This window comes from Cellulosimicrobium sp. NPDC055967 (genome assembly GCF_042269845.1).
Classification (GTDB): domain Bacteria; phylum Actinomycetota; class Actinomycetes; order Actinomycetales; family Cellulomonadaceae; genus Cellulosimicrobium.
Genome location: NZ_JBHJYJ010000005.1, coordinates 1 through 57,671, shown reverse-complemented (window position 1 = coordinate 57,671; position 57,671 = coordinate 1). Strand labels below are relative to the sequence as shown.

50 protein-coding genes and 3 tRNA genes (1 of these 53 running past the window's edge) are annotated in these 57,671 nt (G+C 74.4%); 35 read left to right on the top strand and 18 right to left on the bottom strand.

Annotation, left to right across the window (positions count from 1 at the left end; genetic code table 11):
• A protein-coding gene (nrdG, locus tag ACFC2L_RS08645) for an anaerobic ribonucleoside-triphosphate reductase activating protein (protein WP_375823865.1) crosses the window boundary here: on the bottom strand, positions 1–65 show its beginning. The gene continues 529 nt to the left of window position 1, outside the view; only the first 65 of its 594 coding nucleotides appear in the window; the start codon lies at positions 63–65; its stop codon lies beyond the left edge, outside the window.
• 8 nt (positions 66–73) lie between these two features.
• Positions 74–2,332 (bottom strand): anaerobic ribonucleoside-triphosphate reductase, encoded by a 2,259-nt coding sequence (gene nrdD / locus ACFC2L_RS08640; RefSeq protein ID WP_375823864.1) that lies wholly within the window; start codon positions 2,330–2,332, stop codon positions 74–76.
• Between the two features lie 261 nt (positions 2,333–2,593).
• Between nrdD and ACFC2L_RS08635 the strand changes: the two genes are divergently transcribed.
• The 5 genes from ACFC2L_RS08635 to ACFC2L_RS08615 all read left to right on the top strand — a co-directional run bounded on the left by ACFC2L_RS08635 (position 2,594) and on the right by ACFC2L_RS08615 (position 5,636).
• Positions 2,594–3,367, top strand: a complete 774-nt coding sequence (locus ACFC2L_RS08635; protein WP_375823863.1) for a YwiC-like family protein — start codon at positions 2,594–2,596, stop codon at positions 3,365–3,367.
• A 101-nt stretch (positions 3,368–3,468) separates the two neighbouring features.
• Positions 3,469–3,837, top strand: coding sequence for a pyrophosphatase (locus ACFC2L_RS08630; protein WP_375823862.1), 369 nt, complete (start codon positions 3,469–3,471; stop codon positions 3,835–3,837).
• A gap of 58 nt (positions 3,838–3,895) precedes the next feature.
• Positions 3,896–4,426 (top strand): DinB family protein, encoded by a 531-nt coding sequence (locus ACFC2L_RS08625; RefSeq protein ID WP_375823861.1) that lies wholly within the window; start codon positions 3,896–3,898, stop codon positions 4,424–4,426.
• Positions 4,427–4,545: 119 nt separating this feature from the next.
• Positions 4,546–4,962, top strand: coding sequence for a hypothetical protein (locus tag ACFC2L_RS08620; RefSeq protein WP_375823860.1), 417 nt, complete (start codon positions 4,546–4,548; stop codon positions 4,960–4,962).
• A complete protein-coding gene (locus tag ACFC2L_RS08615) occupies positions 4,959–5,636 on the top strand; it encodes an HAD hydrolase-like protein (protein ID WP_375823859.1) in 678 nt (225 codons plus the stop codon). The genes ACFC2L_RS08620 and ACFC2L_RS08615 overlap by 4 nt, the downstream gene beginning before the upstream one ends.
• Positions 5,637–5,699: 63 nt before the next feature.
• Here ACFC2L_RS08615 and ACFC2L_RS08610 read toward each other — a convergent pair whose 3' ends face one another.
• Positions 5,700–6,485 (bottom strand): SAM-dependent methyltransferase, encoded by a 786-nt coding sequence (locus tag ACFC2L_RS08610; RefSeq protein WP_375823858.1) that lies wholly within the window; start codon positions 6,483–6,485, stop codon positions 5,700–5,702.
• 194 nt (positions 6,486–6,679) lie between these two features.
• On the opposite strand from ACFC2L_RS08610, the gene ACFC2L_RS08605 reads away from it, so the two are divergent.
• The 4 genes from ACFC2L_RS08605 (at position 6,680) to ACFC2L_RS08590 (ending at position 11,282) form a co-directional block, all read left to right on the top strand.
• Entirely contained in the window at positions 6,680–7,504 is an 825-nt protein-coding gene (locus tag ACFC2L_RS08605; protein ID WP_375823857.1) for a MerR family transcriptional regulator, read from the top strand.
• A 104-nt stretch (positions 7,505–7,608) separates the two neighbouring features.
• The gene (locus tag ACFC2L_RS08600; RefSeq protein ID WP_375823856.1) at positions 7,609–9,714 is read left to right on the top strand and encodes an elongation factor G; all 2,106 of its coding nucleotides are present in this window, start codon (positions 7,609–7,611) and stop codon (positions 9,712–9,714) included.
• Positions 9,715–9,855: 141 nt separating this feature from the next.
• Positions 9,856–10,485 (top strand): helix-turn-helix domain-containing protein, encoded by a 630-nt coding sequence (locus ACFC2L_RS08595; RefSeq protein WP_375823855.1) that lies wholly within the window; start codon positions 9,856–9,858, stop codon positions 10,483–10,485.
• Positions 10,482–11,282, top strand: a complete 801-nt coding sequence (locus ACFC2L_RS08590) for a hypothetical protein (RefSeq protein ID WP_375823854.1) — start codon at positions 10,482–10,484, stop codon at positions 11,280–11,282. Before ACFC2L_RS08595 ends, ACFC2L_RS08590 begins: the two co-directional genes overlap by 4 nt.
• An 83-nt stretch (positions 11,283–11,365) precedes the next feature.
• On the opposite strand, the gene ACFC2L_RS08585 is transcribed toward ACFC2L_RS08590, so the two are convergent.
• The 6 genes from ACFC2L_RS08585 to ACFC2L_RS08560 form a co-directional block, all read right to left on the bottom strand.
• Complete coding sequence (locus ACFC2L_RS08585) at positions 11,366–12,238, bottom strand: heme ABC transporter ATP-binding protein (protein ID WP_375823853.1); 873 nt, start codon at positions 12,236–12,238, stop codon at positions 11,366–11,368.
• Positions 12,235–13,245: a FecCD family ABC transporter permease gene (locus ACFC2L_RS08580; protein ID WP_375824128.1), complete on the bottom strand. Its 1,011-nt coding sequence runs from the start codon at positions 13,243–13,245 to the stop codon at positions 12,235–12,237. The genes ACFC2L_RS08585 and ACFC2L_RS08580 overlap by 4 nt, the downstream gene beginning before the upstream one ends.
• A gap of 152 nt (positions 13,246–13,397) precedes the next feature.
• Entirely contained in the window at positions 13,398–14,669 is a 1,272-nt protein-coding gene (locus tag ACFC2L_RS08575; RefSeq protein WP_375823852.1) for a hemin ABC transporter substrate-binding protein, read from the bottom strand.
• A gap of 235 nt (positions 14,670–14,904) precedes the next feature.
• On the bottom strand, positions 14,905–15,573 hold the full coding sequence (locus ACFC2L_RS08570) for a heme oxygenase (biliverdin-producing) (protein ID WP_375823851.1): 669 nt from the start codon (positions 15,571–15,573) through the stop codon (positions 14,905–14,907).
• Positions 15,574–15,670: 97 nt separating this feature from the next.
• Positions 15,671–16,981 (bottom strand): MFS transporter, encoded by a 1,311-nt coding sequence (locus ACFC2L_RS08565; protein WP_375823850.1) that lies wholly within the window; start codon positions 16,979–16,981, stop codon positions 15,671–15,673.
• A 92-nt stretch (positions 16,982–17,073) separates the two neighbouring features.
• Entirely contained in the window at positions 17,074–17,688 is a 615-nt protein-coding gene (locus ACFC2L_RS08560; protein ID WP_375823849.1) for a TetR/AcrR family transcriptional regulator, read from the bottom strand.
• A 120-nt stretch (positions 17,689–17,808) separates the two neighbouring features.
• Between ACFC2L_RS08560 and ACFC2L_RS08555 the strand changes: the two genes are divergently transcribed.
• The 6 genes from ACFC2L_RS08555 to bsh all read left to right on the top strand — a co-directional run bounded on the left by ACFC2L_RS08555 (position 17,809) and on the right by bsh (position 24,232).
• Positions 17,809–18,384, top strand: coding sequence for a DinB family protein (locus tag ACFC2L_RS08555; protein ID WP_375823848.1), 576 nt, complete (start codon positions 17,809–17,811; stop codon positions 18,382–18,384).
• Between the two features lie 95 nt (positions 18,385–18,479).
• Positions 18,480–19,487, top strand: a complete 1,008-nt coding sequence (locus ACFC2L_RS08550) for a hypothetical protein (protein ID WP_375823847.1) — start codon at positions 18,480–18,482, stop codon at positions 19,485–19,487.
• A 644-nt stretch (positions 19,488–20,131) separates the two neighbouring features.
• Positions 20,132–21,223, top strand: coding sequence for a pirin family protein (locus tag ACFC2L_RS08545; RefSeq protein WP_375823846.1), 1,092 nt, complete (start codon positions 20,132–20,134; stop codon positions 21,221–21,223).
• A gap of 10 nt (positions 21,224–21,233) precedes the next feature.
• Positions 21,234–22,058 (top strand): DUF5926 family protein, encoded by an 825-nt coding sequence (locus ACFC2L_RS08540; RefSeq protein ID WP_375823845.1) that lies wholly within the window; start codon positions 21,234–21,236, stop codon positions 22,056–22,058.
• A gap of 378 nt (positions 22,059–22,436) precedes the next feature.
• Positions 22,437–23,168, top strand: coding sequence for a glycosyltransferase family 2 protein (locus tag ACFC2L_RS08535; protein ID WP_253052521.1), 732 nt, complete (start codon positions 22,437–22,439; stop codon positions 23,166–23,168).
• A 116-nt stretch (positions 23,169–23,284) separates the two neighbouring features.
• Entirely contained in the window at positions 23,285–24,232 is a 948-nt protein-coding gene (bsh, locus tag ACFC2L_RS08530; protein WP_375823844.1) for a choloylglycine hydrolase, read from the top strand.
• Positions 24,233–24,238: 6 nt separating this feature from the next.
• On the opposite strand, the gene ACFC2L_RS08525 is transcribed toward bsh, so the two are convergent.
• Together ACFC2L_RS08525 and ACFC2L_RS08520 are read right to left on the bottom strand one after the other, a co-directional pair.
• Positions 24,239–28,930: a hypothetical protein gene (locus tag ACFC2L_RS08525; protein WP_375823843.1), complete on the bottom strand. Its 4,692-nt coding sequence runs from the start codon at positions 28,928–28,930 to the stop codon at positions 24,239–24,241.
• 145 nt (positions 28,931–29,075) lie between these two features.
• Positions 29,076–30,215, bottom strand: a complete 1,140-nt coding sequence (locus ACFC2L_RS08520) for a diacylglycerol/lipid kinase family protein (protein WP_375823842.1) — start codon at positions 30,213–30,215, stop codon at positions 29,076–29,078.
• Between the two features lie 72 nt (positions 30,216–30,287).
• On the opposite strand from ACFC2L_RS08520, the gene serS reads away from it, so the two are divergent.
• A complete protein-coding gene (gene serS / locus ACFC2L_RS08515) occupies positions 30,288–31,571 on the top strand; it encodes a serine--tRNA ligase (protein ID WP_024839177.1) in 1,284 nt (427 codons plus the stop codon).
• Between the two features lie 35 nt (positions 31,572–31,606).
• The gene (locus ACFC2L_RS08510) at positions 31,607–32,392 is read left to right on the top strand and encodes an HAD family hydrolase (protein WP_375824127.1); all 786 of its coding nucleotides are present in this window, start codon (positions 31,607–31,609) and stop codon (positions 32,390–32,392) included.
• 103 nt (positions 32,393–32,495) lie between these two features.
• On the opposite strand, the gene map is transcribed toward ACFC2L_RS08510, so the two are convergent.
• Positions 32,496–33,287, bottom strand: coding sequence for a type I methionyl aminopeptidase (map, locus tag ACFC2L_RS08505; protein WP_375823841.1), 792 nt, complete (start codon positions 33,285–33,287; stop codon positions 32,496–32,498).
• A gap of 232 nt (positions 33,288–33,519) precedes the next feature.
• Between map and ACFC2L_RS08500 the strand changes: the two genes are divergently transcribed.
• From ACFC2L_RS08500 to ACFC2L_RS08480, 5 genes are all read left to right on the top strand, one after another.
• Entirely contained in the window at positions 33,520–34,530 is a 1,011-nt protein-coding gene (locus tag ACFC2L_RS08500; protein ID WP_375823840.1) for a LacI family DNA-binding transcriptional regulator, read from the top strand.
• Positions 34,531–34,790: 260 nt separating this feature from the next.
• A complete protein-coding gene (locus tag ACFC2L_RS08495; RefSeq protein WP_375823838.1) occupies positions 34,791–36,194 on the top strand; it encodes an ABC transporter substrate-binding protein in 1,404 nt (467 codons plus the stop codon).
• Positions 36,195–36,340: 146 nt separating this feature from the next.
• Positions 36,341–37,330 (top strand): carbohydrate ABC transporter permease, encoded by a 990-nt coding sequence (locus ACFC2L_RS08490; RefSeq protein ID WP_375823836.1) that lies wholly within the window; start codon positions 36,341–36,343, stop codon positions 37,328–37,330.
• Positions 37,327–38,295, top strand: coding sequence for a carbohydrate ABC transporter permease (locus tag ACFC2L_RS08485; RefSeq protein ID WP_336724292.1), 969 nt, complete (start codon positions 37,327–37,329; stop codon positions 38,293–38,295). The genes ACFC2L_RS08490 and ACFC2L_RS08485 overlap by 4 nt, the downstream gene beginning before the upstream one ends.
• Positions 38,296–38,391: 96 nt before the next feature.
• On the top strand, positions 38,392–39,312 hold the full coding sequence (locus ACFC2L_RS08480; RefSeq protein ID WP_375823835.1) for a DMT family transporter: 921 nt from the start codon (positions 38,392–38,394) through the stop codon (positions 39,310–39,312).
• Positions 39,313–39,348: 36 nt separating this feature from the next.
• On the opposite strand, the gene ACFC2L_RS08475 is transcribed toward ACFC2L_RS08480, so the two are convergent.
• Positions 39,349–39,993, bottom strand: a complete 645-nt coding sequence (locus ACFC2L_RS08475) for a bacterial proteasome activator family protein (RefSeq protein WP_375823833.1) — start codon at positions 39,991–39,993, stop codon at positions 39,349–39,351.
• A 66-nt stretch (positions 39,994–40,059) separates the two neighbouring features.
• Positions 40,060–41,037 (bottom strand): NAD(P)H-quinone oxidoreductase, encoded by a 978-nt coding sequence (locus ACFC2L_RS08470; protein ID WP_375823832.1) that lies wholly within the window; start codon positions 41,035–41,037, stop codon positions 40,060–40,062.
• A 231-nt stretch (positions 41,038–41,268) separates the two neighbouring features.
• Here ACFC2L_RS08470 and ACFC2L_RS08465 point away from each other — a divergent pair, with 231 nt between their 5' ends.
• The 7 genes from ACFC2L_RS08465 (at position 41,269) to ACFC2L_RS08435 (ending at position 48,943) form a co-directional block, all read left to right on the top strand.
• Positions 41,269–45,177, top strand: a complete 3,909-nt coding sequence (locus ACFC2L_RS08465; RefSeq protein WP_375823831.1) for a nitrate- and nitrite sensing domain-containing protein — start codon at positions 41,269–41,271, stop codon at positions 45,175–45,177.
• 36 nt (positions 45,178–45,213) lie between these two features.
• Positions 45,214–45,663: a roadblock/LC7 domain-containing protein gene (locus ACFC2L_RS08460; protein ID WP_024839165.1), complete on the top strand. Its 450-nt coding sequence runs from the start codon at positions 45,214–45,216 to the stop codon at positions 45,661–45,663.
• Positions 45,664–45,697: 34 nt separating this feature from the next.
• Positions 45,698–46,084, top strand: a complete 387-nt coding sequence (locus ACFC2L_RS08455) for a DUF742 domain-containing protein (RefSeq protein WP_031317001.1) — start codon at positions 45,698–45,700, stop codon at positions 46,082–46,084.
• Between the two features lie 448 nt (positions 46,085–46,532).
• Entirely contained in the window at positions 46,533–47,069 is a 537-nt protein-coding gene (locus ACFC2L_RS08450) for an ATP/GTP-binding protein (protein WP_082141054.1), read from the top strand.
• 98 nt (positions 47,070–47,167) lie between these two features.
• Positions 47,168–47,252 (top strand) — tRNA-Ser (locus ACFC2L_RS08445).
• A 221-nt stretch (positions 47,253–47,473) separates the two neighbouring features.
• Positions 47,474–48,751 carry a threonine/serine exporter ThrE family protein gene (locus ACFC2L_RS08440; protein ID WP_375823830.1) on the top strand — a complete coding sequence of 426 codons (1,278 nt, stop codon included), beginning with the start codon at positions 47,474–47,476 and terminating at the stop codon, positions 48,749–48,751.
• Between the two features lie 103 nt (positions 48,752–48,854).
• A tRNA-Ser gene (locus ACFC2L_RS08435) sits at positions 48,855–48,943 on the top strand.
• 126 nt (positions 48,944–49,069) lie between these two features.
• Here ACFC2L_RS08435 and ACFC2L_RS08430 read toward each other — a convergent pair.
• Together ACFC2L_RS08430 and ACFC2L_RS08425 are read right to left on the bottom strand one after the other, a co-directional pair.
• The gene (locus ACFC2L_RS08430; protein WP_375823829.1) at positions 49,070–50,443 is read right to left on the bottom strand and encodes an FtsX-like permease family protein; all 1,374 of its coding nucleotides are present in this window, start codon (positions 50,441–50,443) and stop codon (positions 49,070–49,072) included.
• The gene (locus ACFC2L_RS08425) at positions 50,440–51,213 is read right to left on the bottom strand and encodes an ABC transporter ATP-binding protein (protein ID WP_375823828.1); all 774 of its coding nucleotides are present in this window, start codon (positions 51,211–51,213) and stop codon (positions 50,440–50,442) included. Before ACFC2L_RS08425 ends, ACFC2L_RS08430 begins: the two co-directional genes overlap by 4 nt.
• Before the next feature lie 230 nt (positions 51,214–51,443).
• On the opposite strand from ACFC2L_RS08425, the gene ACFC2L_RS08420 reads away from it, so the two are divergent.
• The 6 genes from ACFC2L_RS08420 (at position 51,444) to ACFC2L_RS08395 (ending at position 56,094) form a co-directional block, all read left to right on the top strand.
• Positions 51,444–51,516, top strand: a tRNA-Arg gene (locus ACFC2L_RS08420).
• Positions 51,517–51,824: 308 nt separating this feature from the next.
• Entirely contained in the window at positions 51,825–52,394 is a 570-nt protein-coding gene (gene ectA / locus ACFC2L_RS08415) for a diaminobutyrate acetyltransferase (RefSeq protein WP_375823827.1), read from the top strand.
• A 118-nt stretch (positions 52,395–52,512) separates the two neighbouring features.
• Positions 52,513–53,811: a diaminobutyrate--2-oxoglutarate transaminase gene (ectB, locus tag ACFC2L_RS08410; RefSeq protein ID WP_375823826.1), complete on the top strand. Its 1,299-nt coding sequence runs from the start codon at positions 52,513–52,515 to the stop codon at positions 53,809–53,811.
• An 85-nt stretch (positions 53,812–53,896) separates the two neighbouring features.
• Positions 53,897–54,298, top strand: coding sequence for an ectoine synthase (locus tag ACFC2L_RS08405; protein ID WP_375823825.1), 402 nt, complete (start codon positions 53,897–53,899; stop codon positions 54,296–54,298).
• Between the two features lie 112 nt (positions 54,299–54,410).
• On the top strand, positions 54,411–55,019 hold the full coding sequence (locus ACFC2L_RS08400; protein ID WP_375823824.1) for a TetR/AcrR family transcriptional regulator: 609 nt from the start codon (positions 54,411–54,413) through the stop codon (positions 55,017–55,019).
• A gap of 37 nt (positions 55,020–55,056) precedes the next feature.
• Positions 55,057–56,094, top strand: a complete 1,038-nt coding sequence (locus tag ACFC2L_RS08395) for an alpha/beta fold hydrolase (RefSeq protein WP_375823823.1) — start codon at positions 55,057–55,059, stop codon at positions 56,092–56,094.
• Between the two features lie 54 nt (positions 56,095–56,148).
• Here the strand turns inward: ACFC2L_RS08395 and ACFC2L_RS08390 are convergent, their stop codons facing one another.
• Together ACFC2L_RS08390 and ACFC2L_RS08385 are read right to left on the bottom strand one after the other, a co-directional pair.
• Positions 56,149–56,574: a hypothetical protein gene (locus tag ACFC2L_RS08390; RefSeq protein ID WP_375823822.1), complete on the bottom strand. Its 426-nt coding sequence runs from the start codon at positions 56,572–56,574 to the stop codon at positions 56,149–56,151.
• 193 nt (positions 56,575–56,767) lie between these two features.
• Positions 56,768–57,481 carry an anaerobic ribonucleoside-triphosphate reductase activating protein gene (locus ACFC2L_RS08385; protein WP_375823821.1) on the bottom strand — a complete coding sequence of 238 codons (714 nt, stop codon included), beginning with the start codon at positions 57,479–57,481 and terminating at the stop codon, positions 56,768–56,770.
• Between the last annotated feature and the right edge of the window lie 190 nt (positions 57,482–57,671).

Here is a 57,671-nt window from a genome sequence, read left to right as displayed (position 1 = left end):
TAGTCTGCGACGTACCCCCGGCTGACGCGGTCCGAGCGCCAGCCGGGGTCCGGGGTGCGTGCCACCGTCCCTCCTACGCGGTGTCCGACGGCGCAGCCCCGCCCCCCGGGGTGGTCGGCGCGCCGTCGTCCGTGGTGGACGACGTCGGTCCCGCAAGGTGCTTGACCCGCGCGGAGATCTCCGCGTGGCGGCCGTGCACCATGGGGCGCTGCTGCGGGTTGCCGAGGTACCCGCACGTGCGCTTGACGACGTCGCACGTGCGCGGGTCGGCGTTGCCGCACGACGGGCACGCGAAGCCGCGCGCCGTCGGGTCGAAGTCGCCCGTGAACCCGCACGCGTAGCAGCGGTCGATGGGCGTGTTGGTGCCGAGGTAGCCCACGCGGTCGTAGGCGTAGTCCCAGACCGCCTCCAGGGCCTTGGGGTTCTGCTGGAGCACGGGATACTCGCAGTAGTGGATGAACCCGCCCGACGTGTACCGCGCGTACTCGGCCTCGAAGTCGAGCTTCTCGAACGGCGTCGGGCTCTTGCGGACGTCGTAGTGGAAGCTGTTCGTGTAGTAGTCCTTGTCGGTGATGTCGGGCACCGCGCCGAACCGCTCCCGGTCCAGGCGGCAGAACCGGTCGGTGAGGCTCTCGCTCGGCGTCGCGTAGACGCTGATCCGGTACCCGGTCCGCGCCGTCCACCCCGCGGCGTGCGCGTGCAGGGTGCGCAGCACGTCGAGCGTGAGCTCCTTGGCCTGCGGGTCGTGCTCCCACGCGCCGCCGTAGAACGCGGCGGCGACCTCGTACAGCCCGATGTACCCGAGCGAGACCGTGGCGCGGCCGTCGCGGAAGAGGCGGTCGACGTCGTCGTCCGGGGCGAGGCGCTGCCCGAACGCGCCGTGCACGTAGAGGATCGGCGCGTTGCCCGGCGTCGCCTCCTTGCAGCGCTCGATGCGGAAGACGAGCGCGTCGTGCACGGTCTCCAGGCGCTCGTCGAGCAGGCGCCAGAACGTGTCGAGGTCGCCGTCCGCCTCGAGCGCGATGCGCGGGAGGTTGAGCGTCACGACGCCCAGGTTCATGCGCCCCTCGGAGACGTCCTGACCGTCCTCGTCCTGCCAGCCCTGGAGGAACGACCGGCAGCCCATCGGCACCTTGAACGACCCGGTGAGCTCGACGATCTTGTCGTACGACAGCACGTCGGGGTACATCCGCTTCGTCGCGCACTCGACCGCGAGCTGCTTGAGGTCGTGGTTGGGGTCGTCGGGCTCGAGGTTCACGCCGCGCCGCAGCGTGAAGATGAGCTTGGGGAAGATCGCGGTGCGGCCCTCGCTGCCGAGCCCGCGGATGCGGATCTGGAGGATCGCGCGCTGGATCTCGCGTTCCAGCCAGCCCGTGCCGAGCCCGAACCCGACCGACGTGAACGGCGTCTGCCCGTTCGACGTGAACAGGGTGTTGATCTCGTACTCCAGCGACTGCATCGCGTCGTAGATGTCCTTGCGCGTCTTCTCGCGCGCGTACTCCTCGTGCGCGGCCTCGTCGGCGATCCAGCGGCGCGCGTCCGCGAGGTGCTTCTCCAGGTTGCGCTCGGCATAGGGAGCGAGGAGCTCGTCGATGCGGTTGACCGAGCACCCGCCGTACTGGCTGGAGGACACGTTCGCGATGATCTGGCTGATCTGCGCCGTCGCGGTCTGGATCGAGCGGGGCGGCTCCACCTGCGCGTTCCCGATCCGGAAGCCGCTCGACAGCATCGACCGGAAGTCGATGAGGCAGCAGTTCGTCATGGGCGCATAGGGGTGGTAGTCGAGGTCGTGGTAGTGGAGGTCGCCCTTCTGGTGGGCGTTCGCGACGTGCGGCGGCAGCATCCGCAGCCCGATCGCCTTGCCCACCGTCCCGGCCGTGAGGTCGCGCTGAGTGTTGAAGACCTCGCTGTCCTTGTTCGCGTTCTCGTTGACGACCGTGGAGTCCTTGTCCAGCAGCCGCACGATCGAGTGGTTGAGGTCCGTCGCCCGGCTGCGCGCGAAGTCCCGCTGCACGCGGTAGTCGATGTAGGCGCGGGCGACGTCGTACTCGTGCGACCCGAGCAGCACGTGCTCGACGACGCCCTGGATCTCGTAGATCTTGACCGCCCCGACGAACCGCGCGGCGATCTCCGCGTCGACGCGGTCCACGACCTCGTCGACGCGGCTCCGGTGCGCGGCCGTGAGGTCGCCGTGCACCTCCGCGAAGGCCTTGGTCACGGCGGCGCGGATGCGGCCGTCGTCGAACGGCCGACGCCGGCCGTCGCGCTTGAGGACCTCCAACGTGGTGGTGCTGACGGTCGGTGCTGCCTGGTCGAGCTCGATGGTGCTCATCGTTCCCGTTCCCCTCTGCCCACCGAGTTCTCGTCTCCGTCCCGCAGGGGTTGCGAGACGGACCGCACCCCAACATGTGGGGTCTGGATCACGGCTGCGCCACCATATCTAGTCCGGGGAGCGCGTGCGACGCCGATTCCCGGCGTGGCGCGGAGCGCGGGACAGGTCGGGACCTTGGTCCCGCAGACACAGGCCCTGCGGCCCGCCGCGGCCGGGACCTCTCGCGGTCGGGACCGCGCGCCGCGGGGCTAGCCTCGGGTCGTGTCCCGACGTCCTCCCGGCTGGGTGCCGAACCAGCACGGCGCGTGGCCGATGCTGCTCCTGCCGTTCGTCGTCGGGACGGTCCGGGGGGTCCACGACGCCGGCTTCCGGCCCGTGACCCTCGCGCTCGGGGCCCTCTGGCTCGTCGGCTTCCTCGCCTACTCGGCCGCGGGGCTATGGCTGAAGTCGCGCCGCAAGCCTCGCTACCGGCGTCCGCTGCTCACGTACGGCGCGACCGCCGCGGCGCTCGGGCTGCTCGTGCTCGTGCTCGACCCGGCGCTCGCGCTCTGGGCGCCCACGTTCGTCCCGTTCCTCGCGCTCGGGCTGTGGGCCTCCGCCCAGCGCACCGAGCGGTCCGTCGCCGCGGGCGGCGCGATGACCGTCGCGGCGTCGCTCATGACGGTCGTCGCGTACGCCGCGTGCCGGCCCCCGGGCGGGTCCGTGCTGGCGGTCCCCGCGGTGGTGTGGCTCGTCGCCGCGCTCCTGCTCGCCTACCTGTTCGGGACCGTGCTCTACGTCAAGACGATGATCCGCGAGCGCGGCGTGCGGTCGTACGTCGTCGCCTCGGTCGCGTACCACGCGGCGGTCACCGTCGCGGCGGGCGCCGTCGCCGTCGTGCACGACCCCTCGTGGTGGTGGGCGACGGCGTTCCTCGCCGCGGCGACGGTGCGCGCGGCCGTGCTGCCGGGCCGGCCCCTGAGCCCGCGGGCCGTCGGGATCGGGGAGATCGTCGCGACGGTGCTGCTGCTCGTCGTCGCGCTCGTCGTGCGGTAGGGCCGCGGTTCGGCACGTCACGCGCGGATCGGCACCTCGTGCTGCCGAACGCCGACGGCGGGTGCCGAACGGTCGACGGCGTGCGGTGGTTCACTGGCCCGATGGACGACGACGCGCCCCTGACGGTCTCCGGCCTCGGCGAGCGCGTCGAGGCCGTCTCGGCGCTCTACGCGCGGAAGTTCGGCGTCGAGCGCGACGCCGACTGGTTCATGCTCAAGCTGGCCGAGGAGGTCGGGGAGCTCACGCAGGCGTTCCTCGTCGCGACGGGGCGCACCCGCCCGCGCGGGGACGCACCACGGTCCGGAGCCGCCCCTGACGGGGCCACCGGGGACGACGGCGGGGCCTCGCCCCTCGCGGACGAGGTCGCCGACGTCCTCGCGCACCTGCTCCTGCTCGCGCGCTCCCAGGGCGTCGACGTCGACGCGGCCGTGCGGCGCAAGTGGCTCGCGTGGGAGGCGGAGCTGCCGTGACCCGGCACGGCCCGGGCGGCACGCGGCCGCGCCGCACCGGCGCCGCTAGGGTGGCGCCGTGACCGACCACCGCACCGACCCGCCCGTCAGCGCCGACGAGGTCGACACGCTGCGCGGCTTCCTCGACTTCCACCGCGACACGCTGCGCTGGAAGACGTCGGGCCTCGACGCGGCCGAGCTCTCCCACCGGCTCCGTCCCTCGTCGATGACGCTCGGCGGCCTGCTGAAGCACCTCGCGTTCGTCGAGTCGAACTGGTTCTCCGAGGTGCTGCTCGGGGAGCCGCTCATGGCGCCGTTCGACACCGCCGACTGGGCCGAGGACCGCGACTGGGACTGGACGACGGCGGCGGGCGACTCCCCGGCGGAGCTGCGCATGCTCTTCGACCGTGCCGTCGCGGCGTCCGACGCGATCCTCGACGACGCGCTCGCCGACGGCGGCCTCGACCGGCTGAGCGTGCGAGCGGACCGCCACACGGGCGAGCGCTGGAACCTGCGCTGGATCCTCGTCCACATGATCGAGGAGTACGCCCGGCACAACGGCCACGCCGACCTGCTCCGCGAGGCGATCGACGGAACCGTCGGCGAGTAGCGCCCGGCGACGACCGGTCGAGGGCAGGAGACAGTCGCGGTCGCCGCGTCCGTCTCGTGCGCTCGGCGCCGTGCGGGCGACGGTTGCCGCGAGCGGCGTCGCCCGGGACCATGGCCGACGTGACCGCTCCTGAGCAGCCCTCGTCCGTCCCTCCCGCGCGCCGTCCGAGCGTCGCGACCGTGGTCCTCGCGGCGCTCGTCCTGGTCGGCGTCGCGCTCCTGGCCGCCGCGGCCTGGGTCGCGAGCCGCCCGACGTCGTCCGGATGGTTCGCGTACGCGCCGCTGTCCGGCACCACGTTCGTCCTCCGCGGGGCGTACCCGCTGGGGACCGCGGCGCTCCTCGCCGGCGCGGGCGCGCTGCTCGTCGGGGGCGCGGTCGGGTTCGTCCTGGGCCGCCGTGGCGGCCCGGCCGCGGTGGTGGGCTCCGGGACGACCGGCCCGGGCACCTCGGGCCCCGGCGTCACCTCAGGTCCCGGCGGTGCTGCGGGCTCGGGCGGGACCTCGGGTCCCGGCGTCGACGAGGCGCCCGCCGGATGAGCGCGCGCGACGACCTCGTCCTGCTCGACCTCGACGGCACGGTCACCGACTCGGCCCCCGGCATCCTCGCGTCGGTGCGGCACGCGTACGCCGTCCTGCGGCTCCCGGTCCCCACCGAGGCGGTGCTCCGCGGCTTCGTCGGCCCGCCGCTCGGGGACTCGTTCGCCGCGCACGGCGTCACGCGCGACCGCGTGGCCGACGCCGTCGCCGCCTACCGCGACGTGTACGCGGCCGGGAACCTCCTCGACAACGCGGTCTACCCGGGAATCCCCGCGTGCCTGACGGCGCTGCGCGGCGCCGGGCTGCGCCTCGCCGTGGCGACGTCGAAGCCGGAGCCGATGGCGCGGCGGATCGTCGAGCACTTCGGGCTCGACGCGCACCTCGACCGCGGCCTCGACGACGTGTTCGGCGCCACGCTCGACGGTTCCCGCAGCACCAAGGCCGACGTCGTCGCGCACGCGCTCGCGTCGCTCGACGCCGTGCGGCGCGTGGTCATGGTCGGCGACCGCGAGCACGACGTCCTCGGCGCCGCCGCCCACGGGGTCCCGTGCGTGGGGGTCGCGTGGGGCTACGCGCGCCCCGGCGAGCTGGCCGCGGCGGGCGCGACGGCGGTCGTCGGGACGCCCGCCGAGCTCGCGGCCGTCCTGCTCCGCCGGGAGCCGCTCGCGGCCTGACCGGACACCGCCGGCCGTCGGCGACGCGGGCCGATCGTGCCGGAGCGGACCGTGGGTCGCCGCTCAGGCGCGGGCGACGACGAGGACGGGCGCGAGCAGCCCCGCCCTCGTCGCGGCGACGTTGTTGCTGATCCGCGTGACGAACTCCGCACCGAACACGACCACGAGGCCGTCCTGCCGGGGCCCGCCCCCGGCGGCGAGCGCCGCACGCCGGTCCTCGACGCGCAGGACGTCGAACCCGGCGGCCGTCAGCGCGCGGCTGTAGTCGTCCGGGGTCTCGACGAACGACGACCCGGCGTCGACCGCCCACGGCATGGGGAAGGGCAGGTCGCCCGGCCCGACCCGCATCTGCTCGAACAGCCCGAACGGGCTCCCGGGGCGCACCACGCGGTGGACCTCCGTGAAGAGCGCCGCCTTGTCCGGCACGTTCATGCCGACGTGGACGAGCATCGCGCGGTCGTGCGAGGCGTCCGCGCACGGCAGCCGGTCGCCGTCGCCCAGCGCGAACGTCACGAGGTCGGCGAGCCCCGTCCGCGCGGTGAGCTCGCGCGCGGCGTCGACGAAGTCCGGGCTGAGGTCCACGCCCGTGACCTGGCAGCCGTGCCGGTGCGCGGCGAGCCGCGCCGGCCCCCCGAGCCCGCTGCCGACGTCGAGCAGCGTGGTGCCCGGCGCGAGCCCGAGGAGGTCGAGGAGGGCGGTGGTCGACGACGCGCCCCCGGCGTGGAGCTCGTCGTACGGGGCGAGCGCGTCGACCGTCACGGGCCCGTCGCCGGCTCCTGCTGCGGCGAGGAGGCGGGCCGCGAGATCCTTGCCGGCGTAGTGCTGCCGTACCTGCTGCGTCGTGGCCATGGCGGCCTCCGTGCTCGTCGCGCCCACCCGCGGGCGCTCTTCCTCGACCGTACGCCCGTCGACCCTGCCCTGCCGTGCCGGAAGCCCTGTCCGAGGCAACCTGTTGACCTTGACGTAGCGTCAACTTCTAGCGTGGTTCTCGTTGCCGCACGAGGCGACCGCCGAGCCACCGAGACCGTGAGAGGAGACAGGAGATGCACCCCGCCGGAACGACGAGCGAGCGGACGGCCGACTGGTCCATCCAGGAGGTCGCGCGCCTCGCCGGCACGACGAGCCGGACCCTGCGCCACTACGACGCGGTCGGTCTGCTGCGCCCGAGCCGGGTCGCGTCCAACGGCTACCGCCACTACGACGCCGACGCGCTCGTGCGGCTCCAGCGGATCCTGCTCCTGCGCGACCTCGGCCTCGGGCTCCCCGCGATCCAGGAGGCGCTCGACGGCGACCCGGGCGCGCGGGGCGACCGGCCGCCGTCGGGCAGGGACGCCCAGGTGCGGGCCCTGCGCGGCCACCTCGAGGGGCTGCAGGCGGAGCGGCAGCGGCTGGCGCGACAGATCGCGTCGGTCGAACGGACGATCACCACGATGGAAGGAGGTGGCGAGCTCATGGCGGACGACATGTTCGACGGGTTCGACCACACGCAGTACAAGGACGAGGTCGAGGACCGCTGGGGCAAGGACGCGTACGCGCGCGGCGACGCCTGGTGGCGCGGGATGTCCGACGACGAGCGGGCCGCGTGGCAGGCCCGCACCCGCGAGCTCGGCGCGGACTGGGCCGCGGCGGCCGCGCGGGGCGTCGACCCGGCGTCCGAGGAGGCGCAGGCGCTGGCGCGCCGCCACGTCGAGTGGCTCGGCGCGATCCCCGGCACGCCGGGCGCCGGTGCGGCACCGGTCAAGGAGTACGTCGTCGGCCTCGGTGAGATGTACGTGGCGGACGAGCGGTTCGCGAAGAACTACGGCGGGGTCGAGGGCGCGACGTTCGTGCGCGACGCCCTGCGCGTCTACGCGGACCTGCACCTGTAGGGCCCGTGCCCGGGCCGGGACCTCCGGCCCGGGCACGAACCGCTCGACGTCACTAGCCTGGAACGTGGCGGGACACGGCGCCCCGCCGCCGCCAGGAGGCAGCCATGGCCACGACGTCGACGTCCACCGGCCCGGCCACGACCCGCAACGTCGCTCTCGTGGGGCACAGCGGGTCCGGCAAGACCACGCTCGCGGAGGCGTTCCTCCATCGCGCGGGCGCGATCCCGCGGGCGGGGTCCGTCGCGGAGGGCACGACCGTCTGCGACCACGAGCCCGAGGAGGTCGCGCGCGGCATCTCGGTGAGCCTCGGCGTCGCGCACCTCGACTGGCGGGCGCCCGACGGCGTCACGCACCAGGTCACCCTGCTCGACACCCCGGGATCCCCGGACTTCGCGGGCTCCGTGGACGCGGCGCTCGCGGTGGCCGACCTCGCGGTCGTGGTGGTGAGCGCCGTCGACGGGGTCCAGTCGGGCACGGAGGAGGTCTGGCGGCGCTGCGACGAGGCGGGGATCCCCCGCCTCGTCGTCGTCTCCCAGGAGGACCGCGCGCGGGCGAGCTTCCGCACCGTCCTCGGCGCGCTGCGCGGCGCGCTCGACGCGCCGTTCGTGCCGCTCGAGCTCCCGCTCGGCGAGGAGCAGTCGCTGCACGGCGTGGCCGACGTCCTCACCGAGCGCGCCCGGGAGTACGACGGCGACGGGCGCACCCACGAGGAGGACGTCCCCGCGGACGTGCGCGACGAGGAGCACGCCCTGCACGACGAGGTCGTGGAGGAGATCGTCACGCACGACGACGACCAGCTCGAGGCGTACCTCGCGGGCGATGAGCCCGGGGCCGCGGACCTCGAGCGCACGCTCGCGCACGAGGTGCTCGCGGGCGAGGCCGTGCCCGTCCTGCTCGCGTCCGCGGTGACGGGCGTCGGCGTCGACCGCGTGCTCGACCTCGTGTGCGAGCTCGGGCCGTCGCCCGCCGACCGCGCGGCCGTCGTCGGGCTGCCCGACGGCGCGGGGTCGGGCGGCGCAGACGGCTCCCCGTCGGAGCGCGCGACCACGGAGGTCGCGGCCGACCCGACGGGGGACGCGCTCGTGCACGTCTTCCGGACGGTCGTCGACCCGTTCGTGGGCCAGGTGTCGGTGTTCAAGGTGCTCTCCGGGTCCGTCGCGACGGGCGACCGCCTCGTGAGCACCGCGACGGGCGCCGAGGACCGCGTGCACGGGCTCTTCCGGCTGCGCGGGCGCGAGCACGTCGCGGTCGACCGCGTGGTCGCCGGCGACGTGGCCGCCGTCGCGAAGCTCTCCGTCGCCGCGACCGGGACGCTGCTCGCGGGCCGTCGGATGCCCGTCGCCGCGCGCGACCTGCCGCCGCGCGCACCGGTCTACGCGCTCGCGCTGCGGCCGGTGTCCCAGTCCGACGACGACAAGCTCTCCGCCGCGCTGACCCGCCTGCGCGCCGAGGACCCGACCCTGCACGTCGACCTCACCGGGTCCCAGGCCGTGCTCGGGGGTCTCGGCGACACGCACCTCGCCGTCGCGGTCGAACGGCTGGAACGCTCGTTCGGCGTGCGCGTCACCACCGAGCCCGTCCAGGTCGCGTACCGCGAGACCATCACGCGCGCCGTCCAGGTCGAGGGCAAGGTGAAGAAGCAGTCGGGTGGGCACGGGCAGTTCGCGGTCGTACAGCTCCGGGTGTCGCCGCTCCCGCGCGGGGAGGGATTCGAGTTCGTCAGCTCCGTCGTCGGCGGGTCGGTGCCGCGCCAGTACCTCCCCGCCGTCGAGCGCGGCGCGCGCGAGGCCATGGAGAGCGGCGGGCCGCACGGCTACCCGGTCGTCGACCTGCGCGTCGAGGTGCTCGACGGCAAGGCGCACTCCGTCGACTCCTCCGACATGGCGTTCCGCACCGCGGGCGGGGTCGGGGTGCGCGAGGCGCTCGCGGCCGCGGGCACCGTCGTCCTGGAACCCGTCTCCGCCGTGTCCGTGACCGTCCCGCCCGACGCGCAGGGCGACGTCATGGGCGACCTCTCCGCGCGCCGCGGCCACATCACCGCGACCGACTCCCTGCCCGACGGCCGCGTCCGCGTCGACGCGCTCGTCCCCGAGGCCGAGCTCACCCGCTACGTCCTCGACCTGCGCTCCCTCACCGGCGGGCGAGGGTCGTTCACCGCCGTCCCCGACCGCTACGAGGCCCTCCCGGGCGGTGTCCCTGCCGCGAGGTAGAACCGTGGTGTGGCGGGGACCCTGCTTGTCGGGTGCGAGGGCCGGATCGCTGTCTGTAATCATTCCGCTTTCCGAACCATAGAGGAGATCGCCACCTCGCCTCGTGTCGTCAATTATTCGGAATCCCGTATGATTGACGACATGGTCATCAGCGTGGCAGACGCGGCGCGAGCGCTCGATGTGTCCGAGCGCCGAGTGCTCGCGATGCTCCACGCCGGCGAGCTGCAGGGTGAGAAGGTCGGTGGGCGATGGGTGGTCAGCCCACACTCCCTGCGACATCCCAAGCGGCCGGGAAGGCCGATGAGCCCTCGGAACGCCTGGGCGCTCATCTTGAAGACGGACGCGTGGCTCGACCCGCAGGCGGCGTGGAAGCTCAAGGAACGGATGGCGCACCTACACGACCGGGATGACCCCGCACTGGTTCTCGCCTCATGGCTGCGCTCTCGTGCTGAGAGGCTCGAGCTTTCCGCATCCCGCACCACGACGCTGGTCGACGACGTCCGAGTCGTGCCCAGCGGCGTCAGCGATCGGCGTTCCGGCATGGCCGTGTCCGACCTCGTCGAGCTCTACGTCCACCAGGACGAAGCCGAAGCGCTGAAGGCCGACCACTGGCTCGTCCCCGCGCGCGGCAAGCCGAACGTGATCCTTCACGTCGCGCCTTTCCTGCCGCCCAACCCGGTACCCATCACGCTCGTCATCGCCGACCTGGTCGACAACGGCACGGAGCGCGACATCCGTCAGGCACGTGAGCTGGCGAGGAGGTACTTGTGACGACCGTGGTGCTGCCCGAGATGCCGCCGGCGCAGACCGCCTCCTGGATCGGACTGTTCGATCTCGCCGACCGCATGCCTGACGGCTGGACCCTGGTTGGCGGCCAGATGGTTCAGCTCCACTGCTTCGAGCGAGGCCTCTCGCCCGTTCGCTCCACGAGCGACGTCGACGCGGTCCTGGACGTGCGGGAACATCCGGACGCGCTCATGTCCGTCACGCGCGTCCTGTCCGAAGTCGGGTTCGTCACCGATCTCGCCATGTCCGTCAACGGGACCAACCATCGGTGGCGGCGAGGCGAGGCGATCGTCGATGTGCTCATCCCGCGCTACCTGGGCCCGGTCGCGGCGGGACGACCGGACATCCACGGCGCGCCGGGCCTCGAGACTCCGGGCGCTCAGAAGCAGATCAACCGCAGCCAGAAGGTCACCGTCACCATCGGTGAGCGGTCGGCCGCCATCAACCGACCCTCCATCGTCGGTTCCCTGATCGGCAAGGCATCCGCCCTCCTGATCCCAGGCGACAAGCGGCGGCACCTCGAGGACTTCGTGGTCATGGCGACACTGGTCCAGCCGGAGGACTTTCAGAGCGACGAGCCGTTGAACCCGTTGGAGGCGGACCGGCTGGCCCACGCGATCGGTGCGCTCCGCCGAGACCACGGAGCGATCGTCGGACTCGTCGCCGGCGGAGCGCTCGCGCTCGACCGTCTCGCGACGTACGTGTCGCGCAAGCCTGCGCCCTCGCGTCCAGCCCAGCTCACCGTCCCGGAGTGGGCCCGGCCGCGGCGAAGGCGCCGGTAACGACAGCGGATCGGGCGGCGAGACGGTGAGGGAGCGTCGACGAGGATTCGTGGCGACGAGGAGCGAGCGGTGACGGTCGGGCTTCAGCGGCGCGGCAGGACGATCGGTGCGCCGCCACCGGGATGGTCGACGACCTCGACGGGGTAGTCGTAGACGCCGCTCAGCAGCTCGGCGGTGAGGACGTCGCGCGGACCGCCGTCGGCGACGACGCGGCCGCCCGCGAGGACGGTGACCTGGTCGGCGTAGGCGGCGGCGAGGGAGAGGTCGTGCACGACGACGACCACCGCCCCGCCCGCGGCGGCGTGCGCCTGGGCGAGCTGGAGCACGAGCTCTTGGTGCTTGAGGTCGAGCGCGGCGGTCGGCTCGTCGAGCATGAGGAGCGTCGTGCGCTGCGCGAGCACGCGGGACAGCGCGACGCGGGCCTTCTCCCCGCCGGACAGCGACGTGAAGTGCCGGTCGGCGAGGTGCTCGACGTCGGTCGCGGCGAGGGCCTCGGCGACCGCGGCGTCGTCCTCGTCCTCGAACGGGGTGCCGCGCCAGGGCGAGCGGCCCATGCGCACGACGTCCACGGCGGTGAACGGGAAGCTCAGCGAGACCTGCTGGAGCATGACCGACCGGCGCAGGGCGAGCTCGGTGGGCGTCCACGCGCGCAGCGGTCGGCCGTCGACGACGACGTCGCCGGCCTCGGGGACCAGATCGCCCGTGAGCACGGCGAGCAGGGACGACTTCCCAGCCCCGTTGGGGCCGAGCAGCGCGCGGACCTCGCCCGCGCGCACGTCGACCGAGACGTCGCGCAGGATCGGCGCCTCGCCCAGGGTGAGGGACACGCCGTGCGCGGCGGTGACCACGTCGCCGGGCGCGACGGGCGCGGGGAGGCGGGACCGTCGTCGGGCACCGGTGACGGCGGTGCGGAGCGAGCCGAGGAACGAGGAGCCCTCGTGGCGCAGGTCGCTCATGCCCAGCCTCCCTGGCGCGAGCGCGTGCGGCGCAGCAGGTAGAAGAAGAACGGACCGCCGACGAGCGACGTGATCATGCCGAGCGGCAGCTCGACGTTCGCGACGGCGCTGCGCGCGAGGAGGTCCGCGGCGAGCAGCACGACGGCGCCGCCCACCACGGAGGCGGGGACGAGCGTGCGGTGGCTCGGCCCGCACACCATGCGCACGAGGTGCGGCACGACGAGCCCGACGAACGCGATGATTCCCGTGAACGCGACGCCCGCGGAGACGAGCAGCGCGACGAGCACGATGACGATCTGCCGCAGCCGCTCGACGTCGACCCCGAGGTGCTGCGCGGCGCGCTCGCCGAGCGCGAGCAGGTCCATCTTGCGGCGCACGAGCATCGCGCCCGTGACGCCGACGGCGGCGATCGGCAGCACGACCGCGACGGACTGCCACGTCGCGCCGCCGAGCGACCCGAGCTGCCAGAAGACGATCTGCTCGCGCGCGGCCGGGTCGGCGACGAACGTGAAGAACGCGAGCATCCCGCCCGCGAACGCGTTGACCGCGATGCCCGTGAGCACGAGCGTCACGACCTCGGTCCTGCCCCCGGCGCGCGCGAGCGCGTAGACGACGAACGTCGTGACCAGTCCGCCGAGGAACGCCGCCCCGGCGACCCACGTGCCGGGCACGAGCGCGCCCGCGGTGACGATGACCGCGCACGCGCCCACGGCCGCGCCGGACGACACGCCGATGACGCCCGGCTCGGCGAGCGGGTTGCCGAACACGCCCTGCATGAGCGCGCCCGAGCACGCGAGCGCGGCACCCACGACGATCGCCATCACGACGCGCGGGAACCGCACGACCCACAGTGCGTTCTCGCCCTGCGGGTGCGACGGCATCGGGCCCCAGTCGAGCCCGACGTGGTGCGCGAGCGAGCCCAGCACCTCCGCGGGGGATACGGGCACCTGACCCGTCATCCCGGACACGACCGTGAGCACCGCGAGCGCGACGCCCAGGCCGACCATGAGCCAGCGCGCGGCCCGGCGGCGCTGCTGCCCGACGGCGGGGCCCACCCGGGCGGGCCGGTCGCCCGAGCGGGGGGCGTCGTCGGGCGCGGTGGCGTCCTCGGGTACAGGCGCGTCCTCGGGCGTGCCGAGGGAACGGGTGAGGGGCGTGCTCACGAGGCCGGGAGCTCCGGCGCGGGCACCCCGTAGAAGGCCTCGACGAGCGACGCGATCGTGGACCCGGTGCGGGGGCCGAACGTGAGGAGGCGCGAGCCGTCCATGTCGACGACGCGGCGCGCCTCGCCCGCGGGCGTCTGCGCGAGGCCCGGGATCGCCATCATGGCGTCGAGGCCGCCCATCGACTCGAGCCCGTCGGTCATGACGAGGTACGCGTCGGGCGCGGCGCTGATGATCGCCTCGCTCGTGACCGGCGCGTACTGCTGCGTCAGGCCGATCGCCGTCCCGGCGTCCTCGCCGCCGACCTCCTGGATCAGGTCGTCGGCGCCCGAGCCGGGCCCGAACAGCATCTTGATGTTCGACCCGCGCAGGTAGAGGAACGCGACGCGGGGGTTCCCCGTGTCCCGCGGGACCGCGCCGAGCGCCGCGCAGATCTGCCGGTCCGTGCGCTCGACGAGCGCCTCGCCCTGCGCGGGCACGCCGAGCGCGGTCGCGACGGCGCGGATCCGGTCGTCGACGCCGTCCAGCGTGCGCGCCTCGTCGAAGTAGACGACGGGGATGCCCGAGCTCTCGAGCTGCCCGCGCACGTCGTCGGTGAGGATCGTCGCGTCGGTGAGGATCACGGACGGGTCGAGCCCGAGGATCGCCTCGACGTCGAGCGCGTGCCCCGCGCCCGTGACCACGGGGACGTCCGCCGCCTCGGGGAAGCCGGTCGGCAGGTCGCGCCCGACGACGTTGGCGCCCAGCCCCAGGCTGTAGACGATCTCGCCCAGCGTCCCGTACAGGTCGACGGGGATGATGTGGCTCACGTCGGTGATCTCGACCGTCCGGCCGTCGACCGACTCGACCGTGACGGGGAGCTGCGGGGCCGGTGCGTCCGCGATCGGGTGGATCGCGTCGTCGGCGAACGTCGCGCTCGTGGGCCCGGTGGGGAACGACGCCGGGTCGACGTCGGAGCCGCCGCCCGCGGCGCGCGACTCCCCGAGCGTCGTGCAGGTCGGCACGCCCGTCTGGTCGGCGGTCTCCGCGGGCGCCGCCTCGACGGGCGCGGCGTCCTGGCTCTCCCCCGCCGACGGCGTCGCGGGCGGCTCGTAGGGGAGCGGCGCGCACGCGGCGACGAGCCCCAGCGCGACGACGGCCCCCGCCCCGACCAGCGCCGTCACCGTCCGTCGCGCCCGACCGCGCGCGGTGCCCGACGGCCCCGAGGGTGACGTCGAGCGGCTCGTCGTCGAGCCGAGGTGCAGCGCGGAGCGGGCAGCGTGAGGCATGGGGAGTCTCCAGGGAGCGGTGCGCGGGAGGGCGCGACCCGGCGAGGCCGTCGCCCGCCCCAGGTAAGACGAGCCTAACCTGACTTGGAGGCGGCCTCGACCGCCTCGCGAGTAACGCGCCTCACGCGAACGGCGCGAACCGAACCCACTCGACCGAGGAAGAACCCGACTCCCTCGAGGAAGGGTCGTGGTCCGCCGAGGCACAGCCCCGGCCGACCGGGGCTCTATCTCGAGGTCAGGGGTGGGCGGCGCCCAGGTCGGCGAAGAGGTCGCTGTTGAGGCGGAAGGCGTGCTTGGCCTCGGCGACGGTCTCGTCGAGCTGCTCGGGCGTGAGGACGAGGCCGTCGAGGCGCTCGCGGTAGACGTCCTTGAACGGCTTGGACTTGGGGATCTCGACGAACGTGTAGAACGCGAGGCCGTCGCCCGAGAGGCCGTAGTGGCGCTCGAGCATGCGCTTGATGATCTGCCCGCCGGAGAGGTCGCCGAGGTAGCGGGTGTACGCGTGCGCGGCGTAGGCGGGCAGCGACGCACCGACCGTGCGCAGGCGCGCGACGTAGCGCTCGGTCGCGGGGTGGATGGTGATGCGCTCGGCCCAGTCGGCGCCGACGAGGAACGTGAGGTCCTTCTCGATCTCGGGGGTGCGCGTGAGCTCGTCGAAGACGAGGGACTCGCCCTGGGCGTCGGCGCGCATCGCGGCGCTCGCGTCCTCGAGCGCGCCGTAGATGGCCCACTGCTGCGCGGCGAGGTCGGCGTACGCGGCGACGTCGAGCTGCCCGGACATGAGGCGCTCGACGAACCCGGAGCTCTCGGCCTGCTCGTGCTCGGGCCGCGTGCCCTCGCGCAGGCGCTGGGACAGCGGCACGGACTCGTCGGTGCGGTCGAGGTCCTGGGTGAGAGCAGTCACGGGTGGCTCCTGCGGGTAGCGTCGGGTCGGGGTGCTCGTCCTGACGCGATGTCATGACGATGCGTCAGGAACTGTAACCCACCCAGGTGAGGCTTGCCTATCCTCTGTCCGAGATCTGGTCCACGTCCTCCGGGTCTGGGAGCCCGGCGAGGAACCGGAAGCCCAGCAGCGCGACCAGCGTGCCCAGCCCGCCGCCGACGACGAGCGGCGTCGCCAGGTCCGCGCGGGCCAGGAGCCCGCCGAGGAACGCCCCGAGCGGCATGACGCCCCACAGGAGCGTCCGCCACGTGCCGTGCACCCGGCCGAGCAGGCGGCCGGGGATCATCGCCTGGCGCAGCGACATGACGAGGACGTTCCACACCGTGACCGCCCCGGAGCTCACCGCGAACAGGACGGCGCCGGCGACCACCGCGGCGCCGGCGTCCGGGAGGAGCGGGGCGAGCCCGAGGAGCACGAGGACGACCGTCGAGACGAGGTTCGCCACGGCCATCGTCGGGCCGGTCCCGAAGCGCTCCTTGGCAGGGTTCGCCACGGCCGCCGCGAGGAGCGACCCGGCCGCCCCGACGAGCAGGAACGTGCCGTACCAGGCCTCCGGGACGCCCAGCACGTCGAGGACGTAGAGCACGATCGTCGCGGTCGCGGCGGAGAAGCAGAGCCCGACGACGATCGAGAGCAGCCACAGCGGGCGCAGGGTCGGGTGCGCCCACAGGTAGCGGAACCCGTCCCCGAGCTGGCGGAACCAGGGGGGCGCGGGCTCCGCTCCCTCGACGGCCACGGTCCGGTGCTCGCCCGCGGCGACGGCGGGCAGGAACAGCGCGAGCGCCCCGGCGACGGCGTAGGCGGCCGCACCGGTCCCGAGCGGCACGACGACGGCGACCGCGAAGAGCGCCGACGTGAGCGGCGCCGAGAGGAAGTTCTGGACGGTGATCTCGCCCGCCTCGATGCGCGAGTTCGCGCGCGGGAGGTCGGCGGGCCGCACGATCGAGGGCAGCACCGCGCGGATCGCGCCGTCGTACACGGTCTCCAGGGCGCCGTAGAGGAACACGACGGCGTACAGCCACCAGATCGTCAGCGTGCCCGTCGCGGCGAGGGCGACGAGCCCGAGGGCGAGCAGCGTGCGGGCGCCGTTCGCGAGCGCGAGCGCGTGCCGGCGGTCGACGCGGTCGAGGAGGACCCCGGCGGGGATCGCGAAGAACAGCCAGGGCAGGAGCGAGACGGCGGCGATCCCGGAGACGAGGAACGGGTCGTCGGTGAGCCGGGCGGCGAGCAGCGGCGACGCGACGCGCGCGATGCCGTCGCCCAGGCTGGAGCTGAGGTTCGCGGTGAAGACGTTGCGGAACGGCGCGCCGAGCCCGGCGCGCACCCGGGCGGGGGCGTCGGGGAGCCTGCGGCGGCGGAGGGTCGGCACCTCCCGAGGCTAGGCGACCGTTGCCGCGGCAATCACCTCTGTCCGGGCGCTTCTGCTCGGGGGAGAAGGGCGGGCGTAGCGGGTCGGCCGGGTCAGCGCGCGAGCGCGGGCGACGACGCGTCGGCCCCGACGGCGCGCAGCACGAAGGCCTCGGTCGCCTCGATCGCCTGCTCGCGCGCGGCCGGGTCGTCGGGGACGAGCCGGCCGGACAGGCACGCGTTGACGAGCTGCACGGTGGTGTCGATGTCCTGCGCGGGGAACTCGCCGACCTCGATGCCGGACGCGACGATCCGGCGCAGGATCGCCTCGACGAGCTCGGCGTGCTCGCGCAGCCGCTGGCGCGTCGTGCGCGACAGCACGGTGCGCAGGTCCGGGCCGGGGGCCAGGTGGAAGATGCGCTTGAGCTGCGCCTGCTGGCGGATGTAGGTGCGGAGCTGCTCGACCGGGTCGTCCACGTCCTCCAGCGCCCGCTCGAGCGTCCCGACGTACTGCTCCGTCTCGTGGGTGATGAACCCGAGGAGCAGGGCCTCCTTGTCGGGGAAGTGGTTGTACACCGCGGTGCGGCCGACGCCCGCGGCGGCGGCGATGTCGGCGAGCGAGATGGCGTCGAAGCCGCGGTCCATCATGAGGGTCGAGAGCGCCGCGAAGAGCTTCTGCCGGGTCTGGGCGCGGTGCTCGTGGAGGGACCCTCCGATGATCTTGGGCATGCTGACATCATAGGGAGGTCGTGTCAGAACGCTAATCGGCTCCCCCGGGCCGCAGCCGGACCGCAGCCGGGCCGCAGCCGGGCCTCACGGCTGCGCCCCGCCGTCTGGCACACTGCCGCCATGGACACGACCGCGGCGCCCGACGGCGTCCCCGCCACCGCCCCGGACCCGGACTTCCCGCCCGTCCCCGCGGACACCAAGGACTGGACGTGGGTCATGGAGCGGCCGTGCCCGGAGTGCGGGTTCGTGGCGGCCGAGGTGACGCCCGACCGCGTGGGGGCCGCGGTGCGCGACGCGATCCCGCGCTACGTCGGCGCGCTGGGCCGCGAGGACGTGCGCGTCCGCCCCGACGCCACGACCTGGTCCGCGCTGGAGTACGCCGCGCACGTCCGCGACGTCTTCTCGGTGTTCGACGTGCGCGTCCAGTCGATGGTCGAGGGCGACGACCCGCGGTTCGCGAACTGGGACCAGGACGCGACGGCGGTCGAGGAGGACTACGCGCACCAGGACCCGGCGGTCGTCGCGCGCGAGCTCGCGATCGCGGGCGACCGGGTCGCGGGCCGCTTCGACGCGCTGGTCCCCGACCAGTGGGAGCGCCCCGGGCGGCGGTCGAACGGGTCCGTGTTCACCGTGCGCACCCTGGGCCAGTACTTCGTGCACGACGTCGTCCACCACCTGCACGACGTCGGCGCCTGACCGGACGGCGGGCACCCGGCCCCGCAGCGGCAGGAGACGCACGGCCGTGACACGGGCGTAACATCCCGGCATTCCGGACGCCCTACGGTCCGGTCATGGACGCCACCGTCGCCGGCCTCGTGCCGGACGCGCACGCGGGAGCGCACCTTCTCGCGGTGCCTCGTTCCCGCGGTGCGGCACGCACGCCCGTGGACACCCTCGCGCGCGCCTGGTTCGCCGACGCGGCGTGGACGACGCCACCCGGCGGCGGAGGAGCGACCCGCCCCATGGTGGGCGCGCGGTTCCGGGGCGTGGTGCCCGACGGCGTGGTCGCGCCGGGCGAGCTCCGGCTCGCCGAGGGTGCGCGCGCCGTCGGGCCGTTCCCGCTGACGCCGCCGCAGGCGCAGGCGCTCGACCTCGCGGGCGGGGGCGCCGAGGTCTTCGCGCTGCACGTCGACGACCCGGCCCCGCGCGGCGCCCCGGTCCCGCTCGCCGAGGACCGCGACGGGCTCGCGCGCGCCTTCGCGACCGGGCTGCCGCAGGGCGTCGAGCTCCAGGTGCTGGGCTGGGCGGTCGCGGCGGCCCGGCGCGTCGGGGGCGCCGTCGTGGCGGACGGCCGGACGGTGCTCACGCCCGACCCCGCCTCGGGGGTCGACCTCACGCTCTACAGCGCCCAGGTCCTCGGGCCCGACGACGCGCTCGGCGTCCTGCGGACGACGGTCCCGAGCGCGCGCGTCGTGGCGGTCCACCCGCGCCCGGACGGCCTCGCGGAGTACGTGCTGTCGGGCGAGACCCCGTACGACGGCGCGGTCCGGCTGGCCGCGCAGCGCGTGCCGCAGGTGCCGCTCGCGCTCGGCGCGCTCGACTGGCGCGAGCACGGCCCGCACGCGTACCGCGTCTCGTGGGTCCCGCAGGACCCGTACGAGCTCGAGGTCGAGCGCCCGTCGGGGCTGCACGTCATCGCGCGCTCGCGGGCACGGGTGCTCGTCGCACGGCTCGCGGCGATGCTCCAGGGGCGCCTCGCGGGGACGCTCGTCGACGACGGCGGCTTCGTCGTGCGGGACCTCGACCTCGACGAGCGGCTCACGCCGGCGGCGACGCCGACGACGCAGTCCTGGGTCTGAGCGACGGCGTGCGCACGGGGCGCGGGACGTGGTCGAGCCGGGCGTGTCGCGCGCGCGAACTGTCCACAGATTTCGTCCACAGGGTTGTGGGTCCCGTGGGAATCGCGCGGGGCCGCCTGTGGACGAACCTGTGGCCTTCGCGACCGGCCAAATGACATCGGTGGGAACTCTTGCAGGCCCTCCGGGTGAGGACTACAAACGTGCTAACGGCCCGGACGGGCGCAGACGGACGACGGTGTTCCGCACGCAGGGGTCTGACGGCCCCGCCCAGGAGCGCACGACGGCCCGGCGCGAACGCCAGGGCACGGCTGACCGGAGAACGGTGGACGACCCGCGACCCCCTGCTGCGGGGCTGCGCGCGACGGCGCAGGTTCCGACCGGACCCGGAAGGCCGACCGCGATCGGCGTCAGCACGCCTGCCCGGGGCATCCGGGCCGGGCGCGCGGGCGCCGGGCCGCCACGTCGCGAGCGGCGCCCCGACGGGCCACCGGCCCGACCGCCCCGGGGTCGCGCGGACACGGCGAGGCCCCTCGGAATCCTGCTCCGAGGGGCCTCGTTGCCATTCTCCCGCCGGCGTGCCGTGACGCGAAGACCCGTCCGCGGACCGGTGGGCCGGGTCCGTCCGCCGCGCCTACGCTCGTGCCATGAGCAACCTCGAGACCCGGCCCGAGGAGCGCGTCTGCTCCGCGGGCACCCCTGGCGGCGCGGGTGTCGGCGCGATGCCCGCGGTGGAGATCCTCGAGCACCGCGACGTCCCGCTCGGGGGCACGCGCGCGATGCGGGTGCGCCGCACGATCCCGCAGCGCGCACGCTCGCTCGTGGGGGCGTGGTGCTTCCTCGACCACTACGGGCCGGACCCGCTGCCCGCGATCGGCGACGGCACCGACGGCATGCAGGTCCCGCCGCACCCGCACACCGGCCTGCAGACCGTCACGTGGCTGTTCGCGGGGGAGATCCTGCACCGGGACGCGGTCGGCTCGCTCCAGACGGTCCGGCCCGGCGAGCTCAACCTCATGACCGCGGGCCGCGGCATCTCCCACTCGGAGGAGTCGCCGCGCGGCGTCCGCCCGCCGGTCCTGCACGGGGTCCAGCTCTGGGTCGCGCTCCCGGGCGACCGGCTCGACGAGCCGCCGGCGTTCGAGCACCACGCCGACCTGCCGGTCGCGGACGTCGCCGGTGCCCGGGTCCAGGTCTTCCTCGGGAGCCTGCGCGTCGCGGACGCCGAGCTGCGCTCGCCCGCGACGACGTACTCGCCGCTCGTCGGGGCGCAGGTCGACCTGGCGGCCGGGGCGCGCGTGACGCTGGACGTCGACCCGGGGTTCGAGCACGGCCTGCTCGTGGACGACGGGACGGTGCACCTGGAGGGGGAGGAGGTCCCGCCGTCGTCGCTCGGGTACGTCGCCCCGGGCCGTGCGACGCTCACCGTCGAGGCCGGGCCGGACGGCCCCGCGCGGGTCGTGCTCGTGGGCGGCGAGCCGTTCGGCGAGGACATCGTCATGTGGTGGAACTTCGTCGGCCGGTCGCACGACGACGTCGCGCGCGCCCGCGCGGACTGGCAGGCGCAGCTGGTGGTCACCGGCGGGGAGGGGCCGAACCACGGCGGCACGCGCTACGCCGAGGGCGCGCGCGACGGGCGCTACGGCGAGGTCGTCGGGTACGACGGCGGCCCGCTCCCCGCACCCGCGCTGCCCGACGTCCGCCTGCGGCCCCGCACCCGCCCGGCGGCGCGCCAGTAGACTGCCGCGCATGGCCAAGAACTCCACGCCCGACTTCGTGCTGCGCCCGTTCGAGGGGCTCCCCGGCGAGACCGACTGGGTCGCGATGCGCGAGGTCGTGCCCTCGGCCACCGCGACCGCCCGCACGACCGCGGAGCACGGGGCGCGCGACGTCACCGTCGTCACCGTCCTGCCCGCGGGATGGGCCGCGCTGCACCGCCAGGACGGCGCGATCCTCCTCGCGGTCCAGACGCTCGCGGGCTCGGGCGACACGAGCCGCGACCTCGCCGCGGCGCTGCTGGAGGCGATCGACGCCGAGCCCGGCACGTCCATCGAGATGAGCGCGCTGCCCGACGCCGGCCCGCGCCTGCAGGACGTCCTCGACCCCTCCGTCCCGTTCGACGTCACCGTCCACGACGACTTCGCGTTCTGGCTCGACCCGGCCGAGGAGGTCACGCCGGACCTGCGCGCGTCGCTCGACCAGGCGGCGGAGTCCATGGTGCCCACCGTCAAGCTCGACGCCGTCGCGTCGGCGTACTGGTGCCGCATGTCGCGCGAGTTCCTGCGCTGGGCACGCCCGGAGCCGGAGGACGCGCTCATCGACGCGATCTCGCGCCTGCACGCGCGGCGTGAGTCGGGCCTCGCCGGCGGCAAGTTCGTCGGCGCGTTCCGGTCGAGCGGTGTGCTCGTCCCGGTGTGGGAGCTGCCGAGCGGGACGGAGGCCGACGAGCTCGAGGCCCCGGTCGCGGAGCTCGACGCGCTCCTCACCGAGGCGCTCGCCGTCACCGAGCCGCTCGACGCGAACGAGCGCCGGGCGCGCGCGGGGATCGTGTCGCGCCAGGTGACCCTGCGCTGACGCTGACGGAAGCCGGCCAGCGGCCCGACCCGCGGCCCGACGAGCAGCCCGCCGACGCCCCTGTCGGCGGGCTGTCGCGTCGAGTAGGATCCGGGGGACCTGGGAACGCAGCCCGGTCGTCCTGCGAAGATCCCGAGCGGATCTGCTGGTGGAACGACGACACTTCTGCGGCCAACTCTTTGCACTACTAGGCTGGACGGCGTGAACGCGGACCATCGGTCGACTGAGTCGGGGAACAACACGGGCAGTGCTTCTCGAGGTGCTCCTACGGGTGCCCTCACGGGCGCGGCGAGCACGCCGCCGACGTACCTCTCGGCGTCCGGCACGCGGGCACGCACGCCGCGGCCGACGGTCGGCGACGGCCGGACCGGCCGTGCGGTGCGGCAGCGCGTCGCCGTGATCATCCCGGCGAAGGACGAGTCGCGGCGCATCGCCGCGACGGTCCGCGCGGCCAAGGCGATCCCGCACGTCGACCTCGTGCTCGTCGTGGACGACGGGAGCGAGGACGACACCCAGCACGTCGCGCGCGAGGCGGGCGCCGTCGTCGTGCGCCACTCGCACAACCGCGGCAAGGCCGCCGCCATGGAGACCGGCGCGGCCGTCGTCGCGATGCGCGACGCCGCCGACCGTCCCCCGCGCCTCCTGCTCTTCATCGACGGCGACCTCGGCGAGACCGCCGTGAACACCGCGCCGCTCGTCGCGCCCGTGCTCGACGGGTACGCGGACCTCGCCATCGCGCTGCTGCCCCCGCAGCCGGGCGCCGGCGGCCGGGGGATTGTCGTCGGGGCCGCGCGCCGCGCGATCCAGTCGCTCACGGGGTGGACCCCGACGCAGCCGCTCTCGGGCATGCGCTGCCTCACGCGCGAGGCGTTCGAGGCCGCGACCCCGCTCGCGCGCGGCTGGGGCGTGGAGACCGGCATGACGATCGACCTGCTCCGCAAGGGGTACGTCGCCGTCGAGGTGCCGTGCGACCTGCGGCACCGCGCCTCGTCCAACGACCTCAAGGGCCAGCTCCACCGGGCCGCGCAGTACCGCGACGTGCTCCTGGCCGTGAACGCGCGCAAGATGCGCTCCGCGGTCGACCGGGTGCGGGCCGCCGACCAGCACTGACGTCCCGCGGGTGGCGAACGTCTCCCGGGGATCCTACCCTGGGTGGACGGGCACCGTGCCGTGCCCGGTGGCCCGCGTCCGCGCGAGGCCGGACCGACGACGACGGGGGCATCGCCATGTGCACGGGGATCAGGTTCTCGGACGGCCGGGGGAGCGTCTACCTCGCGCGGAACCTCGACTGGACGAGCGGGTACGGGCAGCGGGTGGTGCTGACGCCCACCGGGTACGCGCCGAGGTCGCCGTTCGGCGCGGTGCCCGGCATCCGCCACGCGACGCTCGGCATGGGCATCGTGGCGGAGGGGACGCCGCTCTACTTCGACTGCGGCAACGACGCGGGCCTCGCCGTCGCGGGGCTCAACTTCCCGGGGTACGCGGCCTACGCGCCCGGCCCGGTCGACGGCGCGGTCAACGTCGCCGCCTACGAGCTCCCGCTGTGGGTGTGCTCGCAGTTCGCGACGGTGGACGAGGTGGAGGCCGCGCTCCAGGACGTCGTGGTCGTCGACCGGCCGATCAACGAGACCTACCCGAGCTCGATGCTCCACTGGATCGTCGCCGACGCGACGCGCGCCGTCGTCGTGGAGCACACGGCGGACGGCATGCACGTGTTCCACGACGACGTCGACGTGCTCACCAACCAGCCCGGGTTCGGGTGGCACCACGAGAACCTGCGCAACTATCTCAACGTCTCGCCCGACTTCCCCGGGGACACGGAGCTGGGCGGGGCGGTCCTCACCCCGTTCGGCTCGGGCTCGCACATGCGCGGCATCCCGGGGGACTACTACTCGCCGTCGCGGTTCGTCCGCGCCGCCTACGTCAACGCCCACTACCCGACCCAGGAGAGCGAGGAGCAGAACGTCAGTCGCGCCTTCCACACGCTGCAGCAGGTCGCGATGGTCGAGGGGAGCGCCGTGATGGCGTCGGGCGAGTCCGAGATCACCGTCTACACGGGACTCTTCTCCTCGCGCACGTCGACCTACTACTGGAACACCTACGAGGACCCGGCCGTACAGAGCGTCGCGATGGCCGACCTCGCGCTGGGCGGCACCGAGCTCGTCCTCGCGTAGCCAGGCTCAGGGCGTCGCGCTCCCCACCCGCGAGGCGGTGCCCTCCGACGCCGTCCCCGCCGCGTCCGGCGCGGCGCTCGGGGTGTCCTCCCGCGCATCCGGCTCGTCGTCGGTACCGGTGCCGTCGCCGACGGCGTGCAGCGCCGCGACGGTGAGCAGCGGGACCGCCGGGATGAGCGCGACGAGCGCGATGCGCACGCCGAAGTCGTTGACCAGCGACCCGGCGACGCACACGATCCACAGGGCGAGCACGGTCGGGCGCACGAGCGGCCACGCGGCCTCGGTGCGGGCGAACCACGCCGGCGTGAACCGCCGCGGCCAGAACAGCACCAGCGCCGCCGCGACGAGGACCAGGATCGTCAGCCACACGGGCACGCCGCCCAGCACGGAGCGGGCCGCGTAGCCCGCCTTGCGCAGCAGCGTCTCCCAGGCAGAGCCGTCCACGACCTCGCCGACGAACCGGCCGAGGTGCGAGCGCTCGTCGGCCGGGCGCAGCCAGTCGAGCACGCCGACGGCGGCGACGAGCCCGACGCCCGCTGCCGCGACGAGCAGGAAGCGCCGCCACGTGACGCGCGCCCCCGAGGCGGCGAGCCCCAGGACCGCGAACGCCGGGACCACCACGAGCCCGCCACCGAGGTCGGCGCCGAGCGTCGGCCACACGTCCACGACCATCGTCACGACGCCGATGACGCCCACGACCGTCGCGGCGACGTACCGGTGCCCGCGGGCGACGAGCCACTGGGCGAGCGCCGCGGCGAGCACGAGCGCTGCGACCGCGTACACGGAGAACGTCGGGTTGCCGAACCCGTAGAACCGCGCGCCGAACGTCGGCGCGGAGCCGAGCGGGCTGGCGCGGTTGAGCGGCGTCCCGACGAGCGCGTCGAGCGTGAGCACGGCGAACGTGATGCCCGCGACGATCCCCGGCCCGAGCCACACCGGGCGGCGCGGGGCGAGCGCCCCCAGGCCCGCGACCGCCGCCGTCGCGAGCACCGTCGACACGACGATCGCGAGCATCTGGTTCCCGAACCGCCACCAGCCCGTGAGCGACACGAGGAAGGCCGCGGTCGGGACGGCTGCCACGACGAGCGCGGCGCCCCGGGCGACGTGCGCGGCGCGGGCCCAGCGGACCCGGGCGCGGTCGCCGGCCGCGCGCGCGGCCCGCGGCGCGAGCAGCAGGCAGAGCCCGGCGATCACGAGGCCTGCGTAGAGCGGCACGTCGACGAACGCGGTGTAGACCGCGCGGCGCACGTGGTCGAGCGTCGTGAGGTCGGCGAGGGCGTCCGCGGTCGAGGTCGCGTCCGGGGGCCGCGGCGAGCCCCAGGCGAGCGGCGTGTCCTGGATGCGGGCGGGGATCGTGGTGCCCGCGGCGTCGAGCACGGTCGCCGGGACGTCGAGGACGCGCGCGACGCCGTCCGTCCGCGTCGCGGCGCTGGTCAGGTAGCGCGCCTGCTCGGGTCCGTCGAACGACGGCCGCACGAGCGTCGCGCCGAGCGCCGGCCGGGTGCCGGGCGTCCCGGCGACGTCGACGACGAGCACGGTCGTCCCCGTCGGGGCGGCGTCGAGCACCGCGCCGACGGTGGCGTCCACGGCCGCGAGCCGGTCCGCCCGCAGGGAAGCCCTTAGCGCGGCGCGCTCCTCGGCCGGGAGGTCGGGGTCGACGGCCGGTGCCGTCGCGTCGCCCGCGTCGACGACGGTGACGGGGCACGAGAACGCGTCGCTCCCTGGCGACGTCGCGGACGCGAGCTCTCGGTAGCGCGCCACCTCCCCCTGGGAGTCCGCGAGGGCGAGCGCCGCCCCGGGCCCCACGGCGGTCGCGCACACGGCCGCCGTGCCGCCGGCGGAGCCGTCGCCGCCGAGCGCGTCGCCCAGGACGCCCAGGCGCGCCTGGTACCCGGAACCCCGCTGGAGCGCGACGAGGTCGTCCCACCCGTCGATGCGGGCGCCGCCGGCGATGCCGTCCGAGGCTCCGTCCGGGGTGGCGACGGGCTGCGGCGTCGGGCACGCCCACGAGCCGTCCGGGGCGCGCTCGGTCGCGACGTCGGCGAGCTGCCCGGCGGAGAGGGCGAGCCACCCGCCCACCGTGCACCGGCTCGCCGCGCCCGTGGGCTGGGCGACGCCGCCGGCGCCGGCGCCGTCCGTGAGCAGCGCGTGCAGCGTCGGCGTGGTGGCCGCCGTGACGTCGCTCCACGCCACGCCCGTCGTCCCGACGACGACGAGCGGGCGGTCGGTGGCGATGGCGTCGGACCGGGTGACCGACGCCTCGCCGCCGGCCCGCGACGCCGCCGACGCGGGCCGCTGGTCCGTCGAGCCGAGCACGGTCGACGTGAGCAGGACGACGAGCAGGAGCCCGCCGCCCACGGTGAGCAGCATCGTGGGCATGCGCCGGATCCCCGGCTCAGGGACGGCGGCCGCCGCGCGCCTCGGCGCCGCGTCGGCGAGGAAACCGGGCACGACCATCGCCGTCGCGACGACGACGACCATGACGCCGATGATGACGCCCGAGTCGTTGAGCACGGAGCCGACGCCCGCGACGACGACGAGCGCGACGACGAGGTCGTGCAGCAGCGGCCAGCGCTCGTAGGCGCGCGCGACCTCGGGCAGGCGGAAGCGCTCGGGACGTAGCCCGGCGACGGCCACGAGCACGACGAGCACCGCGGCGACCGCACCGGCCGGTTGCGCGACGGTCTGCCACGCGCCCACGGCCTTGCGCCCGATCACCTCGAGCGCGGCGCCGTCGACGACGGTCTGCACGAACCCGCCGAGGTGGGAGCTGCCGCCCGGCAGGAGCCAGTCGACGACGGCGACGACCGCGACCACGACCACGGTGGCCCCCGCGACGACCAGCGCGCGCAGCCACGTGATCCGCACCCGCCCGACGAGCAGCGCGAGGACGGCGAACGCGGGCACGAGCGCGAGGATGCCGCCGAAGTCGGCGCCGAACGCGGGCCAGCCGTCGACGACGACCGTCACCGCCCCGACCGCGACGACGAGCCAGGCCGCCAGCCGGCGTCGCCCCCGGACCAGCGCCGTGGACGCCAGGCCGCCGGCGAGCACGAGGCCCGCGACCGCGTACACCGCGAACGTCACGTTGTTGAAGCCGTAGAAGCGCGTGAAGCCCGCGACGGCGGACGTGCCGAGCAGGGACGCCTGCTGGAGCGTCGTGCCCGTCGCGCCGTCCACGGTGAGGACGAGCCACGTGACGCCGGCGAGCGCCGTCGGCAGCGCCCACGGGCGGCGCGGGAGGAGGCGCGACACGACCCAGGCCACGAGCGCGACGGCGACGGCGCTCACCGCGAGCGCGAGGGTGAGCGCCGGAGCGGGCGCGCTCCACACCCACCACCGTGACAGGCTCGCGAGCGAGGCCGCGACGGGGGCCGCGGCGGCGACCATGAGCACCGCGGACAGGACGCGGGTCCCTGCGCGCCCGGGCCGTGGCGGCAGGCCGCGGCGCGCGGCGGACCGCCGCGCCCACAGGGTCCCGCCGAGCGCGAGCACGAGGGTCGCCACGAGCAGCCCGACGAGCACGGGGTAGAGCGTGGGGATCGTGCTCGTCAGCACGTTGAGGTACTGGCGGTTCTCGACCGTGCGCGCGACGTCCATGCGCCGGACCTCGCCCAGCGAGAGGGGCGCGCCGTCGAGCCCCTCGGTGCTGCCGCCGGCCTGCTCGACGACCGTCGCCGTGAGGTCGACGAGCTGGACGATGCCGTCCTGCTGCGTGCTCGGGGAGTGCAGCCAGCGCCGTGTGGGCTCGCCCTTGCGCCAGTCGACGACGACCGGGAGCCCCGGCTCGCCGACGGGCCCCGCGGGCACGCCCGCCACGAGCACGCGCGTCCCGCGGTCGACCTCGTCCATGACGCGGGAGAGCGCCTCGTCGAGCGCGTCGAGGCTCTGGCCCCGCCCGGACGAGGAGTCGACGATCTCGCCCTGGTCGACCACCGTGACGTCGCACGCGTCGAGCCCGCCCTCGGGCAGCGCGGCGAGCGCGGACGCGTACCGCTCGACGTGCCCGGTCGCGTCGGCGAGCATGACGGCCGCGCCCGGGCCGACCGCCGTCGTGCACACGCCGGTCTCGGCGAGCCGGGCCGCCGCGGTCCCGGGCGCGTGGTGCGTCGTCGGGGCGGTCGCCTCCTCCTCGGACGGCGCGGTGAGCGTCGCCCACCCGGGGACGTCGGCGGGCTGCGCCTCGAGCGTCGTCGCCCCCGACGCCGTCGTGGCGGGGGCGGGCAGCGGCGGGCAGCCGGTGGTGGGCGGCTCGGCGTCGGCGGGCGGCGTCGCCGTCGGCTCCTCGGCTGCCGGCTGGGAGGACGTCACCATCTGCCCGGCGGACAGGGTGAGCCACGCGTCCGTCGCGCACGTCGTCCGCCCGACGCCGAGCGACGCGACCGAGCCGGTCCGGATCATCGACCACAGCGTGGGCGTCGCGGTGGGCGAGACGTCGCTCCAGTAGAGCCCCGCCACGGCGACCAGCACGACCGGCCGCGGGTCGTGCGTCGGGACGGGAGAGCCGCCCGCGACCGTCGTGCCCGCCGTCGTGCCCGACGGCGCCGCGGCCGCGGAGGGCGCGGCGACGGCCCCGAGCGCGGTGAGCAGGGTGAGCGCGACGGCCGTCGCCAGCGCCGTCGCACGGGTGCCCCGGCGCCCCCAGCGACGAGCGGGGAGCGTGCGGGCAGGGGGGAGCGCGGCGGCCGGGAACGTCACCGGACCAGCCTACGGGGGCGCCCGGCGCGTCCCCCGGCCGTCCGGACGGCGTCGTCGCACGTCCGCGCGGGACGCTCACGCGCCCTCCACGCCCCTCGCGCGGGGCGCCCACAGCGAGCGCCGGGTTCGGCGATCGCGGTCCTCGTCAGGCGGTGCGGACCACGAGCGCGCCGGGGTCGACGCGCGCCTCGATCTCCACGGCGAGGCCGAGCACGTCGCCGTCGACCTGGGCCTGCTCGCCGCCCTCCACGCGCACGCGGACGCGCCGGGCGCGCGCGTGGTCGATGCGTCCGATCTTGGCGGGCAGGTCGTTGCGCACGCCGAGGCCCTGCATGACCACCTCCCCGAACAGCTGCGCCCAGCCCACGACCCCGCCGCGCGTGTCGATCGCGGCGATGTCGAGGATCCCGTCGTCGATCACCGCGTCGGGCAGGAGCGTCAGGCCCCCGGGGAGGCGGCCGCAGTTGCCGATGAGGAGCGAGCGCAGCCGCGCGTCCACGGGCGGCGTGTCGTCGAGCTGGATGCGCGCGCGCATGCGGCGCCCGTGCAGGTGCCGGATGCCCGCGACGAAGTAGGCGACCCAGCCCACCTTCGCCTTGAGGTCGTCGTCGGTGTCGGCGACCATCGCGGCGTCGAACCCGAGGCCCGCTATGACGAGGAAGATGTGCTCCTTGTCGGTGTCCCGGGCGGGGTCCGGCGCCGTCCCCGGCTCGTCTCCCTCGGCGGGGGTGACGTCGGCGTAGCGCAGGACCTTGACCCAGCCGACGTCGACCGGGCGGTCGGACCCCGCGATCACGACGGCCAGCGCGGCACGCGCGTCGCCCACCGGCAGGTCGAGGTTGCGCGCGAGGAGGTTGCCGGTGCCCACCGGGACCAGGCCCATGGTGCGGCTGCTGCCGACCATGCCCTCGGCGACCGCGCGGACCGTGCCGTCCCCGCCCACGGCGACGACGACGTCCGCGCCCTGCGCGAGCGCCGCGCGCGTCTGCCCGACGCCCGGGTCCTCGACCGTCGTCTCGAACCACAGCGGCTCCGGCAGCGCGGCGTCGGCGAACGAGGCGCGGACGACCGCCTCCAGCCCCGCGACGTCGGGCTTCGACGGGTTGGCGACGAACGCGACGAGCTCGCGCGGGTCGTCCTCGAGCGCGGGCTCCTCGACGGGAAGCGCCTCGTCGCCGTGCGCGCGGCGCTGCCGGGTCTGCTGCGCGCGCAGGCCCAGCGCGACGACGAGTGCCACCACCGCGACGGCGAGCGCCGCGATCGCGAGCCAGAGCGTCCAGGACATGGCGACACCGTAGCGGGGCCGGGGCGGGAAAGGACTGCGACCGGGCGGCGCGCAGTTCGTTAGGCTGCTGGCGTGATCGACCTCCGCCTCCTGCGCGACAACCCCGACATCGTCCGTGCCAGCCAGGTCACCCGTGGTGACGACCCTGCGCTGGTGGACGCCGCACTCGACGCCGACGCGCGCCACCGCGCCGCGCTGAGCGAGTTCGAGAGCTTGCGCGCCGAGCAGAAGTCCCTCGGCAAGCAGGTCGCCCAGGCGCAGGGGGAGGAGAAGCAGGAGCTGCTCGCGCGCACCAAGCAGCTCGCGGCCGACGTCAAGGCGCGCCAGGCCGACGCGGACGCCGCGGCGGAGGAGCTGCGCGGGCTGCTCTACCGCATCTCGAACGTCGTCGCGGGCGCGCCGGCGGGCGGCGAGGACGACTACGTCGTGCTGCGCGAGGAGGGCACGATCCGCGACTTCGCCGCGGAGGGCTTCACACCGCGCGACCACCTCGACCTCGGCGAGGGCCTGCGCGCGATCGACACCGAGCGCGGCGCCAAGGTGTCGGGCGCGCGGTTCTACTACCTCACGGGCGTGGGCGCGCGCCTCGAGCTCGCGCTGCTCAACGCCGCGATGGACACGGCGGTCGCGGCCGGGTTCACGCCCGTCATCACGCCGACGCTCGTGCGGCCCGAGGTCATGCAGGGCACCGGGTTCCTCGGCGCCCACGCGGACGAGATCTACCGCCTCGAGAAGGACGACCTCTACCTCGTCGGGACGAGCGAGGTGGCGCTCGCGGGCTACCACGCGAACGAGATCGTCGACCTGTCGGCCGGGCCGCTGCGCTACGCCGGCTGGAGCGCGTGCTACCGCCGCGAGGCCGGCTCGCACGGCAAGGACGTGCGTGGCATCATCCGCGTGCACCAGTTCCACAAGGTCGAGATGTTCTCCTACTGCGACCCGGCCGACGCCGAGGCGGAGCACCAGCGCCTGCTCGGCTGGGAGGAGCAGATGCTGCGCCTCGTCGACCTGCCGTACCGCGTCATCGACACCGCGGCGGGCGACCTCGGGTCGAGCGCCGCGCGCAAGTTCGACTGCGAGGCGTGGCTTCCGACGCAGCAGCGCTACCTCGAGCTCACGTCGACCTCGAACTGCACGACGTTCCAGGCACGCCGCCTCAACGTGCGGGAGCGCGTCGAGGTCGACGGCAAGAACGAGACGCGCACCGTCGCGACGCTCAACGGCACGCTCGGCACGACGCGCTGGATCGTCGCGATCCTCGAGAACCACCAGCAGGCCGACGGCTCGGTCCGCGTGCCGGAGGGACTGCGCCCGTACCTCGGGGGCCTCGAGGTGCTCGAGCCGGTGGTGGCGTGACGGGTTCCCTCGTCCCGGACGACGCGTCCGGGCCGATGCTCGTGGCGCTCGACATCGACGGCACCCTCATGTCGTACGACCAGGAGCTGTCGGAGGACGTGCGCGACGCCGTCGCCGACCTGCGCGCGGCGGGCCACCACGTGGTGCTCGCGTCCGGGCGCTCGCTCATCGCGATGACGCCCGTCGCGGAGATCCTGGGGATCGACCGCGGCTGGGTCGTCGCGTCGAACGGCGCGGTGACGGCGCGGCTCGACCCCGAGGAGCCGGAGGGGTACGTGCTGGAGGACGTCGTGACGTTCGATCCGGGCCCGGCCCTGCGGCTCCTGCGCGAGCACCTGCCCGACGCGCGGTACGCCGTCGAGGACGTGGGCGTCGGGTTCCGCATGAACGAGCTCTTCCCCGACGGCGAGCTCGACGGCGTGCACCGCGTCGTCGAGTTCGACGAGCTGTGGTCGGGGGAGGTCACGCGCGTCATCGTCCGGTCGCCGGGGTCCACGAGCGAGCAGTTCCACGAGCTCGTCGAGCGCCTCGGCCTGGACGACGTGACGTACGCCGTCGGCTGGACGGCGTGGATGGACATCGCGCCGCTGGGCGTCACGAAGGCGACCGGGCTCGAGCTCGTGCGGCGCGCGCTGCACGTCCAGCCCCACCGGACCGTCGCGGTCGGCGACGGGCGCAACGACGTCGAGATGCTCCGCTGGGCGGCGCACGGCGTCGCGATGGGCCACGCGGACGCCGTCGTGCAGGCCGCGGCCGACGAGGTGACCGCCCCCATCGAGGACGACGGCGCGGCGCGCGTCCTCCAGAGCCTCCTGCCCTGACCGCGAGGTAGAACCGCAGGGCGCGAGATAGAGCTCGCGGGGTTCTACGTCGCGACCTGCAGCTCTACCTCGCGGTGCCGGGGACGATCCCTCGCGGGGGCGGTCAGTCGCGGGGCTCGCGGGCGGTGAGGACGACCGGGCCGTCGGGCGTGATCGCGACCGTGTGCTCGCTGTGGGCGCCGCGCGACCCGTCGGCCGAGCGCAGGGTCCAGCCGTCGGGGTCGGTGTAGATCTCGTCCGTGGTCTCGAGGAACCAGGGCTCGATCGCGATGACGAGGCCCGGCTTGAGCGGGAACCCGCGCTTGCGACGGCCGTCGTTGGGGATGTGGGGCTCGCCGTGCATCGTGCGGCCCACGCCGTGCCCGCCGAAGTCGGTGTTGACCGAGTAGCCCGCGGCGTGCGCGACGTCCGCGATGGCGGCGGAGATGTCGCCGACCTTCTTGCCCGGCTGCGCGGCGGCGATGCCCGCCTCGAGCGCGCGCTCGGTCGTCTGGATGAGCCGGGCGTCCGCCTCGCCGAGCGCGCCCGCGCGCGGCGTGCCGACGACGAACGACAGCGCCGAGTCCGCGACCCACCCGTCGACGGAGGCGGCGAAGTCGATGCTCAGCAGGTCGCCGTCGCGCAGCGCGTAGTCGTGGGGCAGGCCGTGCAGCACGGCGTCGTTCACGGACGTGCAGATCACCTTGCCGAAGGGGCTCGCACCGAACGACGGGTGGTAGTCGATGTAGCAGGACTCGGCCCCGCGGTCGCGGATCATCCGGTGCGCGACCTCGTCGAGCTCGAGCAGGTTCGTCCCGACCTTCGTGGCGGCGCGCACCGTGGTGAGGACGTCGGCGACGAACCGCCCCGCGGGTCGCATCTGGTCGATCTCCCGCGGGGTCCTCAGCTCGATCATCGTGGTCCTTCCGGTTCGCAGGTGGGGTGCCCGACGGCGGCGCGGCCGGCTCGAGCGGTGCCGAGCGGTGCCGCGGGACGGGCCTCCCCACGATATCGGTCACTGTGCCGCGGTGCGGCGGCGGGCGAGGCGCGGGCACGCCGGGCGGGGGCGCAAGCGCTTGCATCGATCTGCTCACGATGCGGCACGGCGCCTCGCCACCCGGCGTCCCGGCGTGGCAGCATCACCCGTCGTGGCAGGTATCGACGACGTCGCCCAGGCCGCCGGGGTGTCCACGGCGACCGTGTCCCGCGCCCTGCGGGGCCTGCCCAACGTGTCGGAGGCGACGCGCCTGCGGGTGCTCGCGGAGGCGGCCCGGCTCGGGTACGTGCCCACGCCGTCGGCGTCGTCGCTGGCCACCGGACGCACCCGCACCATCGGCGTGCTGACCCCGTGGGTCAACCGCTGGTTCTTCGCCAACGTCATCGAGGGTGCCGAGCGCGCGCTGCGGGACCTCGGCTACGACGTCCTGCTCTACACGTTCGACGTGCGCCGGACGTCGTCCCGCCGGCGGGTCGACCCGAGCGTCCTGCGCCACCGCGTGGACGGCACGCTCGTCGTCGGCCTGCCGCTCGACGACGACGAGGTGCGCTCGCTCGTCGCGCTCGCCCGGCCGCTCGCGTTCGTCGGATCGGGGCCGGCGGACCAGGTCACGGTCCGGCTCGACGACGTCGCGACCGGCCGGGCCGCGACGCGCCACCTGCTCGACCTGGGCCACCGGGTGATCGGCCACGTCACCGGGGTGCCCGACCTCGTGTCGTCGTGGTCGCCGCCCGTCGAGCGCGCGCAGGGCTACGTGCGCGCGCTGGAGGAGGCGGGCGTCGCCGTCGAGCCCGACCTCGAGGTGAACGGCGACTTCGACGTCGCGGGAGGGCGCGGGTCCACGACGGAGCTCCTGCGCCGCCGGCCGGACGTGACCGCCGTCTTCGCGGCGTCGGACGAGATGGCCATGGGAGCGATCCTCGCGGCACGGGACCTGGGGCTGCGGGTCCCGGAGGACCTCTCGGTCGTCGGGGTGGACGGTCACGACCTCGGGGAGCTCGTCGGCCTGACGACGGTCGCCCAGGACGCGTACCAGCAGGGGTTCGACGCGGCGCTCCTCCTGCTCGAGATGATCAACGGCGCCCCGGTGCCGGAGAGCATCACCTACCCGACGGAGCTCGTGCGCCGCGGCTCGACGGCGCCGCCGGGCACCGGCGCGTAGGTCCGGCACCGCGCCTCGCCGCGCGCCCGTGTCCCCGCGTGGGAGCGTGGCCAGGGGAGAAGGGCCGAGAGAGCGCGCACCCGCCGCACGTGACGGAATCGTTACGCAAACTCGCCTCCCCTGTGCTTGCGGCGGCGCGATGCAACCGCTTGCATAGTGCCTAGGGCGAGAGCGCACCCGCGCTCGCGACGTCGCGATGCGCCCGGTTCTCACCGGACCGGGGTGACGGCGTCCGTACCCACGACGAGGTGGAGGCTGACATGACCAGGACCACGAGGACCAGCGCGGCGCGTCGCCGCACGCTGGCGGTCGCCGCCGGCGGCGCGAGCCTCGCGCTCGTGCTCGCTGCATGTGGCGGCGGAGGTGACGGCGGCGGGGACGGCGGCGGTGACGGTGGCGGCGACGCCGCGACGCCCGAGATCGACTGCAGCGTGTACGAGGAGTTCGGTGACCTCGAGGGGACGGAGGTCTCCGTCTACACCTCGATCGTCGAGCCCGAGCAGGCGACGCAGGAGGCGTCCTACGACCCGTTCGAGGAGTGCACCGGCGTCACCGTCAACTACGAGGGGTCGCGCGAGTTCGAGGCGCAGCTCCTCGTGCGGATCCAGGCGGGCAACGCTCCTGACATCGCCTACCTCCCGCAGCCCGGTCTGCTGAAGACGATCGTCACGGACTTCCCGGACGAGATCGTCCCGGCTCCCGACCAGACGTCCGCGAACGTCGACGAGTTCTTCAGCGAGTCCTGGAAGGAGTACGGCACCGTCGACGGCACGTTCTACGCCGCTCCGCTCGGGTCGAACGTGAAGTCGTACGTCTGGTACTCGCCGTCCATGTTCGAGGACGCCGGCTACGAGGTGCCGACCACGTGGACCGAGATGATGGACCTCTCGGAGCAGATCGTCGAGGACGGCTCGATGCCGTGGTGCGCCGGGGTCGAGTCCGGTGACGCGACCGGCTGGCCCGCGACGGACTGGATCGAGGACGTCGTCCTGCGGACCGCAGGGCCCGAGGTCTACGACCAGTGGTACACCCACGAAATCCCGTTCAACGACCCGCAGATCGTCGAGGCCTTCGACACCGCGGGCGAGATCCTCAAGAACCCCGAGATGGTCAACGCGGGCCTCGGCGGCGTCGACTCGATCGCGACGACGACGTGGACCGACGCGGGCTTCCCGATCCTCGACGGCACCTGCTGGCTGCACCGCGCCGCGAACTTCTACCAGACGCAGTGGCCCGAGGGCACGGAGGTCGCCGAGGACGGTGACGTCTACGCCTTCTACCTGCCGACCGACCAGACCGACATCAAGCCCGTCCTCGGCGGCGGCGAGTTCGTCGCGGCCTTCGACGACCGCCCCGAGGTGCAGGCCTTCCAGACCTACCTCTCGAGCGCGGACTGGGCCAACACGAAGGCGCTCACGACTCCCCAGGGCGGCTGGGTCAGCGCCAACAACGGCCTCGACCCCGAGAACCTGGCGACCTCGTTCGACCAGCTCTCGGCCGAGATCCTCGCTGACCCGGATGCCGTGATCCGCTTCGACGCCTCGGACCTCATGCCCGGTGAGGTGGGTGCAGGGACGTTCTGGACCGGCATGGTGAACTGGTTCACCGGCTCGGACACGCAGGAGGTCGTCGACACGATCGAGGCGTCCTGGCCGTCGTCCTGACCCGGCCGACAGGCGGGGCGCGCCCCGTCTGAGGCACGCACGACCGGACGGGGGGTCCGCCCACTGTGGCGGGCCCCCCGATTCCGGGTCCAGGATGTAGAACCCTCTCGCCCTCGCTGCCGCGGGCGACCCGACCGGAGGCCACCATGGACTGGTTGACCGAACCGAGCTCTCCCGTGGAGAAGTTCGGCCTGATGTTCCTCGCGATCCTGCTCTTCGTCGTGGTGATGGGGGCGATCCTCCTCGCGGTGGACCGGCCCAAGCGGATCCCGCGCTGGCTCGTCGTGCTCGCCTTCGTCGGTCCGGCGGTCATCGGGCTCGCCTGGGGACTCGTGCGGCCCGCGCTCATCACCATCTGGAACTCGCTCTTCGACCGCCGCGGCAACGAGTTCGTCGGGTTCGACAACTACGTCACGGCGTTCACGACGGACCAGTTCCAGCTGGTCCTGCGCAACACGGCCATCTGGGTCGTCGTCGTCCCGCTGCTGTCGACGTTCATCGGGATCGTGTACGCCGTGCTCGTCGACCGCTCCCGGTTCGAGAAGTTCGCGAAGGCGCTCGTCTTCCTCCCGATGGCCATCTCGATGGTCGGGGCGTCCATCATCTGGGGCTTCGTCTACGAGTTCCGGCCCGACCAGCCGGGAGTCAACCAGATCGGGCTGCTCAACCAGGTGCTGGTGTGGCTCGGGCTTCCGCCCCAGCAGTTCCTCATCGGCCAGCCGTGGAACACGTTCTTCCTCATCGTCGTGATGATCTGGATCCAGACGGGATTCGCGATGACGATCCTCTCGGCGGCGATCAAGGCGATCCCCGACGACATCGTCGAGGCCGCCCGGCTCGACGGCCTCAAGGGCTGGGGGATGTTCCGGTACATCACCGTCCCCAGCGTCCGCCCGGCGCTCGTCGTCGTCCTCACCACCATCGCGATGGCGACGCTCAAGATCTTCGACATCGTGCGCACGATGACCGGCGGCCAGTTCGGCACGCAGGTCGTCGCGAACGAGTTCTACACGCAGGCGTTCCGGCAGAACAACCAAGGCCTGAGCTCGGCGCTCGCGGTCATCCTGTTCATCCTGGTCATCCCGATCATCGTCTACAACGTCCGTCAGATGCGGCTCGCGGAGGAGATCCGATGACCAGCACGCCGATCCCTCCGGTCGTCCCGGACACCGATCTCACCACCGAGGCGGAGCTCGAAGGGCCGAGCCGCCCTCGCAAGCTGACCCGGCTCGAGAAGCGGGCGATCGCGGCCAAGGGCAAGCTCAGCTCACCCTGGGCGTCGTTCCTCGCGATCCTCATCGCGATCCTGTGGACCATCCCCTCGGTCGGCCTCCTCGTGACGTCCTTCCGCCCCGAGCTCGACATCCGTCGGAGCGGGTGGTGGACCGTCATCCCGGGCCTCTTCAACGGCGAGGCAGAGTTCACGCTCGACAACTACGACCAGGCGCTCTACGGCAGCGGCAGCAACCTGTCGACCTACTTCGTCAACTCGTTCGTCATCACGCTGCCGGCCGTGGTCATCCCGATCACTCTCGCGCTCCTCGCGGCGTACGCGTTCGCATGGATCGAGTTCCGGGGTCGCGAGATCCTCTTCGTGGCGATCTTCGCGCTCCAGGTCGTGCCTCTGCAGGTCGCGCTCGTCCCGCTGCTGCGTGACTACGTCGACGTGGGCCTCAACGGGACGTTCTGGACCGTCTGGTTGTCCCACTCGATCTTCGCGCTGCCGCTGGCGATCTTCCTCCTCCACAACTTCATGAAGGACATCCCGCGGTCGCTCGTCGAGGCCGCGCGCGTCGACGGCGCCGGTCACGTCAAGATCTTCTTCCAGGTGCTCCTGCCCCTGCTCGTGCCCGCGATCGCGTCGTTCGCGATCTTCCAGTTCCTCTGGGTCTGGAACGACCTGCTCGTCGGTCTGACGTTCGCCGACACCTCGTCCTACCCGCTGACGGTGCGAGTCGCCGAGATGGCTGGATCGCGCGGTGGCGACTGGCACATCCTCACCGCCGGTGCGTTCATCTCGATCATCGTGCCGCTCGTGGTGTTCGTCGCCTTGCAGCGGTACTTCGTGCGCGGTCTCCTCGCGGGGTCGGTCAAGGGCTGACACCCGTCCCGAGCATGCGGCTCCGGCCCGTCCCGCGCGTCGGAGGGGCCGCAGCCGCATGCTCGACCGGCGCATGAGGGCGCCTAGAGTCGACGGGTGACACGTCGCCCCGCCGCCTTCGACCGGGTTCCTGCCCCGGCGCTGTTCGTCGTCTCGGGGCTGACGCAGTACCTGGGCGCGGCGATCGCCGTCGGGCTGTTCGCCGTGGCCGGCGCGATCGAGATCGGGTGGCTGCGCATCGCGGCGTCCGCGGTGCTGCTGCTCGCGTGGCGCCGGCCGTGGCGTCACCGGTGGACCCGGCACGACCTCGCGTGGGTCGCCGTCTTCGGCGTCGCCCTCGCCGCCATGAACCTCGCGTTCTACGTCGCGATCGACCACCTTCCGCTCGGGACGGCCGTCGCGATCGAGTTCCTCGGCCCCGTCGCGGTTGCCGCCGTCACCGGCAGCGGGTGGCGCGAGCGGGGCGCGATCGCGGTCGCCGCGGCGGGGGTCGTGCTGCTCGCGGGCGTGACGATCGAGTCGGACCTCCCGCGCGACGACGCCGTGCTCGGCCTGGCCGCGATCGGCGTCGCGGCCGCGTGCTGGGCGGCGTACATCCTGCTGGGACGGCGGGTCGCCGTCTCCGGTTCAGGGGTGACGTCGCTCGCGGTCGCGATGACCGTGGGCGCCCTCGTGTTCGCGCCGTTCCTCGCGCCCGGCGCGGTCCCCGTGCTCGGCGACTGGCGGCACGCGGTCGCGATCGCCGGGATCGCCCTCTTCTCGTCCGTCGTCCCGTACGCGCTCGAGCAGGTCATCCTGCGCCGGGTCAGCGCGGCGACGTTCTCGGTGCTGCTCGCGCTGCTCCCGGCGACGGCCGCCGTCGTCGGGGCCGTCGTGCTGCGCCAGGTGCCCACGGTCCCGGAGCTCGTCGGTCTCGTCCTGGTGTCCGGGGCGATCGCCATGACCGCCGCGCGCCCGGGCGGCCGGGACTCGCCGCCGCCCGACGACGCCGCGCCGCTCGACCCGCCGCCCGCCTGAGCACCCGGCCCGGACGGGCGGGCGGGTCGCGGTGCCTCAGAGGTACTGACCCGGGGAGGGACGCCCGTCGTGCTCGTCCGCCCGGCCGGGGTGGCCCGGCATCCCGCCCGGCGCACCGGGGCCCATGGGCGGCAGCGAACCCGGCGGCAGGGCGCGACGCATCTGCGAGAGCTGCGCCTGCGCGGCCATCTGCTGGGCGACGAGCGCCGTCTGGATGCCGTGGAACAGGCCCTCGAGCCAGCCGACGAGCTGCGCCTGGGCGACGCGCAGCTCCGCATCCGTCGGGACGGTGTCGTCCGAGAACGGCAGCGTGATCCGGTGCAGCTCCGCCACCAGGTCGGGCGACAGGCCCTCCTCGAGCTCGGTGAGCGAGCGCTCGTGGATCTCGGCGAGGCGCGACCGCGCCGCCTCGTCGAGCGGGGCGTCCCGGACCTCGTCGAGGAGCTTCTTGATCATGCCGCCGATGCGCATCACCTTGGCGGGCTCCTCGATGACCGTCGCCGGGTTGCGGTCGGGGTCGGTCGAGTCGTCGCTCTCGACGACGCTCACCCCCGTCCCGTCCGGCATCACGACCGTGGCGCGCGCGGGCTCGTCGGTGTCGTCGACGGTGTCCTCCGGACCGTTCGCAGGCTCGGGGGCGGTGGGCTCGTCGGGGCGGGGGTCGCGGGGTTCGTCAGCCATGGGTCCAGTCTGGCGCGCGGCGCCCACGCGCGCACCGACGGCGCGTGATCCCGGTGTCGGCCGCGGTCAGGGGACGAGGAGCACCTTGCCGAAGACCTCGCCCGAGTCGAGCAGCTCGTGCGCCCGCGCGGCCTCCTCGAGCGGGAGGCGCGCGTGCACCACGGGGCGGACGCGGCCGTCCTCCACCATCGGCCAGACGTGCGTGAGGACCTCGTGCACGATCCGCGCCTTCTCGGCCGGCGGCCGCGCCCGGAGCGTCGTCCCGGCCACCGTGGCGCGCCGGGCGAGGAGGAGACCCAGGTCGAGCTCCGCGCGTCGTCCCTTCTGCATGCCGATGACGACCAGGCGGCCGCCCGTGGCGAGCACCTCGAGGTTGCGCGGCAGGTACGCCGCACCGACGACGTCGAGCACGACGTCCGCGCCGTGCCCGCCCGAGGCGTCGCGCACCGCGGCGACGAAGTCCTCCTCGCGGTGGTCGACGGCGAGGCTCGCCCCCAGAGCGAGGCACCGGTCGGCCCGGTCGCGCCCGCCGGCGGTGACGGCCACGCGGGCACCGAGCGCGGCGCCGACCTGCACGGCGACGGTCCCGACGCCGCCCGACCCGCCGTGGACGAGCAGCCACTCGTCCGGGGCCAGACGACCGACGTCGACGACGTTGCTCCACACCGTGCACGCCGCCTCGGGGAGCGCGGCGGCGTCCACGAGGTCCACGCCGTCGGGGACGGGGAGCACCTGCGTCGACCGGACGCGCACCTGCTCCGCGTAGCCGCCGCCGTCGAGCAGCGCGACCACGCGGTCGCCCACCGACCAGCCCGTCACCGACCCCCCGACGGCCGCGACCGTGCCCGAGACCTCGAGGCCGGGCCAGTCCGGTGCGCCGGCGGGCGGAGGGTAGGATCCGGCGCGTTGTAGCAGGTCAGCGCGGTTCACGCCAGCGGAAGCGACGTGGACCACGAGCTCGTCCGGGCCGGGGGTCTGGTCAGGGAGCGCGGAAACCGTTAGTTTCTCAGGGCCACCGGGGGCCGATATCGTGACGCCTCGCACATCGCCGAGACTACGCGGACGGCCCGGGAGGCGCCGGTTCGCCGACGGGGCGTCGCGGGGGCGGGACGAAAGTTCACGCTCCTCGCGGATTAGGTGTCCGGGGGATGTGCACCGATAGTTAGTACGCACGACCGGGGAGCGGAGCCCGGGAGGCGCCGCTGCCATGCGCGCCGACCGCGCCGCCGAACGGGTGGACAAGGGTGATGGAGGCAGGTTCGTATGCTCCGCAGGTTGAGCGTTCGCGGGAAGATCCTTGCGGCCCTCGCGGTGCCCGTCCTCGTCCTCTTCGCCGCCGCCGCGATCATCTCGGCGCAGGCCATCGGGTCGGCGCGGACCGCCAGCCAGACGAGCACGCTCGTCGGGGCGCTCGCGGCGCAGGACGCGGCGGGGACCGAGATCGCGGCCGAGCGCACGTACTCCTTCCTCGACGCGGTCGAGGGGTCGGAGGACACCGAGGCGCAGATGATGGCGCAGCGCGAGAAGACGGACAAGGCGCTCGACGCGCGCGACCGCGCGTACGAGAGGCTCGAGACGTCGGCCCTCGACCCGCGGGTGCGCAGCGCGGTCTCCGACACGATCGCGGACAGGGCCGACCTGCTGGCGATCCGGCAGGGCATCGACCGGTCGTCCATCGGCCCCAACACGCGCATCTCGCAGTTCAACGCGCTCATCGACGAGGCGCTCGAGGTGCCCCGCACGCTCGCGGACACGATCCCGGACCGCAGCCTCGCGCAGTACCTCGACTCCTACGTCCTTCTCGACGAGCTCCTCGCGCAGCAGGCGCTCGAGCAGCCGTTCGCCGGTGCGGTCCTCGCCGCAGCCCAGGTCGGCCAGAGGAGCACCGAGACGAGCCAGCAGGCCGCAGTCCTGGTGACCACCGGTGACACCCTCGCGAACCGCACCCGCACGGCCGTCCGACGGCTCCCGGGAGACCTCCAGCTCCAGACGCCGGGTGCCACGTACAACCAGATCCGGCAGAACCTCGCCGGCTCGCGACCCGAGGCGACGCCGCCCAGCCAGGCCGCGCAGTGGCCGGACCTGTCGCAGGCGGACCTCGACCAGACGAGCCCGGTGCGCGACGGTGTCCGCACCGAGACGGCGGAGAAGGCGTCCGACCTCGCGGGTGCCGCGACGACCCGCGCGGTCGTCACGATCCTCGCGACCCTCGCGGCCGTCATCGCCTCGGTCCTCGTCGCGGGCCTCATCGCCCGCGCGATCGTCAACCCGCTGCGCCGCCTCACCGACGCGGCCGAGGACGTGCGTGACCAGCTGCCCCGCCTCGTCGAGCAGGTCGCCGTCCCGGGGCAGGGCCCCGGCATCGACCTGGCACCGATCACGGTGGAGTCCACGGACGAGGTCGGCCAGCTCGCGACCGCGTTCAACGACGTGAACCAGACGACCATCAAGGTCGCGCGCGAGCAGGCCGCTCTCCGTGGCTCGATCGCGGAGATGTTCGTCAACGTCGCGCGCCGCGACCAGGTGCTCCTCAACCGGCAGCTCGCGTTCCTCGACGACCTCGAGCGCTCCGAGGAGGACGCGGGCACGCTGTCCAACCTCTTCCGCCTCGACCACCTCGCGACACGGATGCGCCGCAACGCGGAGTCCCTCCTCGTCCTCGCGGGCATCGACTCGGGCCGCCGCGTGCGCCAGCCCATGCCCGCCTCGGACGTCATCCGTACGGCGTCCTCCGAGATCGAGCTGTACGACCGCGTCCGCCTGAACCTGGTCGTCGACCCGCTCATGCTCGGGCACAACGCGCTCAACGCCGCCCACCTGCTCGCCGAGCTCCTCGAGAACGCGACGATGTTCTCGGAGCCGCACACCCCGGTCGAGGTCACGACCGGCCGCGACGAGCACTTCGTCTACGTGACGGTCCGCGACCACGGTCTCGGCATGACGCCGGACGAGATCGCGGAGGCGAACCGCAAGGTCGCGACGCACGCGGCGTCCGACGTCGTCGGCGCGCAGCGCCTGGGCCTCTTCGTCGTCGGTCGTCTCTCCGACCGCCTCGGCGCGAAGGTCCGGTTCAGCGCGGGCGGCGAGGACCAGGGGACCGAGGTCGTCGTGTCCTTCCCGGGCGCCCTCTTCGTCCCCGACTCGAACGTGCCGCTCCCGCTGCCGACGGACCCGCTGGAGACGAGCACGCAGGCCGCTGCCCAGCAGCTCGCCGGCACGGGAGTGCTCCCCGCGCTCCCCGCCGCCGACGTCGCGGCCCCGGCCGCGCCGTCGGTCCCGGCACCCGCGGCGACGGCGTCGTTCCCGACCGTCGAGCCCGAGGCGCCCGTCGCGGTGCCCGTCGACCTCGACGCGCTCACGGACGGCACCACGCAGACCGGCATGCCCCGCCGTCGGTCGCGCACGGTCGACCCCGCCGCCGCCGCGCCGAGCGCGTCCTTCGCGTCGGGACCCCAGACCGGGGCGATCGTCCTGCCCCCGCTCGCCACCCCGGCGCTGCCGGAGCAGCTCCCGGCGGCGGACGAGGCCTGGACCCCGCCCGCGGAGGTCGCGGACGCCGGGTCCGCGCTCCCGAGCCGGTCGCGCCCGGCCGCGAGCCCCGTCGAGCCGGTGTCCGCCGAGATCCCCGTCCTCGACGTGAGCACGCGCAGCGCCCTGTTCTCGAGCTTCCGCCCGGTCGGCGACCGTCCGGCCGCCGAGAACCCGGTGGAGCTGCCCGCCGCCCCGGACGTCACGGCGACGGACATCCCGCTGGTCTCCGAGGTCCCGGGCGACGCCCCGGTCCAGCAGGACGTGTGGACGCCGCAGGAGGCCGTCGCAACGCCCGCCGCAGACGCGTGGGTCCCCGAGCAGGCATGGGCTCCGGAGCAGCCCGCAGAGCAGGCCTGGACGCCGGAGCCGGCCCCCGACGCATGGGCGCCCGAGCAGCCCGCCGAGCAGGCGTGGACGCCGGAGCCGGCTGCCGACACGTGGGCGCCCTCGTCCGTGGCCGACGCGCCGCTCGACGCGACGCGTGTCGTGCCCGCGGTCCCGGCCGAGCCCGTCGACGAGGCGACCGTCGCGCGCGTCCCGCTGGCGCAGCGCGCGCCGGCCGTCCCCGAGCCCGCCCCCGTGCCGGAGGCGACCCGGGCCGAGGCCGGTCTCGGGACCGACGTCCCGGTCGTGGCGGCGGGTGGCGAGGCCGCGTCGGCGGAGGACATCCCCGCGGAGCTCACCTTCGAGGCGCTCCCGCGCTTCGAGGAGCTGATGGCCGACCTGCCGACGCGCCGCTCGCTGCGCGAGAGCCAGGCGCGCAAGCGGGGGCTCTTCGGCCGGCGTCCCCGGACGACGGCGACGCCGCAGGCGCGCCCGGCCGGGCCGTCCCCGGAGGCCCTGGCCTCGCGCCCGGTGGGAGCGCCCCCGGTCGCAGCCCCGGCCCCGACCCCGGAGGCTCCTGCCCCGGTGCCCGCGTCCGCCCTCGCGGCCGCCCCGGTCGCGGCCCCTCCGGCCGCCGCACCGACGCCCCCGCCGCAGGAGGCCCAGGCCCCCGCACGGTCGTCGGCGTTCGCCCCGCGAACAGGTCAGCCCGCGGCCGCCGCGAACGCGTCGGCGTTCGCCCCGGAGGCGCCCGTCGCCCCGGTGCAGGAGACGCGCACGCTCGCCCCGGTCCAGGACGTGCCGGCCGCTGGCGGCTACGTGGCGCCGGAGCCGTCGTACACGGCTCCCGAGCCCGCGCCGAGCCCGGCCGCGGCGGGGTACGGTCCGCCGACGCCGCTCGTCCGGCGACAGGTGGGCGACGCGATCGAGCCGCTGGAGCCCGGGTACATCACCGACTCGGTCGAGGCGCGGTCGGACTGGATGGCGTCCGCGGTGCTGTACGAGGAGATGTCCACCCTGCTGCAGGGCAGCACCGACTTCCAGGAAGCGACCTTGGCGGACCCGAACGACGGTATCTACCAGCCCCTCACGGTCGACGGCACGACGGCGTCGGGCCTGACCCGGCGCGCGCGCGGCGAGGACCGGGAGGGCTACGTCGACCGCTTCACGGCCCGGATCGACCGTGACCCGGAGCAGCTCCGGGCCCGTCTGTCGGCCTTCCAGTCGGCCACGGCCCGGGGCCGGGTCGAGGGCCAGGACGAGACGAGTTCGACCTGGAGCCCCCAGGCCATGGATTATGTCCCTGATTCAGCGCCGCAGGCGCGGTGACGACATGCCGTCTGCGGCAACTGACGAGGAGGAAGAGTGAACGCGCTCAGCACCGAGGCAACCAACTTCGGGTGGCTGCTCGACAACTTCGTGCGGACGGTCCCGGGCAGCCGGCACACGCTCGTGGTGTCGGCGGACGGCCTGCTCATGGCCATGTCGGACCAGCTCGACCGCACGAGCGGTGACCAGCTCGCGGCGATCGTCTCCGGCATGTCGAGCCTGACCCGCGGGGCGGCCCGACAGCTCAACGGAGGGAACGTCCGGCAGGCCATCATCGAGATGGACAACGGCTTCCTGTTCCTGATGAACGTCTCGAACGGGTCCGTCCTGGGCGTCGTGGCGGAGGCGAACTGCGACATCGGCCTCATCGGCTACGAGATGGCGCTCCTGGTCTCCCGCACCGAGGCGACCCTGACGCCGCAGCTCATCTCGGAGATGCGGGGTAGCCTTCCCGTCGACGGCGCGACGCGAGCCCCGGTGGGATGAGGACTGAGCGATGACGAACGTACCTTTCGGCAGCATGGGAGCACACGACGGGTACGAGGCGGCGACGGTCCGCCCGTACGCGGTCACGGGCGGTCGTGTGCGCTCCGCCACGTCCGACCTCCCGCTCGAGGCGCTCGTCGAGGTCATGCCGGGCGCCGTGAACAGCTTCGGGCTCCCGCCCGAGAAGCGCTCGATCCTCCAGCACGCCGCGCACACGTACGTCTCGATCGCCGAGCTCTCCGCGCTCCTGCGCCTGCCGCTCGGCGTGACGAAGGTGCTCGTCGCGGACCTGCAGGAGGACAACTACATCACCGTCCACACGTCGACCCCGCTCAACGTCCACACGGGTCATGGCAGCAACCACTCGGGTCTGTCCCTGAGCGTCTTGGAGAGTGTTCTCAATGGCATTTCCACCCTCTGACGGCTCGGGCAGCGCGCCGCAGGCCGGGCAGCCGTCCGGGGTGATCGGGGGTGTGCCCGGTGGCCAGGCGGCCGTCCGTCAGACCGCGTGGGCTCCGGTGAGCGCGCCCGCCGGCGTGCCGACGCAGGCGCCGGCGGCGTCCGCCCCGGCGCGTCCGGTCGCGCCGTCGGCACCCGTGGCGCAGCCCGCGCCGACGGCACCGTCCGTCTCCGCCGCGCCGGCGACGCCGGCCGCGGTGGCAGCGCCGGTCGCCCAGGCTGCGGCTCAGCCGCGCACCGCGCCGCAGCCCGTCGCCGCCGCGCAGCCCGTGGCCCCGGCACAGCCCGCCCCGTCCGTCGCGCCGGCGCAGCCCTCGGCAGCGCAGGCTCCCGCGGCCGCGCAGCCACCGGCGACAGCGCAGCCCGCCGGTGCCCCGGCAGCGGCACGGACGGCGCCGACGGTCGTCAAGATCGTGGTCGCGGGCGGGTTCGCCGTCGGCAAGACGACGTTCATCGGGTCGATCTCCGACGTCGAGCCGCTCAACACCGAGGCTGCGATGACGGAGCACTCGGTGGGCGTCGACGACGCGGGCGGCGTGTCCGACCGCAAGACGACGACGACCGTCGCGATGGACTTCGGTCGCGTGTCCCTCCCGGGCAACCTGTGGCTGTACCTGTTCGGCACGCCGGGCCAGGACCGCTTCCTCTTCATGTGGGACGACCTGGTGCGCGGCGCCATCGGTGCCGTCGTGCTCGTGGACACCGACCGCCTCGAGCAGTGCTTCCCGGCGATCGACTACTTCGAGTCGCGCAACATCCCGTTCGTCGTCGGCGTGAACTGCTTCGACGGCGTGGCCAAGCACAAGCTCGAGGACGTGCGCGAGGCGCTCCAGATCCCCGCGCACGTGCCGATGCTCTACACGGACGCGCGGTCGCGGGCTGCCACCAAGCAGACGCTCATCGCGCTCGTCCAGCTCGCGATGCGTCAGCTCCGCGGGGCGGCCTGACCTCCGCGATCCCCGTACCACCGCCGACGGCGGGCCGCCCTCCACGGGGCGGCCCGCCGTCGTCGTGCGCGGGCCGGGCGTGCCACAATGGCTCGCCGGGAGGGCTGACAGAGCGGCCTAATGTGACGGTCTTGAAAACCGTTGTGCGGCAACGCACCGGGGGTTCGAATCCCTCGCCCTCCGCAGGTCGTCGGGCCGGGCCCGGAGCCGTGCTCCGGACCCGGCCCGACGTGCGTCCGGGCGGTGCGCGCGCGACCAGATCCTCCTCGCCGTCCGGCGGGTGCGACGCTCCTGACCGGGCCCGGGCCGGGCGGACCGCGGACGTCCGGCGTCCGGCCCCTGGGCACCGGGGACCGGGACCTTCGGCGAGTGCCGCGCGGACGGACCTACGGGATCATGGCCTCGTGACGCCTGAGCCCTCCCCGGCCGACGAAGCCGGTCTCGAGCCCGTCGACCTCATCCGCCGGTCGGGCACCGTGCTGCGGATCGGCCGCCTCGCGCTCTCCGCCGGGACGGGCAGCTACCGCGTGAAGTCGCACATGACCCGTGCGGCGCGGGCGCTGGGGCTCGACCACATCGCCGCCCACGTGACGCTCACGGAGATCACCGCGACGTCGTACCGGGGCCCGATCTTCCGCACCGAGCTCACCGAGGTCCGGTCGATCGGGATCAACGCCGACCGCCTGGCGCAGCTCGAGCGGTTCTCCGCGGCCCTCCCGGCGGGCGCCGACCTCGGCACCGTCGAGGCGGAGCTCGACCGGATCGCGCGCCGGCCACCGCTGTACGGCGCGCTGCTCAACGCCCTCTGGGCGGGGATCGCCTGCGCGGCCTTCGCGTTCCTCAACAACGGCGGTCTCGTCGAGTGCGGCGCGGTGCTCGTCGCGGCGGCGCTCGGGCAGGCGGTGCGCCGGGCGATGCTGCACCGGGGGATCAACCAGTTCGGCGTGACGATGCTCGCCGCGGCGGTCGCGAGCATCGCCTACCTGGTCCTCGTCCTGGCGCTGTCGGCGCTCGCGGGCGTCGACGGCGGGCACGAGGCCGGGTACGTCTCCGCGGTGCTCTTCCTCGTGCCGGGGTTCGCGCTCGTCACGGGCGCGCTCGACCTCGCGAAGCTCGACTTCTCGGCGGGGGTCGCCCGCGTGACGTACGCGCTCATGATCCTCGCGTCGGCCGCCCTGGCCGTGTGGGGCGTGTCGGCCGCGGCGGGCCTCGCCCCGGACCCGGTGCCTCCGCCGGGCCTGGCGGAGCCGCTGTTCCTGGGACTGCGGAGCGTCGCGAGCTTCCTCGGGGTGCTCGGGTTCGCCCTCATGTTCAACAGCCCGTGGGCGATGGCGCTCGGGGCCGCGTCGATCGGGATGGTCGCGAACGTGGGGCGCCTGCTCCTCGTGGACGCCGACGTCGTCCCGCAGGCGGCCGCGGCGGCGGCCGCGCTGCTCGTGGGACTGCTCGCCGCCACGGTCGCCCCGGCGCTGCGCGTCCCGCGCATCACGGTGTCCGTGCCGGCGGTCGTCATCATGGTCCCTGGCGTCACCGCGTACCGGGCGGTGTACGAGTTCAACACCGGGGCGACGGCGCAGGCGCTCGCCTACGCCGTCGAGGCCGGGCTGGTGATCGTCGCGCTCGCGATCGGGCTCGCCGTGGCCCGGATGCTCACCGACCGGGAGTGGACCTTCGAGCGGTAGGCGTCCGGACGGCGGCGCGGCGCGACCCGTCAGGCTCGGCGGTTTGGTCTCGCGGCGACGCCCTTGTACCCTGGGCGACGCAGGCTCTCCGACGAGCCTGCGAGGAGACGTCGCATAGTCAGGTCTAGTGCGCCACCCTGCTAAGGTGGTAACGGAGCAATCCGTTCGAGGGTTCAAATCCCTCCGTCTCCGCTCAGGAAGGTCCCGGCTGCCGAGCGCCCGGGGCCTTTTCTGTTGCCCGACTCCTGTTGCCCGACGCAGAGCCGCCAGCGCCCCACGGGTCGGGGGACCGGCGGGGCGCTGACGAGTCCGGGGCGGCTACGCGCTGCCCGACGTCGCGAGCGCGGACCGCACCACGAACCGGGACGCCCCGGCCCCGGCGAGCACGAGGGCCGACGCGGCCGCGACGCACAGCAGGAACTGGACGACGACCTCGACGTTGGCGAACGCGTTGAGCCCGATCACGGGGACCATGAACAGCAGCGCGGCGAACGTCGCCACGCCGACGCTCACGACGAGCGGGACGAGCGTCTCGCGGAACCGGGCCTGGTCGAGCGTGCGCAGGTCCGTCCCGGACAGGACGAGCGTGCGGTACTCGTTGCGCTGGTCGATCACGCGGCCGGCCTGCATGACGCCGGTCGAGACCGCGGCGAGCACGCCCGCGATGGCCAGGGTGAGGAACCCGCCGGTCTTCATGTCGGTGAGGTACTGCACCTCGTCCGGGTCCGCGCCCATGCCCGGCTCCAGGAGCGCGAAGATGCTCGTCAGCCCGGCGATGAACGTCGCGAGGGCGACCCCGCCGACGGAGCGCCACGCGGTCTTCGGGTTGTCGACGATCCGCCTCCCCGCGAGCAGCGTCGGCACGCGGCGGGCGCCGCCGGCCGTCATCTTGCCGACGAGCCAGATGACGAACGGCCCGACGACGTTCACGGTCGCGAAGCCGACCAGCAGGATGACCGTCAGGACGGTGAGGACGACCGCCACGGACCCGAAGGACAGGTTCGTCGCGACGACGAGCGCGACGAACGCGACGCCCATCGACAGCAGCCGGACGGCCTTGAGCCCCGGGGGCGTCACGCGGGCCGCGACGCCCAGCGGGGTGATCGCCACGCGGCGCAGGCTGACGAGCGCGGACACGAGCGCGACGGCGACCACGAGGACGACCGCCCCGAGGAGGGCCGGGACCCCGACCCAGAGCTCGCCGAGGTCGAACGTGCGGCCCTGGAAGCGGAGCTGGGCGACGAGCGGCAGCAGCGCCCCGTACCCGACCAGCCCGACGAGCGCCCCGATCACCGCCTGCGCGGCCGCGTCGAGGGCGGTGAGCGTGGTGACCTGGCCCGTCGTCGCGCCCGCGAGGCGCAGCGCCGCGAGGCGGGCGTCACGACGGGCGACGGCGAGGCGCGCGGCCGCGGCGCCGAGCGTCACGAGCGGGATGAGCAGCAGGAGGGACGCGACGCCCGCGAGGAGCGGGTACTGGGTCGCGTACGGGGTGATGGCCGAGTCCATGCCCTCACGCATGCCGTCGACGCCGCCGGCGCGCAGGAGGAACGCGTGGAAGCCGCCCATGACGACGAGCAGGATCGCCGTGGTGACCGCGAACGCGATGATCGCGAGCACGTTCGTCAGGCCCTGCGGGTCGCGCTCGTCGGCGCTGCGACGGCGCAGGAGCCACCAGAGGTCGACGGTCCTCATCGTGCGCTGTCCTGGCTCGGTGCGGCGGGCGCGGCGGGCGCGGGCTGGGCCCCGGGCGCGAAGAACTCGCCGGAGATGCGGCCGTCGCGCATGGTCACGGTGCGGGTGCAGTGGCGCGCGACGCCCGCGTCGTGCGTGACGACGACGAGCGCGGCGCCGGAATCGCGGGTGGCGCGCGTGAGGATGTCGAGGACCTCGGCGCCGGTCGACTGGTCGAGCGCGCCCGTCGGCTCGTCGGCGAACACGACGCCGGGCGACCCGACGAGCGCGCGCGCGATCGCGACGCGCTGGGCCTGGCCGCCGGACAGCTCGCCCGGGCGCCGCTGCTCCATCCCGGCGAGGCCGAGGTGCGCGAGCCACCGGGCGGCGACGGCCGTGGCTTCCGTGCGCGCCGTGCCCGCGAGCATGAGCGGCAGCGCGGCGTTCTCGACCGCGGGCAGCTCCGGCAGGAGCTGGCCCGACTGGAAGACGAAGCCGAAGTCCTGGCGCCGCAGGACGGTGCGGCGGGCCTCGGAGAGGGTCGTGACGTCCTCGCCGCGCCACGACACCGAGCCGGACGTCGGGGTGATGATGCCCGCGAGGACGTGCAGGAGCGTCGTCTTGCCGGAGCCCGAGGGGCCCATGATCGCGAGCGACTCGCCCGGGTGGACCGTGAGGTTCACGCCCGCGAGGGCGTGCGTCGCGGTCTGGGCGGAGCCGTAGACCTTGGTGAGCGCGCTCGCGACGAGGGGCGAGCCGCCGGGGGCGGAGGAGGGGCCGGTGAACGTCATGGACCGATCGTCCGACGGCGGCGGGTGCCGCCGCGTCGGGCTGGGGACGGGACGTCGTCCCGTGCGGGTCCCACCCTGGGGGGACCGTCCGGCGCGCCGCGTGCGGCGAGGGTCGGACGGCGTGGCGTCCGTCACCTCGCGCCGTCCGGGGGCGGATCGGTTTGGGTTCGGGGCGGGGACACGGTAGTGTTCTCGACGGCCGGTGAGCGATCAGCGGCCGAGCATGACCGGCGCCCGTAGCTCAACGGATAGAGCATCTGACTACGGATCAGAAGGTTGGGGGTTCGAATCCCTTCGGGCGCACCGCAGAAGCCCCGGAACCATGTGTGGTTCCGGGGCTTCGTCGTTCCTGGGCCGAGCCCACGTGCCGCGCCGACCTGCCCTCCGCCCGGGTGCCCGCGCGTCGCCGCGCCGACGGGGTCCCGCCGACGCTCGTTCCCCGGGTGTCTCACCCACAGAGACGTGGAGCACCGCGACCACCGACTGCTGACCAGAACCTGCCTTCCGCGTGATTCTGCGGCTCTCGGGTGTGATCCGGCTCCCGAGAGTGCGCGCGATCGGTCATGCAGAGGTGCAATCTGATCGAGAACAGGCCTAGGGTCGTCGACGGTATGGACACGACGACGAACGCCGCGCCCACCGACCCTTCGACCTCGAACGCCGCCGACGCGCCGCCGTCGGCCCCGCCCCGCACGGGGGTGCGGCGGGCCGCCGTGCGCCGTCCCGCGCCGGACGACGGCGCGGCCATGTGGCGCGTCGCCCGTGACTCCGGCGAGCTCGACCTGAACTCGTCGTACGCGTACCTCCTCCTCGCGCAGCACTTCGCCGACACGTGCCGCGTCGCCGTGGTCGACGAGGAGGTGGTCGGGTTCGTCTCCGGCTACCTGCTCCCCGATGACGCGTCCCGGCTGTTCGTCTGGCAGGTCGCCGTGGCCGAGGAGCGTCGGGGGCAGGGTGTCGCGGGCCAGCTCCTCGACGCGGTCGTCGACGCGTCGCCCGACGTCGTCTCCGTGATCACGACCGTCGCGCAGGACAACGTCGCCTCGCGCGCGCTGTTCGTGCGCTGGGCCGCCCGGCGTGGGGCGACGATCACGACGCGACCGCTGTTCACCGCGGACCAGTTCCCCGACGCGCACGTCGACGAGCCGATGCTCGTCATCGAGGGCGTGCACGCCCGCTGAGCCCCTGGCCGGCGGGAGCCGGCGCAGGACGTGGGCTACGCCGGTCCGGCGCACGGGTGACGCCGTAGCCCCTCGCACTCTCACGCACCCGAGCGCACCATCCCAAGGAGAGTCCTTCGTGACGATCTCGACCGTCCCTGCTCCCGAGGCGTACGCCGCCGACGACCCGACGGGCTTCACGGCCCTGGAGTCCGGCGTGCGCAGCTACTCGCGCGCCTGGCCCGCCGTGTTCGACCGTGCGGTCGGTGCGACCGTCCGCGCCGAGGACGGCACCGAGTACCTCGACTTCTTCGCGGGGGCCGGGTCGCTGAACTACGGCCACAACGAGCCCCGGCTCAAGCGGGTGCTGCTCGACTACCTGGCCGACGACCGCATGGTCCACTCGCTCGACATGCTCACGACGGCGCGCCGCGACTTCCTCGAGACGTTCCACGACCGGATCCTGCGTCCGCGCGGCCTCGACCACAAGGTCGTGTTCCCCGGCCCGGGCGGCGCGAACGCCGTGGAGGCCGCGCTGAAGCTCGCCCGCAAGGTCACGGGGCGGGAGTCCGTCATCACGTTCACCAACGCGTTCCACGGGATGACGCTGGGCGCGCTGTCCGTCACGGGCAGCTCGATGAAGCGCGGAGGGGCGGGGGTCCCGCTCGTGCACGCGACCCCGATGCCGTACGACGACTACTTCGACGGGGACGTCCCGGACTTCGTGTACCTGGAGCGGCTGCTCGCGGACGGCGGGAGCGGGCTCAACGAGCCCGCCGCGGTCATCGTCGAGACGGTCCAGGGGGAGGGCGGCATCAACGCGGCGCGCGCGGAGTGGCTGCGCGGGCTGGCCGACCTGTGCTCGCGGCACGGGATCCTCCTCATCGTCGACGACATCCAGATGGGCTGCGGGCGCACTGGCGGGTTCTTCTCGTTCGAGGACGCCGGCATCGTCCCGGACATCGTCTGCCTGTCCAAGTCGATCTCGGGCTACGGCCTGCCGATGGCGCTCACGCTCATCCGCCCGGAGCTCGACGTGTGGGAGCCGGGCGAGCACAACGGCACCTTCCGGGGGTTCGCGCCGGCGTTCGCGACGGCGGCGGAGGCGATCCGCACGTACTGGTCGGACGACGCGCTCGAGCGCTCGACGCTCGCCAAGGGCGCCCTGGTGGAGGCGCACCTGAACTCGGTCGTCGCGCGCTACCCCGACCACGCGCTCGTCTCCAAGGGCCGCGGCCTCGCGCGCGGCGTGCAGCTGCCCGACGGCGACCTGGCCGCCAGGGTGTGCGCGGAGGCGTTCGCGCGCGGCCTGCTCGTGGAGACGTCCGGGCCGTCGGGCGAGGTCGTCAAGCTCCTCCCGCCGCTGACGCTCACGGACGCCGAGCTGCGTCGCGGGCTCGACGTGCTGGACGACGCGCTGGCCGCCGTCCTGCGCTGAGCCGCCCCCCGCGCCGGGCCGGTCCTCGCGCCCGGTGCCGGAGCGCCGACCGACCTGCCCCGAATCCGACCTGGAGGAACACCCCATGATCGTCCGCACGCTCGACGAGATCACCGGCACCGAGGCCGACGTCCACAGCGAGAACTGGCGCAGCAGGCGCATCGTGCTCGCGAAGGAGGGCGTCGGGTTCTCGGTGCACGAGACCACGCTGTACGCCGGCACCGAGAGCACGTTCTGGTACGCCAACCACGTCGAGGCCGTGTTCATCACGTCCGGCGAGGGCGAGATCGAGGACCTCGGCACCGGCACGGTGCACCCGCTCGCTCCGGGCACGCTGTACCTGCTGAACGACCACGACAAGCACGTCGTCCGGCCGCGGACGGAGATCCGGTGCGTCTGCGTCTTCAACCCGCCCGTGACGGGGCGAGAGGTCCACGACGAGAACGGCGTGTACCCGCTCGTCACGGAGTCGCCCGCGCCCGCCTGAGCGGCGGTGGGACCGCCGTGACCCCGGGCCGCACGGCCAGCCCTCGGCCCGGGGTCACGGTCCGTCGGTCGCGAACCGGCAGATTTCAGCACGACCGTGCTACGGTCGGGAGGTGACCAAGGGCGACGAGACGCGGCAGGCGATCCTGCACCGTGGCGTGGAGGCCGCGTACCGCGTCGGGCTGACCGGTCTCACGATCGGCGAGCTCGCGTCGGCCACGGGCATGTCGAAGTCCGGCCTGTACGCGCACTTCCGCTCCAAGGAGTCGCTCCAGCTCGCCGTCCTCGGCCAGGCGCGGGCCGAGTTCATCGACACCGTGGTCGCCCCCGCGCTGCGCACCCCCCGCGGCGAGCCGCGGATGCGGGCGCTGTTCGAGGGGTGGCTCGCGTGCGACCTGCGCCAGGACCCCGGCGGCTGCCTGTTCGTCAAGGCGGCGACCGAGCTCTCCGCGCAGCAGGGTCTCGTCCGGGACCAGCTCGTGCGCGACCACCGTGACCTCTGCGACGCCGTCGCGCAGGTCTTCCGCACGTGCGTCGCGGAGGGCGGGTTCCGCGCCGACGCGGACCCGGAGCAGTTCGCCTCCGACCTCTACGGCGTCATGCTCGGGGTGAACCACGCGCACGTCCTCATGGCCGACCCGCTGGCCGAGGAGCGCGCCCGGCGCGCGTTCGAGGCCCTGCTCGACGCGGCGCGCACGACCGCGCCGGTCCCTGTCCGCTGACCGCAGCCGTCTGCACCACCGACCGAGAGGAACCGCCGTGGGCGTCCCAGGCTCGAAGAAAAGCACGACCGTTCGTGCCGACCGTCGCCGAGCCGCGCGACGGCGCAAGGCCGCCCTGCAGCTCGCGGTCGTCCGCGCGCGCCTCGCCGGCCTCCAGGCGGTGTCCCCGCGTCGGGCCGCGCGTCTCGCGCTCGACCTCTGGTGCACCCCGCCCGACGGCGCCGGTCGGCGCCGCGACGGCCGCTCCGCCCCGGGCGAGCTCACCACGGTGACGACGGACGCCGGGTCGCGGGTCGTCGTCGAGACGTGGGCGGCGGCCGCGGCCGCGACCGGTGGCGAGGGGCAGGCGAGCCCTGCCGGCGAGCCGGCGGGGACCCGCGTACCGGCCGAGGTCGGCGTCGTCTACCTGGCCCACGGGTGGGGCGGGTGGCGCGGCCAGCTCGGCGCGTTCGTCGAGCCGCTCCGGGCGGCCGGCTACCGGGTCGTCGCCTTCGACGCGCCGAGCCACGGCGACTCCGGCCCCGGCAGCCTCGGGTGGCGGCGCAGCACCATGCCCGAGCTCGCGGACGCGCTCGCGACGGTGGTCCGGGCGCACGGCGAACCCGCGGCGGTCGTCTCGCACTCGCTCGGCACCGCGACGACCGTGCTCGCGGTCCGCGACGGGCTGCCCGCCGGTCGGCTGGTGCTCGTCGCCGCGATCGCCGACGTGCTGGGCGAGCTCGACGGGTTCGCCGACCTGCTCCGGCTCTCGCGACGGACCCGGGAGCTGCTCCAAGGCCTGCTCTCCGACGTCGCCGGTCGCCCGCTGGCCGAGCTGGACGTGCGCGAGACCCTGCGCACCCACCCGGTCCCGCCCGCGCTCGTCGTGCACGACCGCGCGGACAAGGAGGTCCCCTACCCCGTCGGGGCCGCGCTCGCCGCGGCCTGGCCCGAGGGCGAGCTCCTCACGACGGAAGGGCTCGGGCACCACCGGCTGCTGCGCGACCCCGAGGTCGTGCGGGCCGTCGTCGACTACGTGACGCCGCTGCGCCCGGCCGCGCCCGTCGAGCCCGACCTCGCGCGCCGCGGAGCCTGAGCCCGTCACCCGTCACCCGTCGCCCCACCGAGGGAGGCGGCGAGGTGTCGTGCGTCAGGCCGGGGGCCGGTGCCCCGCTGCCCGCAGGACGGCGCGGGCCGAGCTCGACCGGGACAGCATCACGCATCCCGGGATGAACGCGCCGAGCAGGAGCGGACCGCCGACGAGCATGACCCCCCAGAGGAGGAGCGCCAGGTACCCGGCGCCGGAGTTGTTCACCGGGTCCGCGTCCGCGTACGCGAGCAGGACGACGCTCAGCACGCCGGCGGTGACCATGAGCGCGACGGGCACCCAGATCAGCGCCCACGCCGTCCGGCGGTACCCGGCGGTGAACGCCGCCGGCGGGAGCCGGGGGACGGGCGGGTAGCCGCCGTACGGAGCGCCGGGGTGGCCCGGCGGGGGAGGCGCCTGCGCGGGGCGGGCGGGCGGGTACGCGGCGCGGGGGTCCTGTGGCGGGTACGGGGGCGGCGAGGGCGTCACACCGTGTGGATACCAGGCGCACGACGGGCGCGCCAGCCCCGTCCGCGCCGCCCGAGGGCTCACCTTCGCCGGGCCGCCCCACGAGATCTACCTGAGCGACGTGCGACGCACGGACCCGACGCGGCTCCGCACGGTGCTGCGCCAGCCCGTCCGCCCGGCCTGACGCTCGACCGACGACCTACTGACCCCTCCGTCAGGCGGCCGACCGGCGTCGTGCCCAGGCGAGGTCGGTCTCGTCGAGCACGTCGGCGAGCCGGCGGCCCGCGAGCGCGCGGGTCCATGCGGCGGACGCGCCGTCGGGCACGGCCTCCTGGAGCACCCACTCGCGCACCCCGAGGCGGCGCAGGTGCGTGCCGAGCGCGAGGAGCTCGGTGCGCGAGTGCACGCTCGGGTCGACCGTGGTGCGCACCTCGTGGTCGACGCCGGAGCGCAGCAGCACGGTCAGCGCCTCGAACGCGCGGCGCCCGGACGGGATCGTCCCGGTGACGACGGGGTAGCGCGACGGCAGGTGCTTGATGTCGAGGCCCACCCAGTCCACGAACGGCAGGAGCCGCGCGAGCCGCGCCGGCCAGGGGCCGGCGGTGTGCAGCCCGACGTCGAGGCCGAGGCCGCGCACGTCGTCGATCGCGCCGAGCAGGCCGGGGTGGAGCGTCGGCTCGCCGCCCGAGAAGACGACGCCGTCGAGGAGGCGACGGCGCGGGCCGAGGAACGCGACGACCTCCGACCACGGGACCGTGTCCCCGGGCGGTGGTGCGCCGTGCGCGGCGACCGCGCACAGGCCGGGGTGGTGGCAGTACCCGCAGTGCCACGGGCAGCCCTGGGTGAGGACCGTCGCCACCCGCCGCCCGGGCCAGTCCGTGACGGACAACCGGTTCAGTCCGGCGACCACGAGGCCGGGGCGGGTCATCGGCGGCTCCTTCCGACGCACGACGGCCCGGCAGTCCGACGAGTGGGTGTTCGCCCGCCGCGCTGCCAGGACCTCGAACGTAGCGCCGCCGCCCGGTGCGCCGGACCGGTCGAAGGTCCCGACCTCGGTCCACGTGCCGTCCGGACGTGCCGAACCCGGGGTCGCTCCCCGATCCGGAGGTGGATCGGGG

Coding starts and splice junctions, on each gene's coding strand:
- ACFC2L_RS08550 (WP_375823847.1), top strand. CDS start 18,480: ATGGACGCCACCGTCGCCGGCCTCGTGCCGGACGCGCACGCGGGAGCG.
- ACFC2L_RS08510 (WP_375824127.1), top strand. CDS start 31,607: ATGCTCGTGGCGCTCGACATCGACGGCACCCTCATGTCGTACGACCAG.
- ACFC2L_RS08385 (WP_375823821.1), bottom strand. CDS start 57,481: ATGACCCGCCCCGGCCTCGTGGTCGCCGGACTGAACCGGTTGTCCGTC.
- ACFC2L_RS08485 (WP_336724292.1), top strand. CDS start 37,327: ATGACCAGCACGCCGATCCCTCCGGTCGTCCCGGACACCGATCTCACC.
- ACFC2L_RS08545 (WP_375823846.1), top strand. CDS start 20,132: ATGAGCAACCTCGAGACCCGGCCCGAGGAGCGCGTCTGCTCCGCGGGC.
- ACFC2L_RS08610 (WP_375823858.1), bottom strand. CDS start 6,485: ATGGCCACGACGCAGCAGGTACGGCAGCACTACGCCGGCAAGGATCTC.
- bsh (WP_375823844.1), top strand. CDS start 23,285: ATGTGCACGGGGATCAGGTTCTCGGACGGCCGGGGGAGCGTCTACCTC.
- ectA (WP_375823827.1), top strand. CDS start 51,825: ATGGACACGACGACGAACGCCGCGCCCACCGACCCTTCGACCTCGAAC.
- ACFC2L_RS08585 (WP_375823853.1), bottom strand. CDS start 12,238: ATGAGCGACCTGCGCCACGAGGGCTCCTCGTTCCTCGGCTCGCTCCGC.
- ACFC2L_RS08490 (WP_375823836.1), top strand. CDS start 36,341: ATGGACTGGTTGACCGAACCGAGCTCTCCCGTGGAGAAGTTCGGCCTG.
- ACFC2L_RS08405 (WP_375823825.1), top strand. CDS start 53,897: ATGATCGTCCGCACGCTCGACGAGATCACCGGCACCGAGGCCGACGTC.
- ACFC2L_RS08575 (WP_375823852.1), bottom strand. CDS start 14,669: ATGCCTCACGCTGCCCGCTCCGCGCTGCACCTCGGCTCGACGACGAGC.
- nrdD (WP_375823864.1), bottom strand. CDS start 2,332: ATGAGCACCATCGAGCTCGACCAGGCAGCACCGACCGTCAGCACCACC.
- ACFC2L_RS08475 (WP_375823833.1), bottom strand. CDS start 39,993: ATGGCTGACGAACCCCGCGACCCCCGCCCCGACGAGCCCACCGCCCCC.
- ACFC2L_RS08580 (WP_375824128.1), bottom strand. CDS start 13,245: ATGGTCGGCCTGGGCGTCGCGCTCGCGGTGCTCACGGTCGTGTCCGGG.
- ACFC2L_RS08430 (WP_375823829.1), bottom strand. CDS start 50,443: ATGAGGACCGTCGACCTCTGGTGGCTCCTGCGCCGTCGCAGCGCCGAC.
- ACFC2L_RS08455 (WP_031317001.1), top strand. CDS start 45,698: ATGGGAGCACACGACGGGTACGAGGCGGCGACGGTCCGCCCGTACGCG.
- ACFC2L_RS08600 (WP_375823856.1), top strand. CDS start 7,609: ATGGCCACGACGTCGACGTCCACCGGCCCGGCCACGACCCGCAACGTC.
- ACFC2L_RS08425 (WP_375823828.1), bottom strand. CDS start 51,213: ATGACGTTCACCGGCCCCTCCTCCGCCCCCGGCGGCTCGCCCCTCGTC.
- ACFC2L_RS08495 (WP_375823838.1), top strand. CDS start 34,791: ATGACCAGGACCACGAGGACCAGCGCGGCGCGTCGCCGCACGCTGGCG.
- ACFC2L_RS08555 (WP_375823848.1), top strand. CDS start 17,809: ATGGACACGACCGCGGCGCCCGACGGCGTCCCCGCCACCGCCCCGGAC.
- map (WP_375823841.1), bottom strand. CDS start 33,287: ATGATCGAGCTGAGGACCCCGCGGGAGATCGACCAGATGCGACCCGCG.
- ACFC2L_RS08540 (WP_375823845.1), top strand. CDS start 21,234: ATGGCCAAGAACTCCACGCCCGACTTCGTGCTGCGCCCGTTCGAGGGG.
- ACFC2L_RS08615 (WP_375823859.1), top strand. CDS start 4,959: ATGAGCGCGCGCGACGACCTCGTCCTGCTCGACCTCGACGGCACGGTC.
- ACFC2L_RS08560 (WP_375823849.1), bottom strand. CDS start 17,688: ATGCCCAAGATCATCGGAGGGTCCCTCCACGAGCACCGCGCCCAGACC.
- ACFC2L_RS08520 (WP_375823842.1), bottom strand. CDS start 30,215: ATGTCCTGGACGCTCTGGCTCGCGATCGCGGCGCTCGCCGTCGCGGTG.
- ACFC2L_RS08630 (WP_375823862.1), top strand. CDS start 3,469: ATGGACGACGACGCGCCCCTGACGGTCTCCGGCCTCGGCGAGCGCGTC.
- ACFC2L_RS08595 (WP_375823855.1), top strand. CDS start 9,856: ATGGTCATCAGCGTGGCAGACGCGGCGCGAGCGCTCGATGTGTCCGAG.
- ACFC2L_RS08605 (WP_375823857.1), top strand. CDS start 6,680: ATGCACCCCGCCGGAACGACGAGCGAGCGGACGGCCGACTGGTCCATC.